General features: G+C 55.6%; 50 protein-coding genes (2 of these 50 only partly in view). 27 read left to right on the top strand and 23 right to left on the bottom strand.

Translation table 11 applies throughout. The features are described from left to right. Nucleotides 1–22, bottom strand: the start of a protein-coding gene (gene dgt / locus JTA15_RS21485) for a dGTPase (RefSeq protein ID WP_219372706.1). It extends 1,493 nt beyond the left edge of the window; the window shows 22 of its 1,515 coding nt (coding positions 1–22); the start codon lies at nt 20–22; its stop codon lies beyond the left edge, outside the window. Between the two features lie 82 nt (nt 23–104). On the opposite strand from dgt, the gene mtnN reads away from it, so the two are divergent. The 3 genes from mtnN to JTA15_RS21470 are packed head-to-tail and all read left to right on the top strand — an operon-like array spanning nt 105 to nt 2,247. Next, nucleotides 105–803 (top strand): 5'-methylthioadenosine/S-adenosylhomocysteine nucleosidase, encoded by a 699-nt coding sequence (mtnN, locus tag JTA15_RS21480; RefSeq protein WP_014168692.1) that lies wholly within the window; start codon nt 105–107, stop codon nt 801–803. Then, nucleotides 796–1,596 carry a vitamin B12 ABC transporter substrate-binding protein BtuF gene (btuF, locus tag JTA15_RS21475; RefSeq protein WP_219372705.1) on the top strand — a complete coding sequence of 267 codons (801 nt, stop codon included), beginning with the start codon at nt 796–798 and terminating at the stop codon, nt 1,594–1,596. Before mtnN ends, btuF begins: the two co-directional genes overlap by 8 nt. 27 nt (nt 1,597–1,623) lie before the next feature. Beyond that, complete coding sequence (locus JTA15_RS21470; protein WP_014168690.1) at nt 1,624–2,247, top strand: TRIC cation channel family protein; 624 nt, start codon at nt 1,624–1,626, stop codon at nt 2,245–2,247. Nucleotides 2,248–2,303: 56 nt separating this feature from the next. Here JTA15_RS21470 and erpA read toward each other — a convergent pair whose 3' ends face one another. Next, a complete protein-coding gene (erpA, locus tag JTA15_RS21465; RefSeq protein WP_013095643.1) occupies nt 2,304–2,648 on the bottom strand; it encodes an iron-sulfur cluster insertion protein ErpA in 345 nt (114 codons plus the stop codon). A gap of 85 nt (nt 2,649–2,733) precedes the next feature. Continuing rightward, on the bottom strand, nt 2,734–4,134 hold the full coding sequence (gene clcA / locus JTA15_RS21460; RefSeq protein WP_025205197.1) for a H(+)/Cl(-) exchange transporter ClcA: 1,401 nt from the start codon (nt 4,132–4,134) through the stop codon (nt 2,734–2,736). A gap of 177 nt (nt 4,135–4,311) precedes the next feature. Between clcA and hemL the strand changes: the two genes are divergently transcribed. Next, nucleotides 4,312–5,592 carry a glutamate-1-semialdehyde 2,1-aminomutase gene (gene hemL, locus JTA15_RS21455; RefSeq protein ID WP_219372704.1) on the top strand — a complete coding sequence of 427 codons (1,281 nt, stop codon included), beginning with the start codon at nt 4,312–4,314 and terminating at the stop codon, nt 5,590–5,592. A gap of 56 nt (nt 5,593–5,648) precedes the next feature. Here hemL and fhuB read toward each other — a convergent pair whose 3' ends face one another. The 6 genes from fhuB to hrpB form a co-directional block, all read right to left on the bottom strand. Then, on the bottom strand, nt 5,649–7,631 hold the full coding sequence (fhuB, locus tag JTA15_RS21450) for a Fe(3+)-hydroxamate ABC transporter permease FhuB (RefSeq protein WP_219372703.1): 1,983 nt from the start codon (nt 7,629–7,631) through the stop codon (nt 5,649–5,651). Then, entirely contained in the window at nt 7,628–8,518 is an 891-nt protein-coding gene (gene fhuD / locus JTA15_RS21445; protein ID WP_050737489.1) for a Fe(3+)-hydroxamate ABC transporter substrate-binding protein FhuD, read from the bottom strand. The genes fhuB and fhuD overlap by 4 nt, the downstream gene beginning before the upstream one ends. Next, nucleotides 8,518–9,315, bottom strand: coding sequence for a Fe3+-hydroxamate ABC transporter ATP-binding protein FhuC (gene fhuC, locus JTA15_RS21440; protein ID WP_020882606.1), 798 nt, complete (start codon nt 9,313–9,315; stop codon nt 8,518–8,520). The genes fhuD and fhuC overlap by 1 nt, the downstream gene beginning before the upstream one ends. 50 nt (nt 9,316–9,365) lie before the next feature. Further along, complete coding sequence (gene fhuA / locus JTA15_RS21435; protein WP_219372702.1) at nt 9,366–11,585, bottom strand: ferrichrome porin FhuA; 2,220 nt, start codon at nt 11,583–11,585, stop codon at nt 9,366–9,368. Nucleotides 11,586–11,814: 229 nt separating this feature from the next. Continuing rightward, nucleotides 11,815–14,340: a bifunctional glycosyl transferase/transpeptidase gene (mrcB, locus tag JTA15_RS21430; protein ID WP_219372701.1), complete on the bottom strand. Its 2,526-nt coding sequence runs from the start codon at nt 14,338–14,340 to the stop codon at nt 11,815–11,817. Nucleotides 14,341–14,516: 176 nt separating this feature from the next. Continuing rightward, complete coding sequence (gene hrpB, locus JTA15_RS21425) at nt 14,517–16,946, bottom strand: ATP-dependent helicase HrpB (protein WP_219372700.1); 2,430 nt, start codon at nt 16,944–16,946, stop codon at nt 14,517–14,519. 73 nt (nt 16,947–17,019) lie between these two features. On the opposite strand from hrpB, the gene thpR reads away from it, so the two are divergent. The 9 genes from thpR to panD all read left to right on the top strand — a co-directional run bounded on the left by thpR (nt 17,020) and on the right by panD (nt 23,981). Continuing rightward, on the top strand, nt 17,020–17,574 hold the full coding sequence (gene thpR, locus JTA15_RS21420) for an RNA 2',3'-cyclic phosphodiesterase (protein WP_014168680.1): 555 nt from the start codon (nt 17,020–17,022) through the stop codon (nt 17,572–17,574). Next, entirely contained in the window at nt 17,564–18,268 is a 705-nt protein-coding gene (gene sfsA, locus JTA15_RS21415) for a DNA/RNA nuclease SfsA (RefSeq protein ID WP_014168679.1), read from the top strand. Before thpR ends, sfsA begins: the two co-directional genes overlap by 11 nt. A gap of 176 nt (nt 18,269–18,444) precedes the next feature. Next, nucleotides 18,445–18,900 carry an RNA polymerase-binding protein DksA gene (dksA, locus tag JTA15_RS21410; protein ID WP_001155232.1) on the top strand — a complete coding sequence of 152 codons (456 nt, stop codon included), beginning with the start codon at nt 18,445–18,447 and terminating at the stop codon, nt 18,898–18,900. A 59-nt stretch (nt 18,901–18,959) separates the two neighbouring features. Continuing rightward, nucleotides 18,960–19,850: a tRNA glutamyl-Q(34) synthetase GluQRS gene (gene gluQRS / locus JTA15_RS21405; protein ID WP_044867508.1), complete on the top strand. Its 891-nt coding sequence runs from the start codon at nt 18,960–18,962 to the stop codon at nt 19,848–19,850. A gap of 42 nt (nt 19,851–19,892) precedes the next feature. Continuing rightward, entirely contained in the window at nt 19,893–21,290 is a 1,398-nt protein-coding gene (gene pcnB / locus JTA15_RS21400; protein ID WP_071605427.1) for a polynucleotide adenylyltransferase PcnB, read from the top strand. Then, nucleotides 21,287–21,766: a 2-amino-4-hydroxy-6-hydroxymethyldihydropteridine diphosphokinase gene (gene folK / locus JTA15_RS21395; protein WP_047955057.1), complete on the top strand. Its 480-nt coding sequence runs from the start codon at nt 21,287–21,289 to the stop codon at nt 21,764–21,766. The genes pcnB and folK overlap by 4 nt, the downstream gene beginning before the upstream one ends. Before the next feature lie 122 nt (nt 21,767–21,888). Further along, the gene (gene panB / locus JTA15_RS21390; protein WP_014168674.1) at nt 21,889–22,680 is read left to right on the top strand and encodes a 3-methyl-2-oxobutanoate hydroxymethyltransferase; all 792 of its coding nucleotides are present in this window, start codon (nt 21,889–21,891) and stop codon (nt 22,678–22,680) included. A gap of 11 nt (nt 22,681–22,691) precedes the next feature. Continuing rightward, the gene (panC, locus tag JTA15_RS21385; protein WP_025205376.1) at nt 22,692–23,543 is read left to right on the top strand and encodes a pantoate--beta-alanine ligase; all 852 of its coding nucleotides are present in this window, start codon (nt 22,692–22,694) and stop codon (nt 23,541–23,543) included. A 57-nt stretch (nt 23,544–23,600) separates the two neighbouring features. Beyond that, complete coding sequence (panD, locus tag JTA15_RS21380) at nt 23,601–23,981, top strand: aspartate 1-decarboxylase (RefSeq protein ID WP_014168672.1); 381 nt, start codon at nt 23,601–23,603, stop codon at nt 23,979–23,981. Between the two features lie 40 nt (nt 23,982–24,021). Here the strand turns inward: panD and JTA15_RS21375 are convergent, their stop codons facing one another. From JTA15_RS21375 to JTA15_RS21360, 4 genes are all read right to left on the bottom strand, one after another. After that, entirely contained in the window at nt 24,022–25,269 is a 1,248-nt protein-coding gene (locus tag JTA15_RS21375; RefSeq protein WP_014168671.1) for a polysaccharide deacetylase family protein, read from the bottom strand. Between the two features lie 63 nt (nt 25,270–25,332). Next, entirely contained in the window at nt 25,333–25,773 is a 441-nt protein-coding gene (locus JTA15_RS21370) for a PTS sugar transporter subunit IIA (RefSeq protein WP_219372699.1), read from the bottom strand. A gap of 105 nt (nt 25,774–25,878) precedes the next feature. Beyond that, complete coding sequence (locus JTA15_RS21365) at nt 25,879–26,649, bottom strand: ABC transporter permease (RefSeq protein WP_014168669.1); 771 nt, start codon at nt 26,647–26,649, stop codon at nt 25,879–25,881. Then, nucleotides 26,646–27,572: an ABC transporter ATP-binding protein gene (locus JTA15_RS21360; RefSeq protein WP_014168668.1), complete on the bottom strand. Its 927-nt coding sequence runs from the start codon at nt 27,570–27,572 to the stop codon at nt 26,646–26,648. The genes JTA15_RS21365 and JTA15_RS21360 overlap by 4 nt, the downstream gene beginning before the upstream one ends. Before the next feature lie 107 nt (nt 27,573–27,679). Here JTA15_RS21360 and can point away from each other — a divergent pair, with 107 nt between their 5' ends. Next, on the top strand, nt 27,680–28,342 hold the full coding sequence (gene can / locus JTA15_RS21355; protein ID WP_020882596.1) for a carbonate dehydratase: 663 nt from the start codon (nt 27,680–27,682) through the stop codon (nt 28,340–28,342). Nucleotides 28,343–28,443: 101 nt separating this feature from the next. Here the strand turns inward: can and hpt are convergent, their stop codons facing one another. After that, nucleotides 28,444–28,980 carry a hypoxanthine phosphoribosyltransferase gene (hpt, locus tag JTA15_RS21350; RefSeq protein ID WP_025205381.1) on the bottom strand — a complete coding sequence of 179 codons (537 nt, stop codon included), beginning with the start codon at nt 28,978–28,980 and terminating at the stop codon, nt 28,444–28,446. Nucleotides 28,981–29,187: 207 nt separating this feature from the next. On the opposite strand from hpt, the gene JTA15_RS21345 reads away from it, so the two are divergent. Then, entirely contained in the window at nt 29,188–31,578 is a 2,391-nt protein-coding gene (locus JTA15_RS21345) for a glucose/quinate/shikimate family membrane-bound PQQ-dependent dehydrogenase (RefSeq protein ID WP_020882595.1), read from the top strand. A 96-nt stretch (nt 31,579–31,674) separates the two neighbouring features. Here JTA15_RS21345 and cueO read toward each other — a convergent pair whose 3' ends face one another. Next, complete coding sequence (cueO, locus tag JTA15_RS21340; protein WP_148576526.1) at nt 31,675–33,234, bottom strand: multicopper oxidase CueO; 1,560 nt, start codon at nt 33,232–33,234, stop codon at nt 31,675–31,677. Nucleotides 33,235–33,379: 145 nt separating this feature from the next. Between cueO and JTA15_RS21335 the strand changes: the two genes are divergently transcribed. The 3 genes from JTA15_RS21335 (at nt 33,380) to speD (ending at nt 35,508) form a co-directional block, all read left to right on the top strand. Beyond that, nucleotides 33,380–33,727, top strand: a complete 348-nt coding sequence (locus JTA15_RS21335) for a YacC family pilotin-like protein (RefSeq protein WP_014882582.1) — start codon at nt 33,380–33,382, stop codon at nt 33,725–33,727. A gap of 116 nt (nt 33,728–33,843) precedes the next feature. Beyond that, the gene (gene speE, locus JTA15_RS21330) at nt 33,844–34,713 is read left to right on the top strand and encodes a polyamine aminopropyltransferase (protein ID WP_014168661.1); all 870 of its coding nucleotides are present in this window, start codon (nt 33,844–33,846) and stop codon (nt 34,711–34,713) included. Continuing rightward, on the top strand, nt 34,714–35,508 hold the full coding sequence (gene speD, locus JTA15_RS21325; protein WP_014168660.1) for an adenosylmethionine decarboxylase: 795 nt from the start codon (nt 34,714–34,716) through the stop codon (nt 35,506–35,508). Between the two features lie 31 nt (nt 35,509–35,539). Here speD and yacL read toward each other — a convergent pair whose 3' ends face one another. Together yacL and acnB are read right to left on the bottom strand one after the other, a co-directional pair. Next, nucleotides 35,540–35,902, bottom strand: coding sequence for a protein YacL (gene yacL / locus JTA15_RS21320; protein WP_014168659.1), 363 nt, complete (start codon nt 35,900–35,902; stop codon nt 35,540–35,542). Nucleotides 35,903–36,090: 188 nt separating this feature from the next. Next, on the bottom strand, nt 36,091–38,688 hold the full coding sequence (acnB, locus tag JTA15_RS21315) for a bifunctional aconitate hydratase 2/2-methylisocitrate dehydratase (RefSeq protein ID WP_020882592.1): 2,598 nt from the start codon (nt 38,686–38,688) through the stop codon (nt 36,091–36,093). A gap of 412 nt (nt 38,689–39,100) precedes the next feature. On the opposite strand from acnB, the gene JTA15_RS21310 reads away from it, so the two are divergent. After that, the gene (locus JTA15_RS21310; protein ID WP_219372698.1) at nt 39,101–40,630 is read left to right on the top strand and encodes a DUF3300 domain-containing protein; all 1,530 of its coding nucleotides are present in this window, start codon (nt 39,101–39,103) and stop codon (nt 40,628–40,630) included. A 10-nt stretch (nt 40,631–40,640) separates the two neighbouring features. Then, a complete protein-coding gene (locus tag JTA15_RS21305; protein ID WP_044858481.1) occupies nt 40,641–41,432 on the top strand; it encodes a DUF2950 family protein in 792 nt (263 codons plus the stop codon). A 52-nt stretch (nt 41,433–41,484) separates the two neighbouring features. Here the strand turns inward: JTA15_RS21305 and lpdA are convergent, their stop codons facing one another. The 4 genes from lpdA to pdhR form a co-directional block, all read right to left on the bottom strand. Next, nucleotides 41,485–42,909 carry a dihydrolipoyl dehydrogenase gene (gene lpdA, locus JTA15_RS21300; protein WP_219373274.1) on the bottom strand — a complete coding sequence of 475 codons (1,425 nt, stop codon included), beginning with the start codon at nt 42,907–42,909 and terminating at the stop codon, nt 41,485–41,487. 198 nt (nt 42,910–43,107) lie between these two features. Next, nucleotides 43,108–44,991, bottom strand: coding sequence for a pyruvate dehydrogenase complex dihydrolipoyllysine-residue acetyltransferase (gene aceF, locus JTA15_RS21295; RefSeq protein WP_219372697.1), 1,884 nt, complete (start codon nt 44,989–44,991; stop codon nt 43,108–43,110). A gap of 14 nt (nt 44,992–45,005) precedes the next feature. Further along, nucleotides 45,006–47,669 carry a pyruvate dehydrogenase (acetyl-transferring), homodimeric type gene (aceE, locus tag JTA15_RS21290; protein ID WP_086463029.1) on the bottom strand — a complete coding sequence of 888 codons (2,664 nt, stop codon included), beginning with the start codon at nt 47,667–47,669 and terminating at the stop codon, nt 45,006–45,008. A gap of 123 nt (nt 47,670–47,792) precedes the next feature. Next, on the bottom strand, nt 47,793–48,557 hold the full coding sequence (gene pdhR, locus JTA15_RS21285) for a pyruvate dehydrogenase complex transcriptional repressor PdhR (protein WP_013095596.1): 765 nt from the start codon (nt 48,555–48,557) through the stop codon (nt 47,793–47,795). A 537-nt stretch (nt 48,558–49,094) separates the two neighbouring features. Here pdhR and aroP point away from each other — a divergent pair. The 3 genes from aroP (at nt 49,095) to JTA15_RS21270 (ending at nt 52,988) form a co-directional block, all read left to right on the top strand. After that, on the top strand, nt 49,095–50,465 hold the full coding sequence (aroP, locus tag JTA15_RS21280) for an aromatic amino acid transporter AroP (RefSeq protein WP_014168651.1): 1,371 nt from the start codon (nt 49,095–49,097) through the stop codon (nt 50,463–50,465). 164 nt (nt 50,466–50,629) lie between these two features. Beyond that, entirely contained in the window at nt 50,630–52,027 is a 1,398-nt protein-coding gene (locus tag JTA15_RS21275) for a glycoside-pentoside-hexuronide (GPH):cation symporter (RefSeq protein ID WP_014168649.1), read from the top strand. A gap of 10 nt (nt 52,028–52,037) precedes the next feature. Beyond that, on the top strand, nt 52,038–52,988 hold the full coding sequence (locus JTA15_RS21270) for a family 43 glycosylhydrolase (protein ID WP_050737498.1): 951 nt from the start codon (nt 52,038–52,040) through the stop codon (nt 52,986–52,988). Nucleotides 52,989–53,006: 18 nt separating this feature from the next. Here the strand turns inward: JTA15_RS21270 and ampE are convergent, their stop codons facing one another. Together ampE and ampD are read right to left on the bottom strand one after the other, a co-directional pair. Continuing rightward, nucleotides 53,007–53,861, bottom strand: coding sequence for a beta-lactamase regulator AmpE (ampE, locus tag JTA15_RS21265; protein ID WP_025205391.1), 855 nt, complete (start codon nt 53,859–53,861; stop codon nt 53,007–53,009). A gap of 9 nt (nt 53,862–53,870) precedes the next feature. Then, the gene (gene ampD / locus JTA15_RS21260; protein WP_219372696.1) at nt 53,871–54,422 is read right to left on the bottom strand and encodes a 1,6-anhydro-N-acetylmuramyl-L-alanine amidase AmpD; all 552 of its coding nucleotides are present in this window, start codon (nt 54,420–54,422) and stop codon (nt 53,871–53,873) included. Between the two features lie 87 nt (nt 54,423–54,509). Between ampD and nadC the strand changes: the two genes are divergently transcribed. From nadC to hofC, 4 genes are all read left to right on the top strand, one after another. Then, entirely contained in the window at nt 54,510–55,403 is an 894-nt protein-coding gene (gene nadC / locus JTA15_RS21255) for a carboxylating nicotinate-nucleotide diphosphorylase (RefSeq protein ID WP_032681658.1), read from the top strand. 173 nt (nt 55,404–55,576) lie between these two features. Beyond that, nucleotides 55,577–56,014: a prepilin peptidase-dependent pilin gene (ppdD, locus tag JTA15_RS21250; protein ID WP_014168644.1), complete on the top strand. Its 438-nt coding sequence runs from the start codon at nt 55,577–55,579 to the stop codon at nt 56,012–56,014. Nucleotides 56,015–56,024: 10 nt separating this feature from the next. Then, entirely contained in the window at nt 56,025–57,407 is a 1,383-nt protein-coding gene (gene gspE, locus JTA15_RS21245) for a type II secretion system protein GspE (RefSeq protein ID WP_025205399.1), read from the top strand. Next, nucleotides 57,397–57,671, top strand: the start of a protein-coding gene (hofC, locus tag JTA15_RS21240) for a protein transport protein HofC (protein WP_219372695.1). The gene runs 910 nt beyond the window's last position; 275 of the gene's 1,185 nt are visible here — the first part of the coding sequence; it begins with the start codon at nt 57,397–57,399; the stop codon falls past the right edge of the window. Before gspE ends, hofC begins: the two co-directional genes overlap by 11 nt.

Here is a 57,671-nt window from a genome sequence, read left to right as displayed (position 1 = left end):
TGCGAAAATCGATTGGTGACATGTGCTCCCCCGCGTGAGAATGCGTTTCCTCTTAACCGCATGATAGACTATGCATCTTAACAAGGCACATCGCGAGTAAATCTATGAAAATCGGCATTATTGGTGCAATGGAAGAAGAAGTTACGCTGCTGCGTGACAAAATCGAGAACCGTCAGACTCTCTCCCTCGGTGGCTGTGAGATCTATACCGGCCAGTTGAATGGCGTTGACGTCGCTCTGCTGAAATCAGGCATCGGTAAGGTTGCTGCTGCGCTGGGCGCGACCCTGCTGCTCGAACGCTGCAAGCCGGACGTTATCATTAACACCGGTTCTGCAGGCGGCCTGGCGTCGACGCTGAAAGTGGGTGATATCGTTGTTTCCGATGAAGCGCGTTACCACGATGCAGACGTTACCGCATTCGGCTACGAATACGGTCAGCTTCCGGGTTGCCCGGCCGGGTTTAAAGCCGATGATAAACTGATTGCGGCGGCTGAAAGCTGCATCGCTGAGCTGAACCTCAACGCGGTACGCGGCCTTATCGTCAGCGGTGATGCGTTCATTAATGGCTCCGTCGGCCTCGCAAAAATTCGTCATAACTTCCCTCAGGCCGTTGCCGTTGAGATGGAAGCGACCGCCATTGCTCACGTTTGCCATAACTTCAACGTTCCGTTCGTGGTGGTCCGCGCCATCTCCGACGTGGCAGACCAGCAGTCTCATATCAGCTTCGACGAGTTCCTGACCGTTGCGGCAAAACAGTCCACCGTGATGGTGGAGCGCCTGGTGCAGAAACTGGCTCGTGGGTAACCCATACATCAGGGCGCTGGTCGCCCTGCTTTTTCTCGCACCGGCATGGCTATTTGCCACGCCGCGTGTGATTACGCTCTCTCCGGCAAACACCGAACTGGCCTTTGCCGCCGGGATCACGCCTGTCGGCGTGAGCAGCTTTTCGGATTACCCTCCGCAAGCGGCCCATATTGAACAGGTGGCGACCTGGCAAGGGATGAACATTGAGCGCATCGTGGCGCTTAAACCCGATCTCGTGCTCGCCTGGCGCGGCGGTAACGCCGAGCGGCAGGTCAACCAGCTCTCCTCGCTTGGGATCAAGGTGATGTGGATTGATGCGGTGAGCATTGAGCAGGTCGCTCAGGCATTGCGTTCTCTGGCCCCCTACAGCCCTACCCCAGCAAAAGCCGAGAATGCCGCGAAACAGATGCTCAGCGACTCTGCCGCGCTGAAATCCCGCTACGATACCCCCGTCAAAAAACGCATCTTCCTGCAGTTTGGCAGCCAGCCGCTGTTCACCACCGGGAAAGGATCCATTCAGAATCAGGTGCTGGAAATCTGCGGCGGTGAAAACATCTTTGCAGCCAGCCGGGTGCCGTGGCCTCAGGTCAGCCGGGAACAGGTGCTCGCACGCCAGCCACAGGCCATCGTGGTGGTCGGAAATGCGAGCGAGATTCCTAAAATTGAACAATTCTGGCAACGTCAGCTAAAAATACCGGTGATCCCCCTCACCAGTGACTGGTTTGAACGCGCCAGCCCGCGTATTATCCTCGCCGCAAAACAGCTCTGTGCCGCGCTGGCAGAGAGTCACTAACAACATACCCCGCTCGAGGATTTAACGATGCTCGTTTATTGGCTGGATATTCTTGGCACAGCCGTTTTTGCTATCTCCGGCGTTTTACTCGCCGGAAAACTGCGCATGGATCCGTTTGGCGTGCTGGTGCTGGGCGTGGTCACCGCCGTGGGTGGCGGGACGATACGTGATATGGCCCTGGCGAATGGCCCGGTATTTTGGGTGAAAGATCCAACCGATCTGGTGGTGGCGATGGTCACCTGTCTGTTGACCATCGTGTTGGTTCGCCAGCCCCGCCGGTTACCGAAATGGATACTCCCGGTACTGGATGCCGTCGGTCTGGCCGTCTTTGTGGGCATCGGGGTCAATAAAGCCTTCAATGCGGGAACGGGCCCGATGGTGGCCATCTGCATGGGCGTGTTAACCGGGGTCGGCGGCGGGATTATTCGCGACATTCTGGCGCGTGAAGTTCCCATGATCCTGCGTACCGAAATCTATGCCACGGCGTGTATTATTGGTGGGATTGTTCACGCGACGGCGTATTACACCTTTGCGATGCCGCTAGAAAATGCAGCCATGCTGGGTATGGTGGTCACGCTGGGGATACGGTTAGCGGCGATACGCTGGCATCTGAAGCTGCCGACGTTTGCGCTGGATGATAATGCACGATAAGCGTTGTTTATAAGCCCGGTGGCGCTACGCTTACCGGGCTTATGACTGCATCCCTGTCAGATACTGAACGAAGAGCCACATCCACAGGTACTTGTCGCGTTCGGGTTAGTCACAACGAAGCGCGAACCTTCCAGACCTTCAGTGTAATCCACCGAACCACCCACCAGGTACTGCAGGCTCATCGGGTCAACCACCAGCGCAACGCCCTGCTTCTCGATAGTCATATCGCCGTCGTTGACCTGATCGTCAAAGGTAAAACCATACTGGAAGCCGCTGCAGCCGCCACCGGTAATATAGACACGCAGTTTCAGATCCGGATTGTCCTCGTCGGCAATCAGGGTTTTCACTTTGTTGGCTGCTGCTTCGGTAAATTCCAGCGGCAACGCTACGTCATCACTCATCTTATGCTCCCATGAATACTGCTACTGCTATTGGGTAAAATTCACCCAATTCTTTATGTCATTATCTAATACCCTGGTAATTCATTCAAGTATTCTGCGTCGGGGCCCGCTCGGCCTCTTGTTTTGCCAGGGTACGAGCAAGAATGGTGGAGTATAGCGGTTTTCCACCCAGGAATTGGGCTAATAGTGTCGCGCCGAGACAGGTAATGATCATTGGCAAAATGAGCTGGTAATTATCCGTCATCTCCAGAACCAGCACGATGCCGGTCAACGGCGCACGCAGGGACGCCGCCAGCAGCGCGCCCATTCCGGCAATAGCAAAGGTCCCGGCGTCCAGATGATAGGCCGGGAATCCGGCAGCAGCGACCATGCCAAACGCGGTTCCCAGAAGCGTACCCAGCGCCAGCATCGGAGCAAAAATACCGCCAGGCGCACCGGAGGAGAAGCACAATACGGTGGTAATCACCCGCGAAATAAACATGAACAGCAACAGACCAATGCTGAAATTACCCGCCGCAGCAATCGGTATCAGCCCGAAGCCACCGCCTGCGGCATTGGGCTCAATGAAGCCGAGCACGCCGCAGGCGCCGCCCAGCAGTCCGCCGATCAATACCCAGCGGGTGGTATTCCCACCGTGAATGCGCTGGAACATATCCTGAGCGCGTAAGATAAGCGTGTTAAACAGCGGGCCAACCACGCCAAAAATCATGCCGAGGATCAGGTACAGCCACAGCGTATTCACCGGCGCATTGGTCAGTTTCCCCACCTCAATCACCGCCCCTTCGCCATTAAAAATGCGAAAGACAATGCTCGACATAATGACGCCGGTGAATACTGCTTTTATCGAGATCAGGTTGTAGCGAAACTGTGCCCGCATCTCTTCAATAATGAACAGGATCCCCGCCAGCGGTGCGTTGAACGCCGCCGAAAGGCCGGCCGCCGCCCCCGTTGCCAGCAGCGTATGTCGCGCCTCCGCGCTGCGCATGCGAAACAGATCGCCGACCATGCGCCCAACGTTTCCGCCCAGCTGTACCGTTGGTCCTTCGCGCCCGAGCACCATGCCTGCCCCGAGCGTTCCCATGCCACCGATAAATTTTACCGGGATGACGCGCCACCAGCGAACCGGCCTCAGCTCTTCCAGTGCGCCTTCTATTTCAGGGATCCCGGAACCGCCCGCTTCCGGCGCAAATTTACGAACCAGGAAATAGCCCACCATGGCGAACAGCGCTGATAAGCCAAAGGCCCACACCCATACCCATCCACCGCTATAGGCAAAACCCGCCACGGTTCCAATTCGCCAGTTCATTATCGCGTTAACCGCTTTTTCGAAGGCGATACCCACCAGCCCGGCAACTGCGCCGACCACGGCAGCAGCCAGCAGGATAGCCAGCGGCGTTTTATCACGATTAAGCAAGCGCCGGATGCTGATACGGTGCTGCGCACGTCTGAACTGCTGTTCAGTATAAGAATGAGTGTCTGCTTTCATTACCGTTTCTTTTCGTCATACAAATAACCGCAGGGATTTTACCAGAGTGCGTAATATCATCCCGTGAAAAATACTTAACAATTGTTTGGGCATGAAAGGGGGCAAAAATTTCATTACCTTCCGAGGATCACTTAGAATAGTGTGCTTAATCATTTTATACGAACCAGGAACGACGCCATGAGCAAGTCTGAAAACCTCTACAGTGCAGCCCGCGAGCTTATCCCAGGTGGCGTGAATTCGCCTGTTCGCGCCTTTACCGGCGTAGGCGGTACGCCGCTGTTTATCGAACGTGCTGACGGCGCGTATCTGTATGATGTCGATGGCAAAGCCTATATCGATTATGTCGGCTCCTGGGGTCCGATGGTGCTGGGTCACAACCATCCTGCTATCCGCAATGCGGTGATCGAAGCCGCCCAGCGCGGCCTGAGCTTCGGCGCGCCAACCGAGATGGAAGTGAAAATGGCGGAACTGGTCACCGAACTGGTCCCGACAATGGACATGGTGCGTATGGTGAACTCCGGTACCGAGGCCACCATGAGCGCGATCCGCCTGGCACGTGGTTTTACCGGCCGTGACAAGCTCATCAAATTTGAAGGCTGCTACCACGGTCATGCGGACTGCCTGCTGGTAAAAGCCGGCTCCGGCGCGCTGACCCTCGGTCAGCCGAACTCACCGGGCGTACCGGCTGACTTTGCGAAGCATACCCTGACCTGCACCTATAACGATCTGAACACCGTTCGGGCTGCCTTCGAGCAGTATCCGCAGGAGATTGCCTGCATCATCGTTGAACCTGTCGCAGGCAACATGAACTGCATTACACCGCAGCCGGAGTTCCTGCCGGGTCTGCGCGCCCTGTGCGATGAGTTTGGCGCTCTGCTGATCATCGACGAAGTGATGACCGGCTTCCGCGTCGCGCTGGCGGGGGCACAGTCTTACTACGACGTAGAGCCGGACCTGACGTGCCTTGGCAAAATCATCGGCGGCGGCATGCCTGTCGGTGCATTCGGGGGACGTAAAGAGGTGATGGAAGCGCTGGCGCCGACTGGCCCGGTCTACCAGGCGGGTACCCTTTCCGGCAACCCGATTGCGATGGCCGCAGGTTTCGCCTGTCTGACCGAAGTCGCGCAGCCGGGTATTCACGAAACCCTGACAGACCTGACAACTCAACTGGCCAACGGCCTGCTGGAGGCCGCGCAAGAAACCGGTATTCCTCTGGTGGTAAACCACGTTGGTGGGATGTTCGGGATTTTCTTCACCGATGCGACAACCGTGACCTGCTATCAGGATGTGGTGAAGTGTGACGTTGAACGCTTCAAGCGCTTCTTCCATCTGATGCTGGAAGAAGGCGTCTACCTGGCACCATCCGCGTTTGAAGCAGGCTTTATGTCCGTCGCGCACAGCGAAGACGATATCAATAAGACTATCGATGCTGCGCGCCGGGTCTTTGCGAAGTTGTAAGACAGAAACGATCTGCTGCCCTCTCCACCCGGAGAGGGCAATACCCCACCGCCCTTCTACCTGCTTTGCTTTCTCAACAAATAGATAAAGTACGGCGCACCGATAAACGTCGACAGCAACCCGGCAGGTATCTGGTACGGGAAGAGCACCATCCGCCCCAGCCAGTCAGCAACCACCAGTATTACGCCCCCCGTCAGCGCCGACATCACAATGTGCGGCATCGTGCGACGAAAGCCCATCATTCTGGCAATGTGCGGCGCCATTAAGCCGACAAAACTCAACGGGCCGATGGTCATGGTGGCCGTTGCCGTGAGGCATGCGGCCAGCAGCAGTAACCCGATACGGGACGGCGCCAGGGCCATCCCCACCGCACGCGCGGTCTCGCCGCCCAGCGGCAGAATGGTCATCCAGCGACGACACAGCGGCACCATCGCCAGCAATACGATCATTGCAATCCCGGAATGCACGACCTGGCTGGCGGTGGCGCTGTACGTTGAACCGGAGATCCAGGTCAGGATCTTGGCCATACGCGGATCGCCACTCGCCTGCAGCATCATCAGCAGCATAGTAAATGCCGTGCTGAGCGCCATCCCGGCAAGCAGCATCCGGTGAGGGGAAAACCCGCCACGCCCGGAGGCAATGAGGATGATCAGCAGCGTCACCGCCGCGCCAACGCTCCCGGCAGGCATCAACCAGCCGAAGGCATTTCCCGGCACCAGGAACAGCATCAGGACCACGCCAAAGGCGGCACCAGAACTGATACCCAGAACCTCCGGGCTGGCCATCGGGTTACCGGTCAGACGCTGGATAATACAGCCCGCCACCGCCAGCATAACCCCGGCGATTAACGCCGAGAGAATGCGCGGCCAGCGCCACTGCATGAGTTCGTTGAGCAGATCCCCAGACGCCCAGTGCCAGCCCACCGCATCGCGTCCGAAAGCGAGTGCGGCAAATGAGATAACAATCAGCACTGCCAGCCCGGCAAGGCTGAACCCCAGCACTGACTGGCGCTCAGCATAGACCTTATCGCCAGCATCCATCGCTGGCGCGCTGATACTGCGCAGACGCGGCAGCAGCCACAGCAGCAGCGGTGCACCGATAAGCGCCGTCATCGAACCGGTAGACACTTCCATCCAGACGCGTGCCAGCCAGAGAATGATTTGATCGGAAAGCCAGAGGATCAACGCGCCAATCAGCGGGGCTAACATCAGGCGCGCCAGCAGGCGGCGCGCACCGAGCATTTTTGCCAGCAGCGGCGCAAATAGCCCGATAAACCCGATGATGCCTACCGCATTAACCAGCAGGGCACTGAGCACAATCGCCAGCGTCAGCGCCCCCAGACGGGCCAGCGACAGCGCCAGCCCCAGATTACGCGCCACGCCATCATCAAGACCCATTAACGTCAGCGGGCGCAAGAGCAGCAGCGTCAACACGACGCCACCGACGAGCTGCGGCCACAGACGCTGCACGACGCTCCAGTCGGTCTGGGTGAGCGTACCGGTGCTCCAGAGGAACATGCTCTGCAGCTGATCGTGATGGAACAGCACCAGCAGCTGATTAATCGCGCCGCAGTACAGGCTCACCACCAGCCCCGCAAGAATAAGCGTGACGGGGGAGAGACGTTTGCCCCAGGCGACGCCGAATACCAGCGCGCCCACTACACACGCACCGGCGAGGGCAGCAAACTGCGAGGTCAATGCCCCAGGCAACGCCCAGAGTGTGGTAATCGTGATCCCAAGCTGTGCCCCGGTCGCCACGCCAAGCGTCGTCGGCTCGGCCAGAGGGTTACGCAGTACCTGCTGGAATAAAACGCCCACCAACCCTAATCCCGCACCGACCAGCAGCGAAATCGAAAGGCGCGGCAACAGACTGTAGTGGAACAGCATTTGCTGAATATTATCGATATCTGGCGTCACCAGCGCCGCACGCCACTGGTCGCGCGGTAAGGCCGTCGACAGATTGAACCAGGTCAATACCAGCGCGCACAGGAAAATGAGGCAAAGTAACAGTGCCGGGAAACGGGCAATACGCTTACTCATGCCTGGCCTCCCAGCGCGTTGTCCAGCACGCGGGCAAAGTGCATGGCAGAAAGCGTCGCGCCGTAGAACCATACCGCAGGTGCGCGCAGGAACCGTTTTTCACGCACAAACGGCATTGCCTGCCAGAGCGGCGTCGCCATCAGGGTTTGCATCTCCCGCTCGTTGCCGTGGTCAAAGCACAACACATCCACATCGCGAAATGCCGCAAGACGGTCAATCCCCACGGCGGTGCTGCCCCAGAAGGTCATCTCCCCTTCCCAGGCATTACGAATACCAAAACTGTCGAGCACGTCCTGGAACAGGCAGTTTTTCCCAAAGACCAGCATATGGCGGGCATCCAGCAGCGTCACCATCAGCAGCGGGCGATCGCCCCGGTGAGCAAAACGCGGCTTCAGGGTGTTAATCAGGGCATCAAAATCGTCGAGATGTTTTTTGGCCTCAACCTCACGGTTAAGGAACTGTGCCATCTCGTGGAGGGAGTTTTTCGCCATCGCCAGCGGATTTTTACCGTCGCTGAAGGAGAAACCACGGCCGGGCGCAATCCGTGCCATTGTCTCTTCTGACGGGCCGTAACCTGCAGACCAGAACAGGAATGACGGCTTCATCTGGGTGAGCAGTTCGAGATTTGGCTCGGTGCGCAGGCCGATGTCGATTACCGAGTCCGGTAGCCTCGGCTCATTCACCCATAGCCTGTAGTTGGGAATATCCGCCACACCATAGGGCGTAACGCCCAGCGCCATCATCAGCTCTACCGGCAACCATTCCAGCGCCACAATGCGGTGTGGATCGACCGCAGCCGCACGCGCGGTATTCATTTTTAACAGCAGCGGTGAAAGCGCCATTGCCGTCAGCAGACGACGGCGACTCATCAACATAGAATCCAGCATCAGTACACAAAGCTCACCGGTGCAGCCCCGGCAGGGTGAGGCAAAATCCCCATTGGAATACCGTAAATGTGTTCCAGCGTTTCACTGCGCATCAGTTCAGATGGCGTCCCCTGGGCGATCATCTCACCGCCGCGCAGGGCAACGAGGTAATCGCAGTAACGCGCGGCCATGTTGATATCATGCAGGACCGCGATAACCGTCAGACCGCGCTGCTGGCTTAAACGATGCACCAGCGCAAGCACGTCGACCTGATGGGCAATGTCCAGCGCAGAGGTCGGTTCGTCGAGCAGCAGGCAGCGGCTGTCCTGGGCCACCAGCATTGCTATCCACGCGCGCTGACGTTCCCCTCCTGACAGGCTGTCTACCAGACGATGGGCCAGCGGTTTTAGCCCCACCAGCGCAATCGCCTCTTCCACTTTCTCTCTGTCGGCCACGCCGAAACGGCCAAGCGCGCCGTGCCACGGATAACGCCCAATCGCCACCAGTTCACGCACGGTCATCCCCTCCGCCTGCGGCAACTGCTGCGGCAGATACGCCACTTTGCGGGCAAAGGCTTTACTGCTCCAGCTCTCCAGCGGCTGACCGTCCAGCAGGATATCGCCTTCTGACGGCGGCTGATGGCGGCCAAGCATTTTGAGCAGCGTTGATTTACCAGAGCCGTTGTGACCAATCAGGCCTGTCACTTTACCTGCCGGGAAGGTCAAAGAGAGCGGATGCAGCAGGGTGCGTCCGGGCACGCGAAAGGAGAGATTATTGAGCGTGAAGGTGGTGTCGGATTGCGTTTGATTATCCTGCATATCGGCCAACTTAAATAAAAAGGGCACGGCGAAGCGTGCCCGAAGAGAGATTAGAAGCGGAAGGTCGCGGTGGCGACAACCTGACGTTCAGCACCCCAGTAGCATGCATAATCCTTGTAGCAGCTGGAGACATATTCCCGATCGAACAGGTTATTCACGTTCACCGCCACAGATGACCCCGGCAGACCCAGACGGGCCAGATCGTATTTCACCATCGCATCGGCAAGGGTGTAGCTCGCGACGTTAAACGGCTGATCTTTTTTGTCGCCGCTTGAGTAGTAGCTCACCGTGTTACCGATGTAACGGGTACCGGCACCAATCGTCAGGCCGCTTAAGGCCGTGTCGGTGAAGGTGTAATCTGCCCACAATGACGCCTGATTACGCGGCACTTCCGCCGGACGTTTACCTTCAAAGGTGCTGTCATGGGTGTACTCAGCATCAATAAAGCTGTACGCCGCGGTCACGTTGATATTGGCGTTAACCGCTGCCTTCGCTTCCAGTTCGAAACCGCGAGAACGGATCTCACCGGTCTGGATACTGTGAGTATTCGTTGGATCGTTCGGATCCGCCGTCAGGTTCTTATCTTTCGTCAGCTGGAACAGCGATGCGGTGACCACAACCGGCAGGTCTTTCGGCGCGTATTTCACACCCGTTTCATACTGCTTACCGCGGGAAGGGTCGAACGGTGTGCCGTTACGATCGGCGCCCGATACCGGCTCAAACGACTCGCTGTAGCTGAAGTAAGGTGAAATACCGTTATCAAAGAGATAGTTAATTCCCCCGCGCCAGGTGAAAGCCTGGTCGTGGTTTTCAGCCAACGAATCGGCCGTACCGCGCGTCAGCGTTGAGGCCATCACGTAGTCGTAGCGTCCGCCCAGCGTCAGCACCCACTTATCCCACTCCGCCTGATCCTGAGCATAGAGCCCGGTCTGTTCATTACGGTTAACGACGGAATAGTTAGACCATGGCAGGTTGGTGTTGATGTTCGCGTTGCCGTAATCCGGGTTCTGGATATCAATAGGGTCGGCGGAACCGTACAGCGCATTGATATCATTACGCATACGCGAGTAATCAACGCCCGTCAGCAACGTGTGGTCTACGGCGCCCGTCGCGAATGTCGACTGCAGCTGAGTATCCACGGTGAACATATTCAGATCTTCATCTGAACGCACGTAAGCACGGTTAATCTTGCCAGGCTCAGCGTAGCCATTGCCGTAAACAGAGCGGTAGAGCGTATGAACTTTTGCGTAACGCAGATTCTGACGCACGGTGAACGTGTCATCAAACTGATGCGAGAAGCTGTAACCAATCAACTGCTGGCGACGAGCCATCTTATTATCCGCTTCACCTTCGTTGAAATCGGTTGGGATCTTATGCTCATTGCCGTTTGCGTCACGGTATGGCACCACGGTCCCTTCCCGTGGCAACCAGCCGTAGTAGCCCGCTTCCGGATCGTTCTGGAAATTGCTCAGGAAGGTGAAATCGGTTTTGTCATCCGGACGCCAGCTAAAGGAGGGCGCAATCGCATAGCGGGTTGATTTTGACATCTCCTGCTGTGCGTTCTGACTACTGCCAAGACCGGTCAGGCGGTACGACCACACGCCATCTTCATCGATTGCATCACTGAAATCGAAGCCCGTTTGCCACAGGTTATTGGTCCCCATTTTAAACTGGACTTCTTTCAGCGGCTCGGTCAGTGGGCGTTTGCTCACCATACTGACGATACCGCCTGGATTGCTGTTGCCGTAGAGCACAGACGTAGGTCCGCGCATCACTTCTACGCGCTCAAGGAAGTACGGATCCATGGAAGCTTCGGAGTAGTTATTCCCCATCAGCTTCATGCCATCGAGATACTGGTTGGTGTTCACCGTCGAAGGCGCGGTAAAACCACGAATTGAGACCACATCATAGGTGGTGGAGCTGCCGCGGGTCGCAAACACGCTCGGCGTATAGCCCAGCGCCTCTTTTACGGTCGCTGGCTGGCGGCGTTCCATTTCATCACGCGTTACCACGGAAATAGACTGCGGGGTCTTTTCAATCGCGGTATCGGTTTTGGTCGCCGTTGCCGTGCGTTTTGCTGCGATCGTTGGCGCAGGCCCCCACGGACTTTCCTGGGCGGCAGGCGCGGCAGTGACGGTGATGGTTTCTTCTTTTTTCTGGGTTTCAGCCGCATGTGCATACGTAGACATGCCGGCAACCGCTGTGGCTACGACGATCGCGATTTTTCGCAGCGACGTGTGAATTGGCTGAGCAGTATGGGAAAGCGCCATGTTTATCTCTGATGGAAAAGTGAATGATAACGTAAACGAGAATTATTATTATGACCGCAGAATAATATGCGAAACGCTGGCTGCATAGCAAGCAGTAAGCGGCCCTACGAGAATTAAGGGTTTAAGAAATAAACAAGAGAAAACGAAGGGTTAATCAGAATGAAAACGAGGGTTAAGGAAATGGAAAGTACAGGTAAAAAAATCCCCCCTTTCGGGGGGATGTGAGGCGTTAGTTACCGCCGAACATATCTTTGATCCAGCCCGCGACACCGTCGCTGTCTTTTTTCTCATTCTGCTGCTGCGGCTGTTGTTGCGGCTGCTGCTGAGGCTGAGAAGACTGCTCGAACGGGTTACCCGTCGGTTGCTCTGGCTGGCTTTGCTGGCACAGCGAATCCGGGTTGGTGGTCCAGACAGGCAAGGTACGCATACCGCCGCCACAGACAAAGTTACCGGAAGCGTCCACGCCCATATCGACGATATCTTCCGGCGCCACCAGATTCAGCGGTACCGGAGACTGATTCGCCAGATAGCGCTGGTAAATCGACATCGCCCCGCTCGCACCGTACAGTTTGGTTGGCTGGTTGTTATCGCGGCCTACCCAGGTGATCACCACTTCACGGCCATCGATACCGGCGAACCAGGTATCCACATTGTTGTTGGTGGTCCCGGTTTTACCTGCCAGATGCAGGCTCGGATACTTCGCACCCAGTTGACGTCCGGTCCCCCGCTGCACAACCTGCTGCATCGTCCACAACGTCATATAGGCCGCCTGCGCTGGCACGGCACGTTCCGCTTGCGGGAAGCTCTGATACAACACGGAGCCGTCCTCAGCAATCACCGAACGCAGAGCAGAGAGCGGTGCACGGTTACCCCCGCTGGCAATGGTCTGGAACGCCTGAGCCACTTCGATCGGCGTCAGGTTAAGCGCCCCCAGGATCATCGCCGGAACAGGATGGAGCTGATCTTTCGGCACACCCAGTTTCTGCCAGGTGTCGACAATCGCCGGCAGACCGAGCGCCATACCCAGGTTCACCGTTGGCACGTTCATCGAGCGGGTCAACGCATCCACCAGCATGACCTGGCCGCTGAACTGTTTATCGTCGTTCTGCGGAGACCATACCTGGCCGTTAGGCTGGCGCAGGGAAATCGGCGCATCGGCAATCCAGGTATTCAGGCGATACTGGTTAGGCTGACTCAGGGCGGTAAGATAGGTTGCCGGTTTTGCCAGTGAACCAATCGAACGTCGCGCCTGCATTGCACGGTTGTAGCCTGCGAACTGCGGCTCAGCACCGCCCACCATGGCGCGAACTTCGCCGGTGTTACGGTCAACCACCACCATCGCGGTTTCAAGATCGCTCAGCTTACGCTGTTTCTTCAGCGCCGGGATGCCTTCCACCGCAGCTTTTTCAGCGGCTTCCTGCGCCACGGAATCGAAGGTAGTAAAGATCTTCACGCCGGAGAGATCTTTCACCTTATCACCGAGCTTGCTTTGCAGCTCCTGACGCACCAGCTGCATAAACGCAGGCTGAGGCGAGATCACGCCACCGCGCGGCTGAACGCCGAGTGGACGTGCGCTCAGCATGTCGTACAGCTCCTGGTCAATCACCTGCTGCTGTTGCAGCAGACGCAGCACCAGGTTACGACGTTCCAGCGCCAGTTTCGGGTTACGCCACGGGTTATAAATGGACGCCCCTTTCACCATGCCCACCAGCAGCGCCTGCTGGTCAAGGCTCAGCTCTTCCACCGGACGACCAAAGTAGTACAGACTTGCCAGCGGGAAGCCGCGGATTTCGTTATCCCCGCTCTGACCGAGGTACACCTCGTTCATGTACAGCTCAAGGATACGATCCTTGCTGTAACGCGCATCCATCAGTACGGCCATGTACGCTTCGTTGGCTTTACGCCAGTAAGAGCGTTCACTGGAGAGGAACAAGTTCTTCACCAGCTGCTGGGTCAGCGTACTCGCCCCCTGCACCGTCCGTCCGGCGGTCAGGTTAGCCAGCACCGCACGGCCAATCGAGTAAAGGCTGATGCCATCATGCTCATAGAAGTGACGGTCTTCGGTTGCCAGCAGGGTATCAACCAGCAGGTCCGGGAAGCCGTTACGGGCAACGAACAGACGTTGTTCGCCGTTCGCCGACGAGAGCATGGTGATCAGACGCGGATCGAGACGGAAGAAACCGAACTGACGGTTGTTATCCATGTTCTCGATGGTGTCCAGACGATCGCCGTCAAAGGTCAGACGCGCACGCACCTGGCCCTCTTTGCTGTCCGGGAAATCAAACGGACGGCGGATCATCTCAATGCTTTTCGCCTGCACGGTAAATTCGCCAGGACGCGTCATTTTCGACACCTGACGATACTGGGTGGCTTCCAGCAGTTTCACCATCTCGTTCTTGCTGATGGACATATCTGGCTCAAGGTTCACCATGCGGCCATACACCGCCGCAGGCAGTTGCCAGACTTTTCCGTCGATACGGCTACGGATCTTCTGATCCAGATAGACGCCGTAAATCGCCATCAGCACAACAAATACAATGAACAGCTTCAGCAGCAGCCAGAACCAGCCGCGCTTGCCCCGAGGCTTACGCCCTTTGCCTTTCCCTTTACGCGGCATCGGTTCTTCATCCTCATAATCGTCTTCATAGTCATCGTCATAGTCCTCATCTCTGAGGCGACGACGGCTTACCTTTTCTTTCGCCGGACGCGTTGGTTTTCCCTTACGTCCTATTGGCTCGCGGTCATTCCCCGCCATGCTTTTTCTCCGCAACTTTCAGGCGCAAGGGCCCGATTCTCTTTTCTTCCACTGGCCTGTGAAAGAAGAAATCTCTCAAAGTAAACAGCAAGACCTTCCAGACAGGAACGTCTTTAGTATTTTCTCCCGCACCCTGCGGGTGAGGGCATCAAGCCGCACGTTCCCAGCCACACCCGTCACGAATACTTCTTCGTCCGTCGTGTCGGTGTCGTATTTGCCGGATCGTCCGGCCAGACATGTTTGGGATACCGCCCCTTCATCTCTTTTTGCACGTCACGGTAGCTCCCCGCCCAGAATGCCCCCAGGTCGCGGGTAATCTGTAACGGGCGATGGGCTGGCGACAACAGCTCCAGCACCAGAGAGACGCGCCCTTGCGCCACAGAAGGCGTGGTGGCCTCTCCAAACATTTCCTGCATACGTACCGCCAGCGCCGGAGGATTATCCTCGTGATAACGAATGGCAATCCGGCTTCCGGTCGGCACAGTGTAATGCCCTGGCAGTTCACTATCCAGACGTTGACGTAATGACCAGTCCAGTAAATTCTGTAACGCGACCTTAACATCAAGCGCTTTTAGCGCACGCAGCGAGTGTACACCGTGCATTTGCGGCAGCAGCCAGCGTTCCAGCGAGCCCAGCAATGTCTCATCATCGACTGCGGGCCAGTCATACTCCGGTAGCCAGCGCGCGGCACAGTGCAGACGAATACGGTACTGTTCCGCCTCTGGCGTCCAGTTCAACACCCCTAACCCTTTGTCCCGGATGCCGTTCAGCATGGCCAGATGCAGCACCTCTTCCGACGGTTTTGCCAGCGGCGTGGTGCCGAGGATCAGTTTACCTGTCTGGCTGCGACGAAACGCCTTCAGCGTGCCCTGAGCCTCATCCCATTCCACGGTATCGGATTGCTGGACCAACTGCGGACAGGCACGCGTCAGGGCATCTATATCCACCGCGATAGCCTGTAAAATACGCGCGTCCGGGGAGTGGCTACCCTGTAACAGTAACGGCGCAATCAGCCATTCGTGACGCGTCATGGCGTCATCGCTGTCCAGCATCGCACCCATGCCATTGGCCAGTTGATATCGCCCGTCCAGACCGCGACGACGTGCGATCCTGTCGGGAAACGCCTGCGCTAACAGAGGCGCGATAGCCGCGCTGTCTGGCGACCCGGCTTTGCCGTTAAGTCGCCGGCAAAGCTGCTGCGCCCGCTGCTGCCAGTTCCCCTGATTGCGGGAAAAGGCCTGCGCCAGATCGCTGCTGCCACCGCGTGGTGGCTCCTCAAGAATAGCCGCCAGTTTCGCCGCCGTAGCAATTTCATCTTCCCCCTGCGCGGCCACCAGCATCGCCGCCAGGCGAGGGTCATTGCCCAGCGCGGCCATTTTTTGCCCGCGGGATGACAATCGCTCACCATCAAGCGCCCCCAGGCGGTTCAGTAAGGTCCGGGCAGCAGCAAGGTTCGCGGCGGGTGGAGGATTAAGCCAGGTTAGCTGTGCCGGATCCGGGCATCCCCACTGCAGAAGATCCATCACCAGCCCCGCCAGATCGCTGTGTAAAATTTCCGGCGTGCTTTGCTGTGCAGCGCGCTCAGCCTGCTCCGCGCTGGTCAAATGCAGGCAGATACCGGGCTCAAGACGTCCCGCACGGCCTGCTCGCTGAACCATCGACGCCTGGCTTATGCGCTGCGTCAGCAGTTTAGTCAGCCCGGTGCGCGCGTCAAAGCTCGCCACCCTCTCCTGCGCACTGTCCACCACCAGGCGAATGCCTTCTATGGTTAAACTGGTTTCGGCAATATTGGTTGCCAGCACCACCTTACGCTGCCCCGCGGGCGCGGGCAGGATTGCTTTACGCTGATCCGCCAGCGAAAGCGCGCCGTAGAGCGGGCAAAGCAGCACGTCACTTCCCACCCGGGAAGCCAGTTGGTCCTGCACGCGCTGGATCTCGCCTACGCCTGGCAAAAACAGCAATAGCGATCCCGATTCCTGGCGGAGCAATTCGGCGGTTGCGATGGCTACCGCGTCGTCAAAACGCTGATGGGCAGGCAATGGTTGATAGCGACGCTCAACGGGAAATGCTCTGCCTTCGGAGGCGATAACCGGCGCGTCGGGCAACGTCTGCTGCAGTCGCTCGTTATCCAGCGTAGCGGACATGATAAGCAACCGGAGGTCGTCGCGTAGCCCTTGCTGAACATCAAGTAACAGCGCCAGTGCCAGATCTGCCTGCAGGCTACGCTCGTGGAATTCATCCAGAATCACCAGCCCGACGCCGTTTAACTCCGGATCGTTTTGCAGCATGCGGGTCAGGATCCCTTCGGTCACCACCTCAAGGCGCGTGGACGGGCCAACACAGGTTTCGGCGCGCATACGGTAGCCCACCGTCTCGCCCGGCTTTTCACCAAGCAGTTCCGCCAGGCGCTGCGCCACGTTCCGTGCGGCCAGCCTGCGCGGCTCCAGCAGGATAATTTTCCCGCGGACAGTACCCTCTTTAAGGATCTGCAGCGGCAGCCAGGTAGATTTACCTGCGCCCGTCGGGGCGTTAAGTAAAACCTGCGGGGCATGATGTAAGGCAGCAAGAAGCTCAGGAAGGACGACGGCGACCGGCAATGAGGACACTAACAACTCCAGAGGGTTAACATTAGTCGGCGTACATTGTAGCATCGGCGCATACCATTACCGAGTCCCCTGTATGTCTGAGTCGAAACGGCTGTTTTTTGCCATAGAATTGCCCTCCACGCTGCAGCGAAAAATCGTTCGCTGGCGAGCCAGCCATTTTCCCCAGGACGCAGGCCGTCCGATCGCGGCGGCAAACCTGCACCTGACGCTGGCCTTTCTGGGCGATGTCAGCGCCGAAAAACAGCGCGCGCTGGCAGCAATGGCTGGCCGCATTTCTCAGCCGGCGTTTACGCTGCACCTCGACGACGCGGGCCAGTGGCTGCGCTCACGCGTGGTCTGGCTGGGCACGCGCCAGCCGCCCCGCGGGCTTTTACAGCTTGCCAGCATGTTGCGCGCCCAGGCGGCTCGCAGCGGGTGTTACCAGAGTCCGCAGCCGTTTCATCCGCATATCACCCTGCTGCGCGATGCCGGTCAGGCCGTTGCCATTCCGCCACCCGGCTTTCACTGGGACGTTGAGGTCAATACCTTCGCGCTTTACGAATCGGTCTTTACCCAAGGACGCACCCGTTATACGCCGCTACAGCGCTGGTCGCTGGGCGATACCCTAAGGAATTCTGATGAAGTTTAGTCCTGCCCTGCAGCACGCCACGCTGGTTCAACGCTACAAACGCTTTCTCGCTGACGTGATCACCCCCGAAGGTGAACAGCTCACGCTGCACTGCCCGAACACCGGTGCCATGACCGGCTGTGCGACGCCGGGTGACACGGTCTGGTATTCCACTTCAGAAAATACTAAACGCAAATATGCCCATACCTGGGAAATGACCGAGACGCAAAACGGGGCATTTATTTGCGTGAATACCCTGCGCGCCAATCAATTAGTTAAGGAAGCATTGACCCTTGGCACCCTGCCCGAACTGGTGGGGTATGGCACGCATAAAAGTGAAGTTAAATATGGCGATGAAAGCAGCAGAATTGACTTCATGTTACAGGCGGAAGACCGGCCCGAGTGCTATATTGAAGTAAAATCAGTGACGTTAGCGGAACAGGAAAACGGCTACTTCCCGGATGCGGTCACGCTACGGGGGCAGAAGCATCTGCGGGAGCTGATGAGTGTTGCGGCGGCGGGCAAACGCGCCGTATTGCTGTTTGCGGTTTTACATTCAGCCATTGAACGATTTTCTCCAGCCCGCCATATTGATCTCAAATACGCGCAATTGTTGAATGAGGCACAAAAGCAGGGGGTGGAGGTTTTGGCTTATAAAGCGGAACTTTCTGCCGATAATATGACTCTGAGATCCTCTCTTCCCATTGTCTTATAAGGGATTAGACGATTGACTATTAAGTGTTCTGGCCGCGTGCGCAAATACGCTTTTCCTCACAGGCTTGTCAAGTGTTACGTTTAGATAATTGCCATACGGAAAAGCATCTGCTATTTATAGCGACCTGATTTTTCCCCCAACACGGGGATCGATAGTGCGTGTTAAGGAGAAGCAACATGCAAGAAGGGCAAAACCGTAAAACATCGTCCCTGAGTATTCTCGCCATCGCTGGGGTGGAGCCGTATCAAGAGAAGCCGGGCGAAGAGTATATGAACGAAGCCCAGCTGTCGCACTTCAAGCGTATTCTTGAAGCATGGCGTAATCAACTCAGGGATGAAGTCGATCGCACCGTTACTCATATGCAGGATGAAGCTGCTAACTTCCCGGACCCGGTAGACCGTGCCGCTCAGGAAGAAGAGTTCAGCCTCGAACTGCGTAACCGTGACCGCGAACGCAAACTGATCAAAAAGATCGAAAAAACGCTGAAAAAAGTCGAAGACGAAGATTTTGGCTACTGCGAATCCTGCGGTGTTGAAATCGGAATTCGTCGCCTGGAAGCGCGTCCAACCGCCGATCTGTGCATCGACTGTAAAACGCTGGCAGAAATCCGCGAAAAACAGATGGCCGGTTAATACCAGCGCTGTTTACACACTCCAAAGGCGGGAGTTTCTCCCGCCTTGTTACTGTTGATATGTCTGAATCACACTATATTGGGCGCTTCGCGCCATCCCCTTCTGGTGAATTACACTTCGGCTCATTAATTGCCGCCCTCGGCAGCTACCTGCAGGCTCGCGCCCGTCACGGTAAATGGCTGGTCCGCATTGAAGATATTGATCCTCCGCGTGAAGTTCCCGGTGCAGCAGATACCATTCTGCGTCAGCTGGAACATTACGGTCTTCACTGGGACGGTGACGTCCTCTGGCAGTCAAGGCGACATGATGCCTACCGGGAACGCCTGGCGTGGCTCCACGCACAAGGGCTCTCCTACTACTGCACCTGCACCCGCGCGCGTATTCAGAGCGTGGGTGGCGTCTATGACGGCCACTGCCGCACGCGCAATAACGGTCCAGAACTGGCCGCCGTGCGCATAAAGCAGCATGTCCCGGTGACGCACTTTACTGATTTACTCTCCGGCGAAATCCATGCGGATGAACGTCTTGCACGCGAAGATTTTATTATCCACCGCCGTGACGGCCTGTTCGCCTATAACCTGGCGGTAGTGGTTGATGACCATTTCCAGGGCGTGACGGAAATTGTGCGCGGGGCTGACCTGGTGGAACCTACCGTGCGACAAATATCGCTCTATCACCAGTTTGGCTGGAACGCGCCGGATTACATTCATCTGCCGCTGGCGGTCAATGAACAGGGCTTTAAACTGTCAAAACAAAATCATGCGCCCGCCCTGCCAGACGGCGATCCGCGCCCTGTTTTGATCGACGCGCTGCGATTTCTCAACCAGAATGTAACCAACGAATGGCAGGATTTGCGAATTGACGAACTGCTGAAAATGGCGATCGCCAACTGGACGCTGACGACCGTGCCAAAAATCCAGCATTCTCAAATGCGTTGCGCTGAGCTATGATTAGCCGCTTTTTTCATAACAAAACACACTACGAGGTGTACTATTTTTACCCGAGTCGCTAATTTTTGCCGTAAAGTGCTAAGCCGCGAAGAGAGCATGGCGAACGACGCTATTGCGCAAAACCGCATGTCGGTTATTCCACGTGAGCAGCACAATATTTCCCGCAAAGATATCAGTGAAAATGCCCTCAAGGTGCTCTATCGTCTGAATAAAGCAGGCTACGAGGCCTATCTCGTTGGCGGTGGGGTGCGTGATTTACTGCTGGGCAAAAAACCAAAAGATTTCGACGTGACGACCAGCGCCACGCCAGAGCAGGTGCGCAAATTATTCCGTAACTGCCGCCTTGTTGGCCGTCGTTTTCGTCTTGCTCACGTCATGTTTGGGCCGGAAATTATTGAAGTGGCGACCTTCCGCGGTCACCACGAAGCGGGCGAATCCGATCGCACCACCTCCCAGCGCGGCCAGAACGGCATGCTGCTGCGGGACAATATCTTCGGCTCTATCGAAGAAGATGCCCAGCGTCGCGATTTCACGATCAACAGCCTTTACTACAGCGTGGCAGATTTCACCGTCCGTGATTACGTCGGCGGCATGCAGGACCTGAAAGACGGTCTGATTCGCCTGATCGGCACGCCGGAAACGCGTTATCGTGAAGACCCGGTGCGTATGCTGCGCGCCGTACGTTTCGCCGCCAAACTCTCAATGCGCATCAGCCCGGAAACCGCAGAGCCGATACCGCGTCTGGCGACGCTGATTAACGACGTGCCGCCAGCCCGTCTGTTTGAAGAGGCGCTGAAGCTGCTGCAGGCCGGTTACGGCTACGAAACCTACAAGCTGCTACGCGAATACAGCCTTTTCCAGCCCCTGTTCCCGACCATTACGCGCTGCTTTACCGAAAACGGTGACAGCCCAATGGAACGCATGATTGCGCAGGTGCTGAAGAATACCGATACCCGCATTCACAACGATATGCGTGTGAACCCGGCGTTCCTGTTTGCTGCGATGTTCTGGTATCCGCTGCTGGAAGCGGCGCAGAGAATTGCGCAGGAAAGCGGTCTGGCCTACTACGATGCGTTTGCGCTGGCCGCAAATGACGTGCTGGATGAAGCCTGCCGCACGCTCGCCATTCCAAAACGTATTACGACGCTGGTGCGTGATATCTGGCAGCTTCAGCTGCGCATGTCTCGTCGTCAGGGTAAACGCGCCTGGAAGCTGATGGAGCATCCTAAATTCCGCGCTGCGTTCGATTTACTGTCGCTGCGTGCTGAAATTGAACGGAACCAGGAACTGCAGCGTCTGGCGCAGTGGTGGGGCGAATTCCAGGTTTCAGCACCGCCAGAGCAGAAAGATATGCTCGTCGACCTCGATGACGAACCGACGCCGCGTCGTCGCCACCGTCGTCCGCGCAAACGTGCGCCGCGCCGTGAAGGTACGGCATGACCCTGGCGTACATTGCCATCGGCAGCAATCTGGCCTCTCCGCTGGAGCAGGTTAATGCTGCCGTTCAGGCGCTGGGTGAAATCCCACAAAGCCGTATTGTGGCGGTCTCTTCTTTCTACCGGACACCGCCGCTGGGGCCACAGGATCAGCCTGATTACCTGAATGCCGCCGTGGTGCTGAACACTGCGCTGGATGCCGACACGCTGCTGGATAATACTCAGCGAATCGAACTGCAGCAGGGCCGCGTACGCAAAGCCGAACGCTGGGGGCCGCGCACCCTCGATCTCGACATTATGCTGTTTGGCCATGAGGTGATTAACACCCCCCGTCTCACCGTTCCGCACTACGATATGAAAAATCGCGGCTTTATGCTCTGGCCGCTGTTCGACGTTGCCCCTGACCTCACCTTCCCTGACGGCCTCTCGCTGAAGGCAGTGCTGGATAGCCTCGACGCAGAAAAACCAGCCCGCTGGTGATCCGCGTTTTTACCGGTTAACCCTCACGGAATTGTGGTTAATCGGTTGCCTAAAATCATTGTTCCCTCAAATGTTACTGTTAGAATGCGCAAAGATTCGCTTTTGGGCTATCAGGAAACAGTATGAAACCAACCACCATCTCCTTACTGCAGAAATGCAAACAGGAAAAGAGACGCTTCGCCACCATTACTGCGTATGACTACAGCTTCGCTAAGCTTTTTGCCGAAGAGGGTATCACTGTCATGCTGGTCGGAGATTCGTTAGGGATGACGGTACAAGGCCATGATTCCACCCTGCCGGTGACGGTCGAAGATATTGCCTACCATACCCGTGCCGTGCGCCGCGGAGCACCTGCCTGTCTGCTGCTTTCCGATCTGCCTTTTATGGCCTACGCGACCCCAGAGCAAGCGTTCGAGAATGCGGCAACCGTCATGCGTGCCGGGGCCAATATGGTCAAAATCGAAGGCGGAGCCTGGCTTGCAGAGACCGTGAAAATGCTCACCGAACGTGCCGTGCCGGTCTGCGGCCACCTGGGTCTGACGCCGCAATCCGTCAATATTTTTGGCGGCTATAAGGTGCAGGGCCGCGGTGATGCAGCACAGACACTGTTTGAGGATGCCCTGGCGCTGGAAGCCGCTGGCGCACAGCTGCTGGTGCTGGAGTGTGTGCCGGTTGAACTGGCAAAACGCATCACCGAGGCGCTGTCGATTCCAGTGATTGGCATTGGCGCAGGCAACGTTACCGACGGTCAGATTTTAGTGATGCACGACGCTTTTGGTATTACCGGCGGCCATATCCCTAAATTCGCCAAAAATTTCCTGGCAGAAGCAGGCGACATGCGTGCTGCTGTGCGGCAGTATATTGCCGACGTTGAATCCGGTGTTTACCCGGGTGAAGAACACAGTTTCCATTAAGGAGTCTTGTTGTGCTAATCATTGAAACCCTGCCGCTGCTTCGCCAGCATATCCGTCGTGCACGTCAGGAAGGTAAACGTATCGCACTGGTTCCCACGATGGGTAACCTGCATGACGGCCATATGAAGCTTGTTGATGAAGCCAGAGCGCGTGCAGATATCGTGGTGGTCAGTATCTTCGTGAACCCCATGCAGTTTGACCGTGCCGACGACCTGGCGCGCTATCCGCGTACCCTGCAGGAAGATTGCGAAAAACTCAAAAAACGCCACGCCGACATTGTCTTCTCTCCGGCACCTGCAGACGTCTACCCGCAGGGGACCGAGGACGCGACCTACGTGGACGTGCCGGGCATTTCAACCATGCTGGAAGGCGCCAGCCGTCCGGGCCATTTCCGCGGCGTTTCAACCATCGTCAGCAAGCTGTTTAACCTGGTGCAGCCCGACGTTGCCTGCTTCGGTGAGAAGGACTTCCAGCAACTGGCGTTGATCCGTAAGATGGTCGCCGACATGGGTTATGATATTGAGATCGTGGGCGTGCCGATTGTGCGTGCCAAAGACGGTCTGGCGCTCAGTTCCCGTAACGGGTACCTTACCGCGGATGAGCGTAAAATCGCGCCGGGATTGAGCAAGGTCATGAATACCATGGCGGAACAGCTTGTGGCTAAAGAGCTGAGCGCAGAAGAGATCGTTGCCCTCGCCGAACAGGCGCTGAACGACAAAGGCTTCCGCGCTGACGATATCCAAATCCGTGATGCCGATACGCTGCTTGAGCTGACCGATACCAGCAAGCGCGCGGTGCTTCTGGTGGCTGCATGGCTCGGTCAGGCACGCCTTATCGACAATAAAGTGGTTGAGCTGGCATAACTCTCTACCTCCCCTCGTTCGCGGGGGGTTAACGCATGATGATTAAAGGTAAACGTAATGATTCGCAAAATGCTGCAAGGTAAGCTTCACCGTGTGAAAGTCACTCAGGCCGACCTGCACTATGAAGGCTCCTGCGCCATTGATCAGGATTTTCTTGATGCAGCGGGCATCCTTGAAAACGAAGCCATTGATATCTGGAACGTGAATAACGGTAAGCGCTTCTCTACCTATGCGATCGCGGCGGAACGCGGCTCCAGAATTATCTCCGTGAATGGCGCTGCCGCTCACTGTGCTGACGTCGGTGATATCGTTATCATCGCCAGCTTCGTGATGATGTCTGACGAAGAAGCCCGTCGCTGGCAGCCAAAAGTGGCGTACTTCGAAGGCGACAACGAAATGAAACGCACCGCGAAAGCCATTCCGGTCCAGGTTGCCTGATATCCTGAAGGCTGTGAACCGTTCACAGCCTTCTCTCATCTCATCCCTGCGGCTGATTACTGATAAGCCGCGACATCGTCTCCAGCGAATCCGTCCTTAAAATATACAGTCGCTTAAGCAGGAACGGATTGTCCCCGGGCTTCACTTTGCCTTTTACCGTTGTCACCGCCAGGTGGAACCCTGCGTCATTCGCTGCTTTTACCGCTTTGTCATCATAGGCGCCAAACGGATAAGAGAGATAGAGCACGTGCGGGTTAAATTGCGCCAGCGCCCGGCGTGAACGCGCGAAATCGAACAAAATCACGTGATGGCTACGGCTCAGTAAGATCGGGTGTTTATTGCCGTCCACTCGATGCAAGAAGTGGGTATGAGACTGGATATCAAACACATCCTGGATCTGCTCAAGCTCAGAGACACTCATAAACTGCAGGTATTTCGGCGCCCACTTCTGCGGATGACGTTTTATACGCGACGAGATAATAAACGCCGTCGCCTTAAATCCATACGCTTTGAGGACGGGATACGCATAGCGGCTCACCGACTTCAGCCCGTCATCAAAGGTGATCACCACAGACTTCGCCGGCAGGTTCATTTTGTTACGCACATACCCTTCAAGCTGAGCCATCGTCAGCGTGGTATAGCCCTGATCGCGAAGCCAGGTCATCTGGTTGCTGAACGCACGCACGCTGGTGGTCGTGGAGGTATGTCGGAAACGGGTGTTCTCTTCATCACGCAGGATATGGTGATAGGTCAGAACCGGGATGCCGTTATCTTCCTGCGCATCCAGGCTGCTGATCCACGCCAGACGATTGCCGATGCGGATCTGATACCAGGTCTGGTTCAGACGGTCTTTAAGTTTATTCAGAATGGGGTAGCGAAGGTTAGCGCTCATCGTGCCGAAAGGGGCGCTTCCGCTGCTGGGGGCGTTAAAGACAGGCGTGTCTTTCCAGGTTATCAGGTTCTGGTTACTCAGCGGTTTATTCAAATCACCAAGGCTGTCTTCCACGCGCTGTTTGCCCTGCACATCTTCCAGGTGCTCTTTATCAATAAAGCCCGTGCCGAAGCCAAAACGAAACTCGTAGTAATCAGCGGATGTGGGGACGACGGCCAGGATTTGCCCGGCACGAATATTGCCGACATTGACCACATTGTTACCTACTTGCGCCCAGATAGCCGCATCTTCGGTGGTTTGCATATATCGGGCGGGAAGCCCTTGCTGAGCGATCAGGCTGGCAGATGCGCCGCCGGAAACCAGCAGCAACAGAAGGAACACAACGCGCATGAACATGGAATATTAATCGACACGAAAAATCAGCCACCATTGTAACAAAAGCAGCATCAATACCAATGTTTAATTCTTATACAAATCATGGAGCAAGACAAAGGGAGGATTTTTTTGCTGCTGATGCCACAGGCTGCTGACGCCGGCCACTTTTTTGTCGACGATCGCATGACGGAATTCAGCGCTGCTTAAGGTTTCCCGGAAGGGATACATGGATTCCAGCAGCAAAAAGTTAATGCCTGATATCACTTCACAGTTGTTGTGCTTGTGGCTCAACAATGCCGCAGAGCGATAAGGTGCCGCGCCGGATTTATCGGTCAGGAAGATGACGCCGTCACCGGTGTCGGTTTCATGCAGGGCATCGCACATCATGCGGCTGAGCATGTTGGTGCTCAATCCACGCCAGTAGTTAACCGCACGGCATTGCGCCAGCGGACCAAATCTGGCCTCCAGTTTATCCAGCATATCCTGCGCCTGTTCATCATGGCAGGCGATCACCCATCCCAGCATCACTCTCTCCTTAGCAGGCAAGTAGTTTAGCGGAGTGAAGGTTAGCGTACGGTGATAACAATCAAAGAAAAGCGCCCGGCAAACAGAATGTCGCCGGGCGGGAGATTAGCTGCGCAGACCGCGTCCACGCTGAATCAGAGACCAGCACAGCAGGTAGAAGGCGATAATAAACACCACCAGCACCGCAACCGTGGTAATCAGTGGCACATCCGTAATGCCGAGGAAACCAAAGCGGAAGCCGCTGATCATATAAACAATCGGGTTCAGGTGTGACAGCGCCTGCCAGAACGGCGGCAGCAGCGTCAGGGAGTAGAACACCCCGCCAAGATAGGTCAGTGGCGTCAGCACAAAGGTCGGGATCAGGCTGATATCATCAAACGTTTTAGCAAACACCGCGTTCAGCAGACCGGCCAGCGAGAACAAGATTGCCGTCAACAGTAACGTGAGCGCCACGAACAGCCATGAATGCACCTGGAACGGCACAAAGAACAGGGAGATCGCCGTCACCAGAATCCCCACGCAGAGACCGCGCGCCACGCCGCCGCCCACATAACCCGCAATGATCACATGCGTTGGTACCGGCGCGACCAGCAGCTCTTCAATGTTACGCTGAAACTTGGCGCTAAAGAATGATGATGCCACGTTAGCATAGGCGTTGGTGATCACCGCCATCATGATCAGGCCCGGCACAATAAACTGCATATAGGTAAAGCCGTGCATTTCACCAATGCGGGAACCGATGAGGTTACCGAAGATGATGAAGTAGAGCGTCATGGTGATCACCGGCGGTACCAGGGTTTGCACCCAGATACGCATAAAGCGGTTAATCTCTTTCGCCCAGATGCTTTTCAGCGCGACCCAGTAAAGATGCGTCATGCCTTGTCTCCTTGTTTATCCTGCACCAGAGAGACAAACAGCTCTTCCAGTCGGTTCGCTTTGTTACGCATACTTAATACCTGAACACCCTGCGCGCTCAGCTGTGAGAACACGCTGTTGATGCCCTGCTCGCGCAGCACTTCCACTTCCAGCGTTGAGGTATCCACCAGACGATAGTTATAGCCTTCCAGCGTCGGCAGCGGGCTTTTCGCCGCCAGATCGAGAATGAAGGTTTCGGATTTCAGCTTGGCGAGCAGGCTCTTCATCGAGGTGTTTTCCACCAGCTCACCGTTCTGAATGATGCCGATATTGCGACACAGCATCTCCGCCTCTTCGAGGTAGTGCGTGGTCAAAATAATGGTCGTGCCTTTGTCGTTGAGGTCCTTCAGGAAGCCCCACATTGAACGACGCAGTTCGATATCCACGCCCGCGGTGGGCTCATCAAGGATCAGCAGCTTTGGCTCATGCATCAGCGCACGGGCAATCATCAGACGGCGCTTCATCCCGCCAGACAACATGCGCGCACGTTCATTGCGTTTTTCCCACAGATCGAGCTGTTTGAGGTACTTTTCGCTGCGCTCAACCGCTTCTTTGCGCTCAACACCGTAGTAACCCGCCTGATTAACCACGATTTGCTGCACTGTCTCGAACGGGTTGAAGTTGAACTCCTGCGGTACCAGTCCGAGCTGGCGCTTGGCATTCACCACATCTTTTTGCAGGTCGTAACCAAACACGCTCACCCGGCCGGACGTTTTATTGACCAGAGAACTGATAATGCCAATGGTGGTGGATTTCCCCGCCCCATTCGGCCCCAGAAGCGCGTAGAAATCCCCCGCTTCCACTTTGAGATCTATCCCACGCAGCGCCTGAACGCCGCCTGGATAGGTTTTTTTGAGCTGCTCAAGCTCCAGTGCAATCGCCATGAATTAAACTTACCTTAGGTTCTGACACACGTTGTGTGGTTTCATTAAAAGTCGAGTTACCCTATATTAGCGCAACGCAATCACTCGGTTACAGGTCGCTAACCTCCATGAACGACATAGATACACTCATCAGCAACAATGCACTATGGTCAAAAATGCTGGTGGAGGAAGACCCCGGATTTTTTGGAAAGCTCGCGCAGGCGCAAAACCCACGCTTTCTCTGGATTGGATGTTCCGACAGCCGCGTTCCGGCAGAGCGCCTGACAGGTCTCGAGCCTGGCGAACTGTTTGTGCACCGTAATGTTGCCAACCTGGTGATCCATACCGACCTCAACTGCCTTTCGGTTGTTCAGTACGCCGTTGACGTTCTGGAGGTCGAGCACATCATTATTTGTGGCCACTATGGCTGCGGCGGTGTGCAGGCCGCGATTGAAAATACCGAACTCGGGTTAATCGATAACTGGCTGCTGCATATCCGCGATATCTGGTTCAAACATAGCTCACTGTTGGGTGAAATGCCGCAGGAGCGTCGTCTCGATACCCTTTGCGAGCTGAACGTGATGGAGCAGGTTTATAACCTTGGCCATTCCACCATCATGCAATCGGCGTGGAAACGCGGGCAAAAAGTCTCGATCCACGGCTGGGCATACGGTATTCACGATGGTCTGCTTCGTAACCTGGAAGTGACCGCCACCAACCGTGAAACGCTGGAGCAGCGCTATCGTTCCGGGATCGCCAACCTGAAGCTTAAGCACGTCAACCATAAATAACTGCCTGTAAGCGGTTCAGATAAAAACAAAACGGCAACCCGGGTTGCCGTTTTTACTGTGTGTCCCCTCGTCAGAGGGCAACAGACCGCACGTCACAAACCTTACTCGTCGAGCAGGATCACTTTACCCACATACGGCAGATGGCGGTAACGCTGCGCGTAGTCAATGCCATAGCCCACGACGAACTCGTCAGGGATAGAGAAGCCGACAAACTCTACCGGCACCTGCACTTCACGGCGGCTGGGTTTATCCAGCAGGGTGCAGATCGCCAGGGATTTTGGCTCACGCAGGCTCAGGATCTCGCGCACTTTAGAGAGCGTGTTGCCGGAGTCTATGATGTCCTCAACGATCAACACATCTTTGCCACGAATATCTTCATCCAGATCTTTCAGGATTTTCACATCACGGGTTGTGGACATGCCGCTGCCGTAGCTGGAGGCGGTCATAAAATCGACCTCATGGGACACCTGCACTTCACGGCACAGGTCTGCCATGAACATGAAAGAGCCACGTAAAAGACCGACCAGCACCATTTCGCTGCCGCTGTCCTTGTAATGTTCGGTGATTTGACGACCCAGTTCGGCGATACGCGCTTTGATCTCGGCTTCCGGGATCATCACTTCAACAGTATGTTTCATATTACTAACCATATGATTTTAATGAAAATCTCTCAATGCGGATGAATGTTACTCCGGCATCGATACGCAAGCCAGCCATTATATCAGTAAATGGATACACCTGGCGCATGAGTTATAAAAAGCAAATATTGTGATTCCGATCACACTTGTTAATACCTATAATTAGTTGCTAGCAAATAATTAACAAAACTGACGAGTACACTTTCTATGGCTGAAATAAAAACTCAACAGCCACGTCTACTGGTGACATTAACAGCGCTATTCGCCGCCTTCTGCGGCCTGTATCTGTTAATCGGTGGCGTCTGGCTGGCCGCAATTGGCGGCTCCTGGTACTACCCTATTGCGGGTCTGGTTATGCTTGGCGTAACCGTCCTGTTGTGGCGTAGAAAACAATCCGCGCTATGGCTTTATGCTGCTTTACTCCTCGCAACCATGATCTGGGGCGTCTGGGAAGTCGGTTTCGACTTCTGGGCACTGACGCCGCGCAGTGACATCCTGGTCTTCTTTGGTATCTGGCTGATCCTGCCGTTCGTGTGGCGTCGCCTGATTGTTCCTTCAAGCGGTGCCGTTGCGGCGCTGGTGGTTGCCCTGCTGATCAGCGGCGGCATTCTCACCTGGGCCGGTTTTAACGATCCGCAGGAGATTAACGGTACGCTGAATGCCGAATCCACCCCAGCTGCGGCTATCTCGCAGGTCGCGGATGGCGACTGGCCAGCTTATGGCCGTAATCAGGAAGGTCAGCGCTACTCCCCGCTCAAGCAGATCAACGCGGACAACGTTAAGAACCTGAAGGAAGCCTGGGTATTCCGTACCGGCGACCTGAAGATGCCAAACGATCCGGGTGAACTGACCAACGAAGTGACGCCGATTAAAGTCGGTAACATGCTTTATCTGTGCACCGCGCACCAGCGTCTGTTCGCGCTTGACGCGGCCACCGGTAAAGAGAAATGGCACTTCGATCCACAGCTGAACTCCAACCCGTCGTTCCAGCACATCACCTGCCGTGGCGTCTCTTACCACGAAGCGCGTGCTGATAATGCGAGCCCTGAAGTCATTGCCGACTGCCCTCGCCGCATCATGCTGCCGGTAAACGATGGCCGCCTGTTCGCGATCAATGCCGAAACCGGTAAGCTGTGTGAGACCTTTGCCAACAAAGGTATCCTGAATCTGCAGACCAACATGCCGGACACCACGCCGGGTCTGTATGAGCCAACCTCACCGCCGATCATCACCGATAAAACTATCGTGATTGCCGGCTCGGTAACCGATAACTTCTCCACCCGCGAAACCTCTGGCGTTATCCGTGGTTTTGACGTGAACACCGGTAAACTGCTGTGGGCCTTCGACCCGGGCGCGAAAGATCCAAACGCGATCCCATCGGACGAACACACCTTTACCTTTAACTCACCTAACTCCTGGGCACCGGCGGCGTATGACGCGAAGCTGGACCTGGTCTACCTGCCGATGGGCGTCACCACGCCAGATATCTGGGGGGGTAACCGTACGCCTGAGCAAGAGCGTTATGCCAGCTCTATCGTGGCGCTGAACGCGACCACCGGTAAACTGGCCTGGAGCTACCAGACTGTTCACCACGACCTGTGGGATATGGACATGCCGTCCCAGCCAACGCTGGCTGACATTACCGTTAACGGCAAAACCGTTCCGGTGATTTATGCACCCGCGAAAACGGGCAACATCTTTGTGCTGGATCGCAGCAACGGTAAGCTGGTTGTCCCGGCACCCGAAAAACCCGTTCCGCAGGGCGCTGCCAAAGGCGACTATGTCACCAAAACACAGCCGTTCTCTGACCTGAGCTTCCGTCCGAAGAAAGATCTCAGCGGTGCAGACATGTGGGGTGCCACAATGTTTGACCAGCTGGTGTGCCGCGTGATGTTCCATCAGCTGCGCTATGAAGGTATCTTCACGCCACCTTCTGAGCAGGGCACGCTGGTCTTCCCGGGTAACCTGGGCATGTTCGAATGGGGTGGGATCTCCGTTGACCCTAACCGTCAGGTGGCGATTGCCAACCCGATGGCCCTGCCGTTTGTTTCTAAGCTTATTCCACGCGGTCCAGGCAACCCAATGGAGCAGCCTAAAGATGCTAAAGGCAGCGGTACTGAGGCGGGTATTCAGCCGCAGTATGGCGTGCCCTATGGCGTCACGCTGAACCCGTTCCTGTCGCCGTTTGGTCTGCCGTGTAAACAGCCTGCCTGGGGTTATATCTCCGGCCTGGATCTGAAAACTAACCAGATCGTCTGGAAAAAACGTATTGGTACGCCTCAGGACAGCATGCCGTTCCCGATGCCGGTTCCTGTCCCGTTCAATATGGGTATGCCAATGCTGGGTGGTCCAATTTCTACCGCCGGTAACGTGCTGTTCATCGCGGCAACCGCCGATAACTACCTGCGCGCGTACAACATGACCAACGGTGAAAAACTGTGGCAAGGCCGTCTGCCAGCAGGTGGACAGGCAACGCCGATGACCTATGAAGTGAATGGCAAGCAGTACGTTGTCATCTCTGCGGGTGGTCATGGTTCGTTTGGTACGAAGATGGGCGACTACATTGTGGCTTATGCTTTACCCGACGACGCTAAATAATTAACACCGCCAACGGTAAAAAAAACGGCAACTTCGGTTGCCGTTTTTATTGCTTATCTCCTGTGGACCGGGGTCTGGGCATCAGGGCACACGATATTAAACCGTGAACCCCAGCATCATGCCCGTATCTTCATGCTCCAGCAGATGGCAGTGCGCCATATAGGCAAACGCCTTCGGTGCCTCGTGGTCAAATTTCACCAGCACCTCACTGACGCCACCTTCAACCCTGACGGTGTCTTTCCATCCCGCGCGGTGCGCCTGTGGCGCGTTACCGTTTTCAGAAAGGATGCGGAACTGGGTGCCGTGAATATGGAACGGATGCAGCATCATGTCGCCTTCGCCTGAAATCACCCAGCGTTCAAACTGCCCTTTTGTGGCAGCAAACATTGGCGTGTTCATGTCGAACGCTTTACCGTTGATCATGTTGGCATTGTGGAAATCGAAATCATGGCCACCGTGCCCCATGCCGCCCATTTTACCGTGGTCCATATTCATATGGCCCATCATCTCTCCGTGGTGCATACCCGCCATCGCCTGATTGCCATATTTCGCCATCAGTGCCTGCATGCCCATCATATCGAGCATCGGGTTCATGGACAGTTGCAGCTTGCGTTGGGTCAGGCCCTCGAGAGAAGGTAGCGCCGGGAGCGTGGTCAGGGTATCCGGCAGCATGCCCGAGGCCGTGACCTGCAGCGGCTGGATCTGCAGCACCGGGTGCGGCTTATCAAAGGGTGCAACCGCCATTCCCATCTGACTGACCGGTAGCGTGACCAGGTCAAACGGTTTGCCGTCGCTGATATCCACCAGCACCTCAAAACGCTCCCCCATCAGCATCGGTAGCATATCCACCTTCACCGGTTCAGGCAGCAGCCCCCCGTCGCTTGCGACCACGTACAGAGGGCGTTTATCGCTGGTGGCGAAATTCAGTGAGCGGGCGTTACAGCCGTTGAGCAGGCGTAAGCGCAGCCAGCCTTTCGGTGCCGCATGCTGCGGGTAAATGGCACCGTTGGTCAGCAGGGTGTCGCCAAACCAGCCTACCGCCGCGCTCATGACGTCCAGCTGGTAATCAATTTGCCCGTCAGCGGTGAATTTTTTGTCCTGCACAATGACCGGCACATCGTCGATGCCCCACTGTTTGGGCAGGCGCAGCAAACGGCTTTCGTCATCTTCAATCAGCACCAGTCCCGCCAGCCCCATCGCCACCTGATGGCCCGTTTTGCCATGCTGATGGGGGTGGAACCAGCAGGTCGCGGCGCGCTGGTCCGGGGTAAAGGTCACGCTTCGCTTACCGCCCGGTTTTATGATGCCCTGCGGCCCCCCATCCACCTCGCCCGGCACTTCCAGTCCGTGCCAGTGCAACGTGGTCTCCTCAGCCAGCGTGTTATGGATATCCACCGTCACCGCTTTCCCTTTACGTAACTGAAGTGCCGGGCCGAGAAGATTGCCGTTATAACCCCACGTTGTCGCGCTGTGGGCGCCAAAGGTCGTTTTACCGGACTGGACAACAAGCTGGATGCGGCTACGGGCATCCGCGGTGAGTAAATCAGGGATCGGTAAGGCAGGTCTGTCGGCCGCAAAAGCCGCGCGGCTCCACAGCGGTAAAGCGCTGGCTACGCCAAGCGCAACGGAATATTTTAAAAAATCACGGCGTTGCATGTTCATTTCCTTATTTCCAGCAGGCGATCTTTTGAGCATAAACCCTCCCCTTACCGGAAGGTCAAGTGAAGCGGCAATAATAAAGATCGTCGGCCTGGCATCAAGTATGCTAACGTTAATTTTCCGTGATGCAGTGGTAGAAGCAATGAAGACGTTTTTCAGAACAATTTTGTTCGGTAGCCTGATGGCGATGTGTGCGAACAGTTACGCGCTGAGTGAAAATGAAGCGGAAGATATGGCCGATCTGACGGCAGTTTTTGTCTTTCTGAAAAACGATTGTGGTTACCAGAATTTGCCCAACGGGCAGATTCGTCGCGCACTGGTCTTTTTTGCCCAGCAAAACCAATGGGATCTCAGCAACTACGATAGCTTCGACATGAAGGCGCTCGGCGAAGACAGCTACCGCGATTTAAGCGGTATTGGTATCCCTACCGCCAAAAAATGCAAAGCGCTGGCTCGCGATTCACTCAGCCTGCTCGCCTACGTGAAATAACTTTCCCGACGCCCCCTTGTTGAGCCTATAGCCGTGCAACCACGGTTATAGTTAGCTATCATGTTTCGCTCATTTTTTGTGAGCGTAACGGATGTTAACAAAGGAGGAGTCCGCGTATGGCCGACCACACGTTGTGGCATGAAACACTGCATGACCAGTTTGGTCAGTACTTTGCCGTTGATAACGTGCTCTATCATGAGAAAACCGATCACCAGGATCTGATCATCTTCGAGAATGCCGCCTTTGGCCGCGTGATGGCGCTGGATGGTGTCGTGCAAACGACCGAGCGCGACGAGTTTATCTATCATGAGATGATGACCCACGTTCCGCTGCTGGCACACGGGCATGCGAAGCATGTTTTGATTATCGGTGGTGGTGATGGCGCAATGCTGCGTGAAGTCTCCCGCCATCAATCCATCGAAACCATTACGATGGTGGAAATTGATGCCGGCGTGGTCTCTTTCTGTCGTCAGTACCTGCCGAACCATAACGCCGGTAGCTATGACGATCCGCGCTTCAGTCTGGTCATTGATGATGGGGTTAACTTCGTTAATCAGACGACCCAGACCTTCGACGTTATTATCTCCGACTGTACCGACCCGATCGGTCCCGGCGCGTCGCTGTTTACCTCCGATTTCTACGAAGGCTGCAAGCGCTGCCTGAAGCCGGGCGGGATTTTCGTGGCACAAAACGGCGTCTGCTTCCTGCAGCAGGATGAAGCCCTCGACAGCCACCGCAAACTGAGCACCTATTTTGGCGATGTCAGCTTCTATCAGGCCGCTATTCCGACGTACTACGGCGGGATCATGACCTTTGCCTGGGCGACGGATAACGACGTACTGCGCCATCTTTCCACCGAAATTATTCAGGCCCGCTTCCACCAGGCCGGTCTTACGTGCCGTTACTACAATCCGGCAGTTCATACCGCAGCGTTTGCCTTACCGCAGTACCTGCAAGACGCATTATCCACTAAGGGGGTGAGCTAATTGAAAAAGCTTAAACTGCATGGCTTTAACAACCTGACCAAAAGCCTGAGTTTTTGTATTTACGATATCTGCTATGCCAAAACAGCGGAAGAACGCGATGGTTACATCGCCTATATCGATGAACTCTACAATGCCAACCGCCTGACCGAGATCCTGTCAGAAACCTGTTCGATTATCGGCGCGAATATCCTGAATATCGCCCGTCAGGATTATGAACCTCAGGGTGCCAGCGTCACGATTCTGGTCAGCGAAGAGCCGGTCGACCCTCAACTTATCGATAAAACAGAACATCCGGGCCCGCTGCCGGAAGTGGTCGTCGCCCATCTCGATAAAAGCCACATCTGCGTGCACACCTACCCGGAAAGCCATCCTGAAGGCGGGCTGTGTACCTTCCGTGCCGATATCGAAGTGTCGACCTGCGGCGTGATCTCCCCGCTGAACGCGCTGAACTATTTAATCCACCAGCTGGAATCCGATATCGTGACGATTGATTATCGCGTGCGAGGCTTTACCCGTGACATTAACGGCATGAAGCACTTTATCGATCACGAGATCAATTCCATTCAGAACTTTATGTCCGACGACATGAAGTCGCTGTATGACATGATGGATGTGAACGTGTATCAGGAAAATATCTTCCATACCAAGATGTTACTTAAGGAGTTCGACCTTAAGCACTACATGTTCCATACCCGACCAGAAGATTTAAGCGAAGAAGAGCGCAAGGCCATTACTGACCTGCTCTGGAAAGAGATGCGCGAAATCTACTACGGCCGCAATATTCCGACCGTGTAAGCCGCGCTGGGAGCAAGGACGCTCCGGTGTGCTATTTCTGTTTCATGAACGCCCGGTACGCCGTCACGACTTGTAAAAAGTCTTCTACGCCGCACAGCGACAGACTCTCTTCATCGTAGTAGCTCATCCCCTCTTCCATCTCATCACCGGAGAATTCAAGCTGGTTGGCACGCACCATCACCTCTTCGCCATCCATCCACAGCGTGTATTCGTGCCCGGCACGTTGCCAGGAGCGTTCACTGCCTTTCACCGTATTTGCCGCCTGTTCAACTTCGTCCAGAAGGGCGAGATTCTCTTTCACCTCTTCGTTGAACCAGTGTCCAACAGCTTCGTGGCCCATCGACATACGCACTTTCACCACTCCGGTGATGTCGCGCAGAAATTCGTAATCCATAGTATTTTCCTCTGCAAAGCCATTACGCTAATTATCGCAGCAGAGAGGAAGAAAAAAAGCGTGGGAGGCAGGAGGAATGAAAATAAAAAGGTGAGAGCAAGACCTTGCGGTCTGATGCCCTCACCCTGTCCCTCTCCACAGGAGAGGGTGCAAACACAAAACCGCCTCCGTGGAGACGGTTTAGCTGTTTATACCGCCGTCTGGAAGATAACCCCGTCAGCTTTCTCGGTGTACTGAGAGAGCTGGTCGAAGTTCAGATAGCGATAGGTATCTACCGCCGTCTTATCCACCTGCGCCACAAAGGTCTGGTACTCTTCCGGCGTTGGCAGTTTACCAATCAGTGCCGCAACCGCCGCCAGCTCCGCAGAGGCCAGGTAGACGTTAGCACCGGTACCTAAACGGTTCGGGAAGTTACGGGTAGAGGTGGAAACCACCGTCGCACCGTCAGCCACGCGCGCCTGGTTACCCATACACAGGGAACAGCCAGGAATTTCGATACGCGCACCGCTCTTACCGAACACGCTGTAGTAGCCCTCTTCGGTCAGCTGAGCCGCATCCATACGGGTTGGCGGAGCCACCCACAGACGCGTTGGCAGCTGGCCTTTGTGAGTATCCAGCAGCTTACCGGCAGCACGGAAGTGGCCGATGTTGGTCATACAGGATCCGATGAACACTTCGTCGATCTTGTCGCCCTGAACGTCTGAAAGCAGACGCGCATCGTCCGGATCGTTTGGTGCACACAGGATCGGCTCTTTGATATCCGCCAGATCGATGTCGATCACTGCCGCGTATTCTGCGTCAGCATCGGCTTCCAGCAGCTGTGGATCCGCCAGCCATTTTTCCATGCCCTGGATACGGCGCTCCAGCGTACGACGGTCGCCGTAGCCTTCTGCAATCATCCACTTCAGCAGCACGATGTTAGAGGTCAGATACTCAATAATCGGTTCTTTGTTCAGCTTGATGGTACAGCCAGCAGCAGAACGCTCCGCGGACGCATCGGTCAGTTCGAATGCCTGCTCGACTTTCAGATCCGGCAGACCTTCAATTTCCAGAATACGGCCAGAGAAGATGTTTTTCTTCCCTTTCTTCTCAACGGTCAGCAGACCCTGTTTGATGGCATACAGAGGGATAGCATGCACGAGGTCACGCAGGGTGATACCCGGCTGCATTTTACCCTTGAAGCGCACCAGAACCGATTCTGGCATATCCAGCGGCATCACGCCGGTCGCAGCAGCAAACGCCACCAGCCCCGAGCCCGCCGGGAAGGAGATACCGATTGGGAAACGGGTATGGGAATCACCACCGGTACCGACGGTATCAGGCAGCAGCATACGGTTCAGCCAGGAGTGAATAACACCGTCACCCGGACGCAGCGACACACCGCCACGGTTCATGATGAAGTCAGGCAGCGTGTGGTGCGTGGTCACGTCAACCGGCTTCGGATACGCGGCAGTGTGACAGAAGCTCTGCATCACCAGGTCAGAAGAGAAGCCCAGGCACGCCAGGTCTTTCAGTTCATCACGGGTCATTGGGCCTGTGGTGTCCTGAGACCCCACGGAGGTCATCTTCGGTTCACAGTACGCGCCAGGACGGACACCGGCGACGCCGCAGGCGCGACCCACCATTTTCTGCGCCAGGGAGTAACCACGATTGCTTTCCGCCACATCCTTCGCATGACGGAACACGTCGCTGTGCGGCAGACCCAGCGCTTCACGCGCTTTGGTCGTCAGGCCACGACCGATGATCAGCGGAATACGGCCACCGGCACGCACTTCGTCAATCAGCACGTCGGTTTTCAGCTCAAAACTCGCCAGCAGTTCGTTGGTTTCGTGGTTGCGCACTTCACCTTTGAACGGGTAAACGTCAATCACGTCGCCCATATTCAGGTTAGAGACATCGACTTCGATCGGCAGTGCGCCCGCATCTTCCATGGTGTTGAAGAAGATTGGCGCAATTTTGCCGCCCAGCACCAGGCCGCCGCCACGTTTGTTAGGCACATGAGGGATGTCATCGCCCATGAACCACAGTACGGAGTTGGTCGCAGACTTACGGGACGAACCGGTACCCACTACGTCACCGACGTATGCCAGCGGGAAACCTTTTTCCTGCAGGGCTTCGATCTGTTTGATCGGGCCAACGCTGCCCGGCTGATCCGGCTCAATACCTTCACGGGCGTTTTTCAGCATCGCCAGCGCGTGCAGAGGAATATCAGGACGAGACCACGCATCCGGTGCCGGAGAGAGGTCATCGGTGTTAGTTTCACCGGTCACTTTGAAGACGGTAACGGTGATTTTTTCAGCCAGTGCAGGACGGTTCAGAAACCATTCGGCATCGGCCCAGGATTGCATAACCTGTTTCGCGTAGGCGTTGCCGGCTTTGGCTTTTTCTTCCACATCGTAGAAGTTATCGAACATCAGCAGCGTTGAGGAGAGCGCTTTGGCGGCAATCGGTGCCAGCGTGTCGTTATCCAGTGCGTCAATCAGCGGATGAATGTTGTAGCCACCCTGCATGGTACCGAGCAGTTCAATAGCTTTTTCAGGAGTAACCAGTGGGGAGGTTGCTTCGCCTTTGGCGACGGCGGCAAGGAATCCGGCTTTTACGTAGGCAGCTTCATCTACGCCAGGCGGTACACGGTTGATCAACAGATCTAACAGGAATTCTTCTTCGCCCTTAGGCGGGTTCTTCAGCAGCTCGACGAGCGCGGCCATTTGGGTTGCATCTAAAGGTTTGGGTACAATTCCCTCGGCGGCACGTTCTGCTACGTGCTTACGGTATTCTTCTAGCACGACGGTTCTCCTCGCTCTCATTGTCATATGCGGCGGGCGTTCTCTTCACGCTCCTGTGAGACAGCAGTTTGTAGGGTAAATGCCCGATACCGCGTCGGGCAGCATAGCAGGATTTCTGCACAGTGTTAATCCGTTTACAAAAAAGCAACATTAAAAAATTTGCTGAATCGTTAAGCATGGTGTAGCGGGCAGGTGCAACGAATTCTGACTGCAAAAACCGTGAGTGCGACCTTCTGAATATTCCGGCGGCATTTCAGCCATCCGATATAATTGTGTAATAAATACTCACACTCTTTATCCGGACGTACCGGATGATTCCCCACAAAAGTCAAAACAGTAAAAGACGGGTGATTGATACTCACGCCAATCGTAACGCCTCACGGCACAGCGCTTGTCTCGTTGGAGTCATTTTATGAAGTTGCCCTTTAAGCCACAACTGCTTGTCCTTCTGTGCAGTGCCGGGCTGTTTGCCGCCTCAGGCGTCATGTTCGTTAAAAGCCGCGCAACGGAGCCTGTGGCTCCTGCCCCCGTCGCACAACAACCGGCTGCGCCGCCTGCCGCTCAGCCAGCACCGGTCGTCGCGCCAGCCTACACGGCCGCGCAAATTGATCAGTGGGTTGCCCCCATCGCGCTCTACCCGGATGCCCTGCTATCGCAAATTTTGATGGCTTCGACTTACCCGGCCAACGTCATCCAGGCGGCACAGTGGTCAAAAGACAACCCTAAACTGCAGGGCGATGCCGCCATTCAGGCCGTGGCGAATCAACCCTGGGATCCGAGCGTGAAATCACTGGTGGCGTTTCCTCAGCTGATGTCCCTGATGGGCGAAAATCCACCCTGGGTGCAGAGCCTGGGCGATGCGTTTCTCGCGCAGCCGAAAGATGTGATGGATTCCGTGCAACGTCTGCGTTTGCTGGCGCAGCAAACCGGTGCATTGCAATCAACACCGCAGCAAACGGTCACCACCGAGACAAAACCGGCCCCGGCGAAAACGGCCACCAGCCAGACAACAAGCACCGCCACGACGTCAGCCCCGACGGTCATTAAAATTGAGTCTGCCGACCCGCAGGTGGTTTACGTTCCCACCTACAACCCGAATACCGTGTATGGCACCTGGCCGAACACCGCTTATCCGCCCGTCTATTTACCGCCCTCCCCGGGAGAGCAGTTTACGGACAGTCTGGTCAAAGGCTTAGGGTTCAGCCTGGGCGTGGCGACCACCTACGCTATTTTCAGCAACATCGACTGGGATGATGACGATGACTGGGATCACCACCATGATGACGACTGGGATCACCACGGCGGCTATAACCGCAACGGTGATAACAACATCAATATCAACGTCGAGAACTTTAATAAAATCAGCGGCCAGCGCCTGACAGACGCCAACCGCACCTGGCAGCATAACCCGGCCTATCGTGAAGGAGTGCCCTATCCCACCAACACGCTCAACAATCGCTTCCACTCAACGAATACGGCAACGGGGCTAAGCGCGACGCAGCAAAAACCGGTCAACCGGGACAGCCAACGGCAGGCTGCGCTGAGCCAGATGGAGAAATCGACGGGAAAAACCTTCCCGCAAACCGCGCGTCCGGGCACCAAAGATGCACAGCGTCAGGCGTCAACCGCCCAGCTGAAGCAAATTTCCCAGCGCAACAACTACCGGGGCTACGACACCAAACCGCAAACGGCACAGCGGACAGCCGCTAAGACGCGAGACAGCCGCCCGACCACCACCCAAAGGCAAGAGAAACGGGTTTCGCAGCCTGCGCGGAGTAGCCAGCCGCGCGCCAATGCGCTCAGCGGTAACGACAGTCGTTCCGCCAACTGGCAAGCCCAACAGCAGCGAGGTGCCCAGAGCCGGCAACAGGCTGCCCGCCATCAGCAACCGCGCCAGACGTCTACCGGGCGTGCTGAACACCGTGAATTCCGTCACCGTTAAGGAAGCCGACATGAAAAGCAAATTACTCAGTGGGATCGCGTTATTCATGCTGTCGGCCGCCGCAATGGCGCAGCAATCTTTCAGCACGCCAGACCAGGCAACCGATGCGCTGGCCAGCGCCATCAGTGAGCAAAATGAAAGCGCGATGAACACCCTGCTCGGTGAAAACTGGCGTGATTTCCTGCCGCCGGAAGGGGTGGATCCTGATGCCGTGGATCGCTTCCTGCGCGACTGGAAAGTTCGGCACAATACGGTCGTTGACGGGGATAAGGCACATCTTGTGGTCGGTGACAGCGACTGGCAGCTACCGATTCCGGTGATCAAAACCGCCTCTGGCTGGCAATTTGATATCAAAGAAGGGGCTGAAGAGATCCTGACCCGCGAGATTGGCCGCAACGAGCTCGCCGCCATCGAGGCGCTGCACGCGTATGTGGATGCACAGCAAAGCTATTTTGCGCTGAACCAGAAATATGCGCAGAAGATTGTCAGCTCAGCCGGCAAAAAAGACGGCTTATACTGGCCGGCCTCGCCCGGCGAAGCCCCCAGCCCACTCGGTCCGGCCTTCAGCCCGAAAGAACCCGGCACTGGCTATCACGGCTACCGTTTTCGAATCCTGCCGGATAAAAATGGTTTTGCCATGGTGGCCTGGCCAGTCAGCTACGGCCAGACGGGCGTGATGAGCTTTGTAATAAACCAGACCGACAAGGTGTACCAGTCGGACCTCGGCAGCGAGTCAGAGAAGAAAGCGCAGGCGTTACCTGCTTATCACCTGGATCACACCTGGCAACCGGTCGCCCCATAACGCAGGCAAAAAAAACGCCTCCGGAGGAGGCGTTTCGCAATCATGAAGAAACTTATTTCTTCTTCGCTTTCGCGTTAGGCAGGTCGGTGATGCTACCTTCGAACACTTCTGCCGCCAGGCCAACAGACTCGTGCAGAGTCGGGTGAGCGTGGATGGTCAGCGCGATGTCTTCAGCGTCACAACCCATTTCGATAGCCAGACCGATCTCACCCAGCAGCTCGCCGCCGTTGGTACCGACAATCGCACCACCGATCACACGGTGAGTCTCTTTGTCGAAGATCAGTTTGGTCATACCGTCTGCGCAGTCGGAAGCGATAGCACGGCCAGAAGCAGCCCACGGGAAGGTGGCGATTTCGTAGCTGATGCCTTTCTCTTTCGCTTCTTTCTCAGTCAGACCCACCCATGCCACTTCTGGCTCGGTGTAAGCGATAGATGGGATCACTTTCGGATCGAAGTAGTGTTTCATGCCGGCGATAACTTCAGCGGCAACGTGACCTTCGTGAACACCTTTGTGCGCCAGCATTGGCTGACCGACGATATCGCCGATAGCAAAGATGTGCGGCACGTTGGTGCGCAGCTGTTTGTCAACGCGGATGAAGCCACGGTCGTCCACTTCCACGCCTGCTTTGCCCGCGTCGAGGTTTTTACCGTTCGGCACACGGCCGATAGCCACCAGCACGGCGTCGTAACGCTGTGGTTCGGCAGGGGCTTTTTTGCCTTCCATGGAAACGTAAATACCGTCTTCTTTTGCTTCAACGGCAGTCACTTTAGTTTCCAGCATCAGGTTGAATTTCTTGCTGATACGTTTGGTGAAGACTTTAACGATGTCTTTATCGGCAGCCGGGATAACCTGGTCGAACATTTCAACCACGTCGATCTCTGAACCCAGCGCATGGTACACGGTACCCATTTCCAGACCGATGATACCGCCACCCATAACCAGCATACGCTTAGGTACGGATTTCAGCTCCAGCGCATCGGTGGAATCCCACACGCGTGGATCTTCATGTGGAATGAATGGCAGCTGAATTGGACGGGAACCCGCAGCGATGATCGCGTTGTCGAAGTTAATAACGGTTTTGCCGTTTTCGCCTTCCACTTCCAGGGTGTTCGCGCCGGTGAATTTACCCAGACCGTTGACCACTTTCACTTTACGGCCTTTGGCCATACCTGCCAGACCACCGGTCAGCTGAGTGATAACTTTCTCTTTCCAGGTACGAATTTTGTCGATATCGGTTTTCGGCTCGCCGAAGACGATACCGTGTTCAGCCAGTGCTTTGGCTTCTTCGATAACTTTCGCAACGTGCAGCAGAGCTTTAGAAGGGATACAGCCTACGTTCAGGCAAACACCACCGAGGGTGTTGTAGCGTTCTACGATTACGGTTTCCAGACCTAAATCAGCGCAACGGAAGGCAGCAGAGTAACCCGCCGGGCCTGCCCCAAGTACCACGACCTGAGTTTTGATTTCAGTACTCATCATGACCTCTTATTGATTTCCGGCGGTCCAGGTACTTGTCGCCCTTCATCCACCGGGACGTTCTATCCGCCCGCAGTTTACAAAATTGTTAACAATTTTGAAACAACAAACGGCTCACGAATTGTCGCTTTTCGCCAATAACCTCACAGACCACATGAGATTAACAGAAAAAAGCCGGCCGACTGGCCGGCTTTTCGATTACATCACCAGGCGGCGAATGTCGCTCAGGGTGTTGTTGATGATGGTGATGAAACGCGCACCATCAGCACCGTCGATCACGCGGTGGTCGAAGGACAGAGAGATTGGCATCATCAGACGCGGCACGAACTCTTTGCCATTCCATACCGGTTCCATCGCGGACTTGGACACACCAAGGATAGCCACTTCCGGCGCGTTAACAATCGGTGCGAAGTGGGTAGTACCCAGGCCGCCGATGCTGGAGATAGTGAAGCAGCCGCCCTGCATTTCGCCGGCAGTCAGCTTACCATCACGCGCTTTTTTGGAGATGGTGGTCAGTTCACGGGACAGCTCAGTGATGCTCTTCTTGTTCACGTCTTTAAAGACCGGAACAACCAGACCATTTGGCGTATCAACCGCAACACCGATGTTGATGTATTTCTTCAGCGTCAGCTTCTGGCCATCTTCGGACAGGGAGCTGTTGAAGCGTGGCATCTGCTCAAGCGCCGCAGCAACGGCTTTCATGATGAAGACGACTGGGGTGAATTTCACGTCCAGTTTACGCTTCTCAGCTTCGGCATTCTGCTGTTTACGGAACGCTTCCAGATCGGTGATATCCGTTTTGTCGAAGTGCGTAACGTGCGGGATCATCACCCAGTTACGGCTCAGGTTGGCACCAGAGATTTTCTGGATACGACCCAGTTCCACTTCTTCGATTTCACCGAACTTGCTGAAGTCCACTTTCGGCCATGGCAGCATGCCCGGGATACCGCCGCCAGCGGCAGCAGCAGGGGCAGCTTCAGCGCGTTTCACCGCGTCTTTCACATAGGCCTGAACGTCTTCGCGCAGGATACGACCTTTACGGCCAGTCCCTTTCACTTTCGCCAGGTTTACACCGAATTCGCGCGCCAGGCGACGAATCAGTGGCGTAGCGTGAACGTAAGCGTCGTTCTCAGCGAACTCAGATTTACCTTCTGCTTTTGCAGCAGGGGCAGCAGCAGGTTTAGCCGTCTGAGCCGGTGCAGCGGCAGCAGCGGCAGCCGGAGCAGCAGCTGGCGCAGCGCCTTCCACTTCGAAGACCATGATCAGAGAGCCCGTAGACACTTTGTCGCCGGTGCTGATTTTGATCTCTTTAACGGTACCCGCGAATGGCGCGGGTACTTCCATAGACGCTTTGTCGCCTTCAACGGTGATCAGTGACTGTTCAGCAGCAACTTTGTCGCCCACTTTTACCATCACTTCGGTGACTTCAACTTCGTCACCACCGATGTCAGGTACGTTGACATCTTTCGCACCGCCAGCAGCAGGTGCAGCGGCCGGCGCTGGCGCAGCAGCCTGAGCAGGCGCGGCAGCAGGTGCAGCACCTGCCACTTCGAAGATCATGATCAGAGAGCCGGTAGAAACTTTGTCACCGGTGTTGATCTTGATCTCTTTAACCGTACCCGCGAATGGCGCCGGCACTTCCATAGAGGCTTTGTCGCCTTCTACGGTGATCAGGGACTGCTCAGCCGTAACGGTATCGCCCACTTTCACCAGGATTTCAGTGACTTCTACTTCGTCACCGCCGATGTCAGGCACGTTGACTTCTTTTGCCGCAGCAGCTGCTGGTGCAGCCGCCGCAGGAGCAGCTTCTTTCTTCTCTTCCTGCGCAGGTGCAGCAGCTGCTGCACCGTCGGCGGAATCGAAAATCATGATCAGTTTGCCAGTCTCGGTTTTATCGCCAACAGAGACTTTGATCTCTTTAACGATGCCAGCCTGAGGAGACGGAACTTCCATAGAGGCTTTATCGCCTTCTACAGTGATCAGCGACTGTTCAGCTTCAACTTTGTCGCCCACTTTGACCAGGATCTCGGTGATTTCAACTTCATCAGCCCCGATGTCCGGTACTTTGATTTCGATAGCCATTCTTCTTTTACCTCTTACGCCAGACGCGGGTTAACTTTATCTGCATCGATGTTGAATTTGGTGATTGCGTCCGCAACCACTTTCTTATCGATTTCGCCACGTTTAGCCAGTTCGCCCAGTGCTGCTACAACCACGTAAGATGCATCCACTTCGAAGTGGTGACGCAGGTTTTCGCGGCTGTCAGAACGACCGAAGCCGTCAGTACCCAGTACGCGGTAGTCATCAGCCGGTACGTAAGTACGAACCTGCTCAGCGAACAGTTTCATATAGTCAGTAGACGCAACCGCAGGCGCGTCGTTCATCACCTGAGCGATGTATGGAACGCGTGGCGTTTCCATTGGGTGCAGCATGTTCCAGCGCTCACAATCCTGGCCATCACGCGCCAGTTCAGTGAAGGACGTTACGCTGTACACGTCAGAGCCAACGCCGTAGTCGTTCGCCAGGATCTGTGCCGCTTCACGTACGTGACGCAGGATAGAACCGGAGCCCAGCAGCTGAACTTTACCTTTGCTACCTGCAACGGTTTCGAGTTTGTAGATACCTTTACGGATACCTTCCTCGGCACCTGCTGGCATGGCCGGCATGTGGTAGTTTTCGTTCAACGTGGTGATGTAGTAGTAAATGTTCTCTTGCGCTTCACCGTACATGCGATGCAGACCGTCATGCATGATGACTGCCACTTCGTACGCGTAAGACGGGTCGTAAGAGATACAGTTAGGGATAGTCAGAGACTGAATATGGCTGTGACCATCTTCGTGCTGCAGACCTTCACCGTTCAGGGTCGTACGACCAGAAGTACCACCGATCAGGAAGCCGCGAGCCTGCTGGTCGCCTGCCTGCCAGCACAGGTCACCGATACGCTGGAACCCGAACATGGAGTAGTAAATGTAGAACGGGATCATCGGCAGGTTGTTGGTGCTGTAAGAGGTCGCAGCAGCCAGCCAGGATGCGCCTGCGCCCAGCTCGTTGATACCTTCCTGCAGGATCTGACCTTTCTCGTCTTCTTTGTAGTAAGCAACCTGCTCACGGTCCTGCGGGGTGTACTGCTGGCCGTTCGGGCTGTAAATACCGATCTGACGGAACAGACCTTCCATACCGAAAGTACGCGCTTCGTCGGCAATGATTGGAACCAGACGATCTTTGATCGACTTGTTCTTCAGCATCACGTTCAGGGCACGAACGAAAGCGATAGTGGTAGAGATCTCTTTGTTCTGCTCTTCCAGCAGCTGAGAGAAATCTTCCAGCGCTGGCAGTTCCAGCTTCTCGGTGAAGTTAGGCTGACGAGCTGGCAGGTAGCCTTTCAGCGCCTGACGACGTTCGTGCAGGTACTTATGCTCTTCAGAACCTTCAGGGAAGGTGATGTAAGACAGGTTTTCTACCTGCTCATCGGTCACTGGAACGTTGAAACGGTCGCGGATATAACGCACGCCGTCCATGTTCATTTTCTTAACCTGGTGAGCGATGTTTTTACCTTCTGCGGTATCACCCATGCCGTAACCTTTGATGGTATGGGCCAGGATTACAGTCGCTTTACCTTTGGTTTCACGCGCTTTTTTCAGTGCAGCGTAAATTTTCTTCGGATCGTGGCCGCCACGGTTCAGAGCCCAGATCTGTTCGTCAGTCCAGTCTGCAACCAGTGCTGCGGTTTCAGGATATTTACCGAAGAAGTGCTCACGAACGTAGGCACCGTCTTTGGATTTGAAGGTCTGGTAGTCACCGTCAACGGTTTCGTTCATCAGCTGGATCAGTTTACCGCTGGTGTCTTTACGCAGCAGTTCGTCCCAACGGGAACCCCACATCACTTTGATCACGTTCCAGCCAGCACCGGCGAAGATGCCTTCCAGTTCGTTGATGATCTTGCCGTTACCGGTTACCGGACCATCCAGACGCTGCAGGTTACAGTTGATGATGAAGCACAGGTTGTCCAGTTTCTCACGGGTCGCAATGGTGATTGCGCCTTTCGATTCTGGCTCATCCATCTCGCCATCGCCCAGGAAGGCGTAGACGGTCTGTTCAGAGGTGTCTTTCAGACCACGGTGTTCCAGATATTTCAGGAATTTAGCCTGATAGATAGCACCGATTGGGCCCAGACCCATGGATACTGTCGGGAACTGCCAGAATTCTGGCATCAGTTTAGGGTGTGGGTAAGAAGACAGACCTTTACCGTGAACTTCCTGACGGAAGTTGTTCATCTGCTCTTCAGTCAGACGACCTTCCAGGAATGCACGTGCATAGATGCCCGGAGAGATGTGGCCCTGGAAGTACACCAGATCGCCGCCGTCTTTCTCGTTAGCTGCACGGAAGAAGTGGTTGAAACACACTTCGTAAACGGTCGCAGAAGACTGGAAGGACGCCATGTGGCCACCCAGCTCCAGGTCTTTCTTGGACGCGCGCAGAACGGTCATGATGGCGTTCCAGCGGATTGCAGAACGGATACGGCGTTCCAGATCCAGATTGCCCGGGTATTCCGGTTCGTCTTCAACGGCAATCGTGTTTACGTAGTTGCTAGCCCCTGCACCTGAAGCAACCTTCACACCGCCTTTGCGGGCTTCAGAAAGCAGCTGATCAATCAGATACTGAGCACGCTCAACACCTTCTTCACGGATGACCGATTCGATCGCCTGTAGCCAGTCGCGAGTTTCGATCGGATCCACGTCATTTTGGAGACGTTCTGACATGGGGGTATTCCTTATCTATCTAATACGTTGATTTGTCTGGAACCTGTCCCATTGTGCTCTTGGGCAAGAACACAATAAGACAGGTTCTGCGTTTAGTTGCCGCGCTCTAAAAAACCCTGGCGCTTAATCCTTTCGTTGCTGTATGCGGCGTAATGAACGTTCGCGACGCGATTGTTCACGGCTGCGGTCCAGCAAGATTTCCTCAATGAAAGCCAGATGTCGGTGCGACGCTTCGCGCGCCTGCTCCGGTTCCCCGGCCATTATCGCCTCGAATACTCGGGTGCGATGGTTGCTTACCAATGGGAGCATGTCCCGACGGGCATACAACAATTCAAAATTCTGACGAACGTTCTGGGCCAGCATCGGCTCCATGCAGCGTAGCAGATGGAGGAGCACAACATTGTGTGCAGCTTCGGTGACGGCGATTTGATACTGGACAACGGCATTGGACTCGGCGTCTAAATCGCCGGATTGCTGTGCCCGTTCAATGGCCTGATGAAGTTCGCGGATACGCACGCGATCTTCATCAGTGCTACGAAGTGCGGCGTAATAGGCCGCGATACCTTCTAGCGCGTGACGGGTCTCAAGCAGATCAAACTGGGATTCTGGGTGGTCAGAGAGAAGTTCTACCAGCGGATCGCTGAAGCTCTGCCACAGGCTGTTTTGCACAAAGGTTCCGCCGCCCTGGCGACGAAGCAGCAAGCCCTTTGCTTCGAGACGTTGAATCGCCTCACGCAGAGAGGGACGTGAAACGTCGAACTGTTTTGCCAGCTCGCGTTCTGGCGGAAGTTTCTCACCCGGGCGCAGTGTCCCTTCGAGGATTAAAAACTCCAGCTGCTGCTCAATCACATCAGATAGTTTTGGTTGGCGAATTTTGCTGTAGGCCATATTCCCTGTCTTACGCCTTTTTGCCCGGAGTCAATTGGTCTTACCAATTTCAAGTTCGTATCGCTAAAGTAACAAAGTATTCACCTTCTGTCCATATTGGTTTTGATTGAAATCAGTAAACCCTGCACATTTTAACAACCTTACAGAAATAACGTTTCAGAAATGTAACTTCGCACAAATGAGTTAGTTACTCCCTTAGTGGGAGTTTTAACCTTAATGAAACGAGGGTTTTTGCAATCTGAAGCGATTCAACAACGCAAAATATGAAATTTTGCCCACTTACGGAGCATTTCTATTCTATAGGTTGGGGTATGAAGGGTTAGCGGGGTGATTTACAAATGCTTTCTTTTTATTCAACTCGTCATCGCCCCGTCATAAAGCAGGTGCATTCGCTGGCGCTTACCACTATTCTGGCGCTTACGGAAGACATCTCCGCTTTTTTCGGTCTCATTGACTGTAAAGAAATAAATACAGAAAACGGATATTCATAATTACACACGCGTCGCGTGAACATAACAACCACACACGAGGTTTCAAATGGAAGCTCAACAGCACGGCGATCAGCTAAAGCGCGGTCTGAAGAACCGCCATATACAGCTAATCGCACTGGGCGGTGCTATTGGCACTGGACTGTTTCTGGGAAGTGCATCCGTTATCCAGTCTGCCGGTCCCGGCATTATTTTGGGTTACGCCATTGCCGGTTTTATCGCTTTTCTGATTATGCGCCAGTTAGGTGAAATGGTCGTTGAAGAGCCGGTTGCGGGCTCTTTCAGCCACTTTGCCTATAAGTACTGGGGCAGTTTCGCCGGTTTCGCGTCAGGCTGGAACTACTGGGTGTTGTACGTTCTGGTTGCCATGGCTGAACTGACCGCCGTCGGGAAATACATTCAGTTCTGGTACCCGGAGATCCCCACCTGGGCTTCTGCTGCGGCCTTCTTCGTCATTATTAACGCCATCAACCTCACCAACGTTAAAGTCTTCGGTGAGATGGAGTTCTGGTTTGCCATCATCAAAGTGGTTGCCGTCGTGGCGATGATCATCTTTGGCGGCTGGCTGCTGTTTAGCGGCAACGGTGGCCCGCAGGCCACGGTACGCAACCTCTGGGAACAGGGCGGCTTCCTGCCTCACGGCATGACGGGCCTCGTGATGATGATGGCAATCATTATGTTCTCCTTCGGTGGTCTGGAGCTGGTCGGCATCACCGCAGCTGAAGCCGACAACCCGGAACAGAGCATCCCGAAAGCGACCAACCAGGTTATCTACCGTATTCTGATTTTCTATGTGGGCTCACTGGCCGTTCTGCTCTCTCTGCTGCCGTGGACGCGCGTTACTGCCGACACCAGCCCGTTTGTCCTGATTTTCCACGAGCTGGGCGATACCGTCGTGGCGAATGCGCTCAACATCGTGGTGCTGACGGCGGCGCTGTCGGTCTATAACAGCTGCGTATACTGCAACAGCCGTATGCTGTTCGGCCTGGCCCAGCAGGGTAACGCGCCGAAGATGCTGCTCAACGTCGACAAGCGTGGCGTTCCGGTGAACACCATCATCGTTTCGGCGATCGTAACGGCGCTGTGTGTCCTGATTAACTATCTGGCCCCGGAATCGGCGTTTGGCCTGCTGATGGCGCTGGTGGTCTCTGCCCTGGTTATCAACTGGGCGATGATCAGCCTGGCACACATCAAGTTCCGCCGTGCCAAGCATCAGCAGGGTGTGAAGACTCGCTTCCCTGCCCTGCTCTATCCGCTGGGCAACTGGATCTGTCTGCTGTTTATGGCGGGAGTGCTGGTCATCATGCTGCTGACCCCGGGTATGGCAATCTCGGTGTACCTGATCCCAGTCTGGGTTGCCGTTCTTGGTATCGGCTATCTGTTTAGCCAGAAAAGCCGCAATGCCCTGAAAGCTCACTAAGTCTCCCCCGCGGTATCTGCGTTTTGCAGGTACCGCGTGTTGTTACCTCCCTCACAGTTTCACGCCAACAGCGCATTTATCCATATCACCGCCCTGATACTGCAACGCATATATTCGTTTGCCAGCAAATAATTCTCTCCATACCGTAACCCGGAGAGCAGTCTATGGATAACGCTAAACTGTCAGTAAAAGAAAAGATCGGCTATGGGATGGGCGATGCAGGTTGCAACATCATCTTTGGCGCCATCATGTTGTTTGTTAATTATTTTTATACCGATATTTTTGGCCTGGCGCCTGCACTGGTCGGCGTACTGCTGCTGTCTGTCCGCGTAATTGATGCCGTAACGGATCCGATTATGGGGGCCATCGCCGACCGTACCCGCAGTAAATATGGCCGGTTTCGTCCATGGCTGCTGTGGATAGCCTTTCCCTATGCGCTGTTCAGCATCCTGATGTTCACCACACCAGAGTGGAGCTACAACAGCAAAGTTATCTATGCCTTCGTCACCTATTTCCTGCTCTCTTTAACCTATACGGCAATCAACATTCCTTATTGCTCGTTAGGCGGCGTGATTACCAACGATCCGCAGGAACGTGTTGCCTGCCAGTCCTATCGCTTTGTGCTGGTAGGTATCGCCACGCTGCTGCTGTCGCTGACGCTGTTACCGATGGCCGACTGGTTTGGTGGCGACAACAAAGCCAAAGGCTACCAGATGGCAATGACCGTGCTGGCGCTGATTGGTACCGGTATGTTTCTGTTCTGCTTCTATACCGTTCGCGAGCGTGTACGCCCGGCGGTACAGACTCATGACGAGCTGAAAAACGACCTGAAAGACGTGTGGAAGAACGACCAGTGGGTGCGCATTCTGCTGCTAACCCTGTGCAACGTGTGCCCGGGCTTTATCCGCATGGCGGCCACGATGTACTACGTGACCTGGGTTATGGGCCAGAGTACTCATTTCGCCACGCTGTTTATCAGCCTGGGCGTGGTTGGCATGATGCTCGGCAGTATGCTGGCGAAAGTCCTCACCGACCGCTGGTGTAAGCTGAAAGTGTTCTTCTGGACCAACATCGTGCTGGCGATTTTCTCCTGCGCCTTCTATTTCTTCGATCCGAAAGCCACGGTCACTATTGTGGTGCTCTACTTCCTGCTGAACATCCTGCACCAGATCCCGTCTCCGCTGCACTGGTCGCTGATGGCCGACGTCGATGACTACGGTGAGTGGAAAACCGGTAAGCGCATCACCGGGATCAGCTTCTCCGGTAACATCTTCTTCCTCAAACTGGGGCTGGCGATTGCCGGTGCGATGGTTGGTTTCCTGCTCTCCTGGTACGGTTATGACGCGGGGGCGAAAGCGCAAAGTCCGGATGCCATCAACGGCATTGTATTGCTGTTTACCGTGATTCCGGGCGTCGGGTATCTCATTACCGCAGGCGTGGTACGTCTGCTGAAGGTTGACCGCGAAACGATGAAGCAGATCCAGGAAGACCTCGAGAAGCGTCGCAACAATTATCGCGAGCTGAATAATTATCAGGAACTCAAAGCCGCTGAGACGAAATAAGGAAAGCCGAATGCACACCTGGCCAAACCCGTTTATTGAACAACGTGCCGACCCCTATATTCTGCACCACGAGGGGCTGTACTACTTTATCGCCTCCGTGCCGCAGTACGACAGGCTCGAGATCCGTCGCGCCGACTCGCTGGAAGGACTACGCGATGCCGAAGAGGTCGTGGTCTGGCGTAAACCGGAGACCGGGCCGATGAGCCAGCTGATCTGGGCACCGGAACTGCACCACATTGACGGTAAGTGGTATATCTATTTTGCCGCCACCCATACCCAGGCGCTGGACAGCCTCGGGATGTTCCAGCACCGTATGTTTGCGCTGGAGTGTGCGGACCACGATCCCCTCACCGGGACGTGGATCGAGAAAGGCCAGATTACCACCCCGTTCGACACCTTCGCACTGGACGCCACCACGTTCGTCCATCAGGGAAAACGCTGGTATTTGTGGGCACAAAAAGCCCCGGATATCTCCGGAAACTCCAACCTCTATCTGTGCGAAATGGCGAATCCGTGGACGCTCAAAGGCGAGCCGGTGATGCTCAGTAAACCGGAGTATGACTGGGAATGCCGCGGATTTTGGGTCAACGAAGGTCCGGCAGTGCTGTTTCACGAAGATAAGCTGTTTATCAGCTACTCCGCCAGCGCTACGGATGAGAACTATTGCATGGGGTTACTGTGGATAGACATGAACGCCGATCCGCAAAATCCGGCGAACTGGCATAAAGCGTCGCGTCCGGTTTTCCGAACCAGCGTCGAGAATCGTCAGTTTGGGCCCGGGCATAACAGCTTTACGCAAACGCCGGAGGGAGAAGACGTGCTGGTCTACCACGCGCGAAACTACACCGAGATTGAAGGCGACCCGCTCTATGACCCGAATCGTCACACGCGTCTGAAATGCGTGCGCTGGGACGAAAACGGGATGCCTGATTTTGGCATCCCGCCTGCTGATACGCTCTGACCGGTACGGCGCGCTGGCTTAGACCAGCGTGCCGTAAATGGTCAGCAACGCCACGACCACGACCACCACAAACGACGTTTTCTTCGCCATGGAGACAGCCGCTTTCGGCGTTTCAATCTTGTCGGTATGCGGCTCACGCGCCAGCGAGAACTGCGCCAGACGTGTTAACACCTGATACTGAGACGTGTGGCGGTCGGCAAGCGAAGCAAACCATGCCGGCAGCGCTTTTTCACCGTGGCCAATTAACGCATAAACGACGCCCACCAGACGTACCGGGAGCCAGTCCAGCACATGCAGAATGGCATCGATTCCCGACAATAAACGTTCATGCGGGGTAAGGTAACGGGCAAGCCAGGTCTGCCAGGCGCGCAGAAACGCATAGCCCATCAGCAGTACCGGCCCCCACGGACCGCCCACCACAAACCAGAACAGCGGTGCCAGGTAGTAACGGAAGTTGATCCACAGTAGCGCATTTTGCAGTTCGCGCAAAAATTCACGCTCATCGCAATCCGGCGGCACGCCGTGGATCATCGTCAGCTCACTCGCCATGGCGCCCCGCGCATGGGCATCGTCACGGGATGCGGCTTTCAGATAGGCGTGGTAGTGCATACGCACCTTGCCCGCGCCAATACAGAGCACGCCGAGCAGGATCCACACCACCAGCAGCGGCACGTTGAAAAAGAGGCCGTAAAGCGAACGCAGCAGTAAAAACGTTATAACCATCACGCCAGCGGTCATCAGCAGCGTGCGCAGCATGGAAAAATGTTTAATCCGGCGGAAAAGCACCTCCAGCCGGTGATCCAGATGCCAGTGCTCACCGAGTTTGAACAGGCGTTCAGCGATGATAACCAGCAGCATGGTAAACAACGTCATGTTATCTCCTTATTCTGACGACGCGGTAAGCAAGGCGCGAAACCGGGGCCAGTCAAAAGCCGGGCCGGGATCGGTTTTTCTCGCCGGGGCAATATCGCTGTGTCCCGTAATATTCCCGGCTATCGCGGGATAGAGCCCGATCAGCGTGTGGGTTACAGCCACCAACTGTTGATACTGTGAATCGGTGTAGGGGGTGGTGTCAGTGCCTTCCAGCTCAATCCCGATGGAAAAATCATTGCAGCGTTCGCGTCCCTGGTACATCGACACGCCGGCATGCCAGGCGCGCTTATCAAAAGGGACGTACTGAACCACTTCGCCGTCGCGACGGATCAGACAGTGAGCCGACACGCGCAGATGCGCAATCTCAGCAAAGAAAGGATGGGCATCAGGATCCAGGGTCCCCGTGAATAACGCGTCGATCCACGGGCCGCCAAACTCACCCGGCGGGAGACTGATATTATGAACAACCAGCAGTGTGGGCTTTTCATCCTCCGGGCGGCAGTCGTGGTGCGGCGAGGGCACATGCCGCGCATCCACCAGCCATCCGTTTTCTAACAACATGCTGGAACTCCTTATGTATGGTGCTGTTACTCGGTTCAGAGTAGCATGTTTCAATATTATGATTCGTTACCAATTTGGAGTTTTATCATGCCGCCTCGCCGTTACAACCCCGACAACCGACGTGAAGCGCTTCTGGAACGTATTAGTATGGATATTCCGGCAAGCGTTGCCCATGCCCTGAAAGAAGATCTGGGCGGTGACGTCAGCGCCGACAGGGATATTACCGCACAATTATTGCCAAAAGAGACTCGCTCACATGCGGTCATTATTACGCGCGAAGAGGGGATTTTTTGCGGTAAGCGTTGGGTTGAAGAGGTCTTTACCCAACTGGCAGGCGATGAGGTGCAGATCACCTGGCATGTCGACGACGGTGATGCGATTACGGCAAATCAGCCGCTGTTCGAACTTGATGGGCCTTCCCGCGTACTGCTGACCGGCGAACGAACCGCGCTGAACTTCGTGCAGACGTTGTCCGGCGTGGCAAGCGAAGTGCGTCGCTACGTTGACCTGCTGGCGGGTACCCGCACGCAGTTGCTGGATACCCGCAAAACGCTACCAGGTCTGCGCACTGCGTTGAAATACGCGGTGCTCTGTGGCGGCGGTGCAAACCATCGTCTGGGGTTATCTGACGCGTTCCTGATTAAAGAAAACCATATCATTGCCTCGGGATCCGTGCGTCAGGCGGTCGAAAAAGCCTTCTGGCTGCATCCGGATGTGCCCGTCGAAGTGGAAGTCGAAAACCTGGAGGAGCTGGAGCAGGCTATCAAGGCCGGCGCCGATATCATCATGCTTGATAACTTCGAAACCGGGCAGATGCGCGAGGCGGTAAAACTGACTAACGGCAAAGCCCAGCTTGAAGTATCCGGCAACGTGACGTTTGATACGATCCGTGAATTCGCCGAGACCGGCGTTGATTTCATCTCCGTTGGGGCGCTGACCAAGCACGTTCGCGCCCTCGACCTCTCGATGCGCTTCAAATAATGATCCTCCCCTCTCGTTGCGGAGAGGGGAAATTCACTCCCGCTCGCAAAACCATTGCCCTATCCTGCAACACGCCACGAATTCCCTGAAAGCCCCTTCACGTTCCTTTTTTTGCCCCTCGTTTCTGCGCTGTCTCACTGCCAGAGTAGCCCTACTTAACGTAAGGAGCAGACATGGACAGACAACAAGGATTCACACTCATTGAGCTGATGGTGGTGATCGGCATTATTGCCATTCTGAGCGCCATCGGCGTTCCCGCGTACCAGAACTACCTGCGAAAAGCAGCGTTGACCGATATGCTGCAAACCTTCATTCCCTACCGCACCGCCATTGAGCTTTGCGCCCTGGATCACGGCGGCGTGGAGAGCTGTGACGGAGGCAGTAATGGCATCCCGTCCCCCACCACTACCCGCTACGTTTCAGGCATGAACGTGGCGAAAGGCGTCGTGACCTTAACCGGCCAGGAGAGCCTTAATGGGCTGGAGGTGGTCATGACGCCACAATGGAGTGACGGCAACGGCATGACGGGGTGGACGCGTGACTGCAACATCGGTACCGACAGCGCGCTCAAGCAGGCCTGTGAAGACGTTTTCCGCTTCGACACCCACTAAGGAGCGGATGATGAATACCGATCAGCTTGTCGCACTTTGTCTGCGTCACCATGCCCTTCTGCTGAGTAGCGATAGCGACATGATTAGCATTGCCGTCGTGGGAAACCCCGGCCCTGAACTGATGGAAGCCCTGCGTTTCGCTACCCAGAAACGGATTGATATCGAGTGCTGGAGCGCCGAGCGCATGGAAAAGCACCGGCAGTTAACCACACAAACGCATCTGCCCGTCGTTACGCCGACACACTCAGCGGTGGATATTCTTAACCACACGCTGCAGCAGGCGATAAACCAACGCGCTTCTGATATTCATATTGAACCGATGGAGCAAACTTGCCAGATTCGCCTGCGCATCGACGGCGTGCTTTGCCCGCAGCCCCCACTTTCAGCCGCGCTGGCCACCATGCTCAGCGCCCGGTTAAAAGTGCTGGGTAACCTCGATATTGCGGAGCGCCGCTTACCGCAGGACGGTCAGTTTACGATTGAGCTGGCAAACGAGCCGGTCTCATTTCGCATCGCCACACTTCCCTGCAGTGGGGGTGAAAAAATTGTACTGCGCCTGCTGCATCAGGTTCAGCAATCTCTTGAGCCGGAAACGTTGGGGATGAATGCTAAACAGCTGGCCGGCTTTAGCGAAGTGCTCCACCAGCCGCAGGGGCTGATTCTGGTTACCGGCCCCACCGGCAGCGGTAAAACCGTAACGCTGTACAGCGCGCTGCAGGCTCGAAACACGCCGGATGTGAACATCTGCAGCGTGGAAGACCCGATAGAGATCCCGCTTGCAGGATTAAACCAGACGCAGATAAACCCGCGTGCGGGCCTTACCTTCCAGACGGTGCTGAGAGCGCTGCTACGTCAGGATCCTGACATCATTATGGTCGGCGAAATTCGTGATGGCGAAACGGCAGAGATTGCCATTAATGCCGCACAAACCGGGCATCTGGTGTTGTCGACGCTACACACCAACTCGACGGCGGAAACCCTGATCCGCCTGCAGCAGATGGGGGTGGCGCGATGGATGATCTCTTCCGCCCTCTCGCTGGTCATCGCCCAGCGGCTGGTGCGCCGTTTATGCCCCCATTGCCGCCAGGAAACCGACAAGCGGGCAGAACTGCCTCGCTCCGTTTGGCCCCGGCCGCTACCGCGCTGGCAACCCACCGGCTGTGAGCGCTGTTATCACGGTTTTTATGGTCGCGTCGCCATTTTTGAAGTGCTCGTCATTGACCAGACACTCCGGCAGGCCATTGCCAGCGGAGCGGGGTCAGAGGTGATAGAGGCCAGCGCCCGTCAGGCAGGAATGACATCCCTTTTCGAACATGGCTGTATGGCTGTTGAACAGGGACTGACCACGCTCGAAGAGTTGCTGCGTATCCTGGGAATGCCCGATGGCTGCTAATCACCTCTGGCGCTGGCGTGCGCTATCCGTTGAAGGAGAGCCCCGAAGCGGGGCTCTGTGGGCAACTGACCGCAATGCGGCTTTCGACAGGCTGATGCGCAAAGCGCTGCATCCTCTGACAATCACCCGCTGCACGCAGAGGTATCGCTGGCGACCACATCACCGCTACGAGGTATTTCACCAGCTCGCCACGCTTTTGCAGGCGGGCCTGACACTGTCTGACAGCCTGCAGATGCTGGCGGACCAGCATCCGATAACACCCTG

The organism is Enterobacter sp. BIDMC 29, assembly GCF_019378755.1.
Taxonomy (GTDB): Bacteria; Pseudomonadota; Gammaproteobacteria; order Enterobacterales; family Enterobacteriaceae; genus Enterobacter; species Enterobacter ludwigii.
The sequence above is the reverse complement of the archived record's forward strand: the minus strand, read 5'-3'. Positions and strand labels throughout refer to the sequence as shown.

Bases quoted from the DNA above. Each gene is read 5' to 3' on its own strand.
- JTA15_RS21305 (WP_044858481.1), top strand. From the start codon at position 40,641: ATGAAAAGCAAATTACTCAGTGGGATCGCGTTATTCATGCTGTCGGCC.
- speE (WP_014168661.1), top strand. From the start codon at position 33,844: ATGGCCGACCACACGTTGTGGCATGAAACACTGCATGACCAGTTTGGT.
- JTA15_RS21345 (WP_020882595.1), top strand. From the start codon at position 29,188: ATGGCTGAAATAAAAACTCAACAGCCACGTCTACTGGTGACATTAACA.
- aceE (WP_086463029.1), bottom strand. From the start codon at position 47,669: ATGTCAGAACGTCTCCAAAATGACGTGGATCCGATCGAAACTCGCGAC.
- gluQRS (WP_044867508.1), top strand. From the start codon at position 18,960: ATGTCTGAATCACACTATATTGGGCGCTTCGCGCCATCCCCTTCTGGT.
- hemL (WP_219372704.1), top strand. From the start codon at position 4,312: ATGAGCAAGTCTGAAAACCTCTACAGTGCAGCCCGCGAGCTTATCCCA.
- can (WP_020882596.1), top strand. From the start codon at position 27,680: ATGAACGACATAGATACACTCATCAGCAACAATGCACTATGGTCAAAA.
- fhuD (WP_050737489.1), bottom strand. From the start codon at position 8,518: ATGCTGGATTCTATGTTGATGAGTCGCCGTCGTCTGCTGACGGCAATG.
- yacL (WP_014168659.1), bottom strand. From the start codon at position 35,902: ATGGATTACGAATTTCTGCGCGACATCACCGGAGTGGTGAAAGTGCGT.
- JTA15_RS21275 (WP_014168649.1), top strand. From the start codon at position 50,630: ATGGATAACGCTAAACTGTCAGTAAAAGAAAAGATCGGCTATGGGATG.
- lpdA (WP_219373274.1), bottom strand. From the start codon at position 42,909: ATGAGTACTGAAATCAAAACTCAGGTCGTGGTACTTGGGGCAGGCCCG.
- gspE (WP_025205399.1), top strand. From the start codon at position 56,025: ATGAATACCGATCAGCTTGTCGCACTTTGTCTGCGTCACCATGCCCTT.
- fhuB (WP_219372703.1), bottom strand. From the start codon at position 7,631: ATGAGTAAGCGTATTGCCCGTTTCCCGGCACTGTTACTTTGCCTCATT.
- panD (WP_014168672.1), top strand. From the start codon at position 23,601: ATGATTCGCAAAATGCTGCAAGGTAAGCTTCACCGTGTGAAAGTCACT.
- erpA (WP_013095643.1), bottom strand. From the start codon at position 2,648: ATGAGTGATGACGTAGCGTTGCCGCTGGAATTTACCGAAGCAGCAGCC.
- clcA (WP_025205197.1), bottom strand. From the start codon at position 4,134: ATGAAAGCAGACACTCATTCTTATACTGAACAGCAGTTCAGACGTGCG.
- JTA15_RS21365 (WP_014168669.1), bottom strand. From the start codon at position 26,649: ATGACGCATCTTTACTGGGTCGCGCTGAAAAGCATCTGGGCGAAAGAG.
- aceF (WP_219372697.1), bottom strand. From the start codon at position 44,991: ATGGCTATCGAAATCAAAGTACCGGACATCGGGGCTGATGAAGTTGAA.
- dksA (WP_001155232.1), top strand. From the start codon at position 18,445: ATGCAAGAAGGGCAAAACCGTAAAACATCGTCCCTGAGTATTCTCGCC.
- thpR (WP_014168680.1), top strand. From the start codon at position 17,020: ATGTCTGAGTCGAAACGGCTGTTTTTTGCCATAGAATTGCCCTCCACG.
- ppdD (WP_014168644.1), top strand. From the start codon at position 55,577: ATGGACAGACAACAAGGATTCACACTCATTGAGCTGATGGTGGTGATC.
- fhuC (WP_020882606.1), bottom strand. From the start codon at position 9,315: ATGCAGGATAATCAAACGCAATCCGACACCACCTTCACGCTCAATAAT.
- sfsA (WP_014168679.1), top strand. From the start codon at position 17,564: ATGAAGTTTAGTCCTGCCCTGCAGCACGCCACGCTGGTTCAACGCTAC.
- folK (WP_047955057.1), top strand. From the start codon at position 21,287: ATGACCCTGGCGTACATTGCCATCGGCAGCAATCTGGCCTCTCCGCTG.
- JTA15_RS21335 (WP_014882582.1), top strand. From the start codon at position 33,380: ATGAAGACGTTTTTCAGAACAATTTTGTTCGGTAGCCTGATGGCGATG.
- cueO (WP_148576526.1), bottom strand. From the start codon at position 33,234: ATGCAACGCCGTGATTTTTTAAAATATTCCGTTGCGCTTGGCGTAGCC.
- nadC (WP_032681658.1), top strand. From the start codon at position 54,510: ATGCCGCCTCGCCGTTACAACCCCGACAACCGACGTGAAGCGCTTCTG.
- fhuA (WP_219372702.1), bottom strand. From the start codon at position 11,585: ATGGCGCTTTCCCATACTGCTCAGCCAATTCACACGTCGCTGCGAAAA.
- JTA15_RS21270 (WP_050737498.1), top strand. From the start codon at position 52,038: ATGCACACCTGGCCAAACCCGTTTATTGAACAACGTGCCGACCCCTAT.
- pdhR (WP_013095596.1), bottom strand. From the start codon at position 48,557: ATGGCCTACAGCAAAATTCGCCAACCAAAACTATCTGATGTGATTGAG.
- JTA15_RS21360 (WP_014168668.1), bottom strand. From the start codon at position 27,572: ATGGCGATTGCACTGGAGCTTGAGCAGCTCAAAAAAACCTATCCAGGC.
- ampD (WP_219372696.1), bottom strand. From the start codon at position 54,422: ATGTTGTTAGAAAACGGATGGCTGGTGGATGCGCGGCATGTGCCCTCG.
- JTA15_RS21470 (WP_014168690.1), top strand. From the start codon at position 1,624: ATGCTCGTTTATTGGCTGGATATTCTTGGCACAGCCGTTTTTGCTATC.
- panB (WP_014168674.1), top strand. From the start codon at position 21,889: ATGAAACCAACCACCATCTCCTTACTGCAGAAATGCAAACAGGAAAAG.
- aroP (WP_014168651.1), top strand. From the start codon at position 49,095: ATGGAAGCTCAACAGCACGGCGATCAGCTAAAGCGCGGTCTGAAGAAC.
- JTA15_RS21310 (WP_219372698.1), top strand. From the start codon at position 39,101: ATGAAGTTGCCCTTTAAGCCACAACTGCTTGTCCTTCTGTGCAGTGCC.
- JTA15_RS21375 (WP_014168671.1), bottom strand. From the start codon at position 25,269: ATGTTCATGCGCGTTGTGTTCCTTCTGTTGCTGCTGGTTTCCGGCGGC.
- hpt (WP_025205381.1), bottom strand. From the start codon at position 28,980: ATGAAACATACTGTTGAAGTGATGATCCCGGAAGCCGAGATCAAAGCG.
- JTA15_RS21370 (WP_219372699.1), bottom strand. From the start codon at position 25,773: ATGCTGGGATGGGTGATCGCCTGCCATGATGAACAGGCGCAGGATATG.
- ampE (WP_025205391.1), bottom strand. From the start codon at position 53,861: ATGACGTTGTTTACCATGCTGCTGGTTATCATCGCTGAACGCCTGTTC.
- mtnN (WP_014168692.1), top strand. From the start codon at position 105: ATGAAAATCGGCATTATTGGTGCAATGGAAGAAGAAGTTACGCTGCTG.
- mrcB (WP_219372701.1), bottom strand. From the start codon at position 14,340: ATGGCGGGGAATGACCGCGAGCCAATAGGACGTAAGGGAAAACCAACG.